Origin of the sequence: Homoserinimonas sp. OAct 916, from assembly GCF_003260275.1 — a bacterium.
In the GTDB taxonomy this organism is placed as follows: Bacteria; Actinomycetota; Actinomycetes; order Actinomycetales; family Microbacteriaceae; genus OACT-916.
This window is the reverse complement of sequence record NZ_QJHB01000008.1, coordinates 170,083-227,753: the sequence shown is the minus strand read 5'-3', so window position 1 is coordinate 227,753 and position 57,671 is coordinate 170,083. Positions and strand designations below refer to the sequence as shown.

48 protein-coding genes and 2 pseudogenes (2 of these 50 only partly in view) are annotated in these 57,671 nt (G+C 64.1%); 30 read left to right on the top strand and 20 right to left on the bottom strand.

What is annotated here, in order from left to right; translation table 11 throughout:
- The 7 genes from mobF to DL891_RS11360 all read left to right on the top strand — a co-directional run.
- A protein-coding gene (mobF, locus tag DL891_RS11385) for a MobF family relaxase (RefSeq protein WP_255563093.1) crosses the window boundary here: on the top strand, positions 1–2,041 show its 3' portion. 1,175 nt of this gene lie to the left of the window's left edge; the window shows 2,041 of its 3,216 coding nt (coding positions 1,176–3,216); its start codon lies beyond the left edge, outside the window; it ends in the stop codon at positions 2,039–2,041.
- A gap of 921 nt (positions 2,042–2,962) precedes the next feature.
- Positions 2,963–3,634: an esterase family protein gene (locus tag DL891_RS17125; protein WP_157962482.1), complete on the top strand. Its 672-nt coding sequence runs from the start codon at positions 2,963–2,965 to the stop codon at positions 3,632–3,634.
- Between the two features lie 170 nt (positions 3,635–3,804).
- On the top strand, positions 3,805–3,996 hold the full coding sequence (locus DL891_RS17120; RefSeq protein WP_157962481.1) for a hypothetical protein: 192 nt from the start codon (positions 3,805–3,807) through the stop codon (positions 3,994–3,996).
- Positions 3,993–5,189, top strand: a complete 1,197-nt coding sequence (locus DL891_RS11375; protein ID WP_157962480.1) for a hypothetical protein — start codon at positions 3,993–3,995, stop codon at positions 5,187–5,189. The genes DL891_RS17120 and DL891_RS11375 overlap by 4 nt, the downstream gene beginning before the upstream one ends.
- A 27-nt stretch (positions 5,190–5,216) precedes the next feature.
- On the top strand, positions 5,217–6,143 hold the full coding sequence (locus DL891_RS11370) for a decaprenyl-phosphate phosphoribosyltransferase (protein WP_111720541.1): 927 nt from the start codon (positions 5,217–5,219) through the stop codon (positions 6,141–6,143).
- Between the two features lie 4 nt (positions 6,144–6,147).
- Positions 6,148–6,600, top strand: coding sequence for a GtrA family protein (locus DL891_RS11365; RefSeq protein WP_111720540.1), 453 nt, complete (start codon positions 6,148–6,150; stop codon positions 6,598–6,600).
- A gap of 116 nt (positions 6,601–6,716) precedes the next feature.
- Positions 6,717–7,394: a response regulator transcription factor gene (locus tag DL891_RS11360; protein WP_111720539.1), complete on the top strand. Its 678-nt coding sequence runs from the start codon at positions 6,717–6,719 to the stop codon at positions 7,392–7,394.
- Positions 7,395–7,556: 162 nt separating this feature from the next.
- Here DL891_RS11360 and DL891_RS11355 read toward each other — a convergent pair whose 3' ends face one another.
- Entirely contained in the window at positions 7,557–9,011 is a 1,455-nt protein-coding gene (locus tag DL891_RS11355; protein WP_111720538.1) for a cell wall metabolism sensor histidine kinase WalK, read from the bottom strand.
- A 250-nt stretch (positions 9,012–9,261) separates the two neighbouring features.
- Here DL891_RS11355 and DL891_RS11350 point away from each other — a divergent pair, with 250 nt between their 5' ends.
- Together DL891_RS11350 and DL891_RS11345 are read left to right on the top strand one after the other, a co-directional pair.
- Complete coding sequence (locus DL891_RS11350; RefSeq protein WP_111720537.1) at positions 9,262–10,677, top strand: FAD-binding oxidoreductase; 1,416 nt, start codon at positions 9,262–9,264, stop codon at positions 10,675–10,677.
- Positions 10,678–10,702: 25 nt separating this feature from the next.
- Entirely contained in the window at positions 10,703–11,464 is a 762-nt protein-coding gene (locus DL891_RS11345; protein ID WP_111720536.1) for a decaprenylphospho-beta-D-erythro-pentofuranosid-2-ulose 2-reductase, read from the top strand.
- Between the two features lie 160 nt (positions 11,465–11,624).
- Here DL891_RS11345 and DL891_RS11340 read toward each other — a convergent pair whose 3' ends face one another.
- The 5 genes and pseudogenes from DL891_RS11340 to DL891_RS11320 all read right to left on the bottom strand — a co-directional run.
- On the bottom strand, positions 11,625–12,047 hold the full coding sequence (locus DL891_RS11340) for a YkvA family protein (protein WP_111720535.1): 423 nt from the start codon (positions 12,045–12,047) through the stop codon (positions 11,625–11,627).
- On the bottom strand, positions 12,047–13,264 hold the full coding sequence (locus DL891_RS11335) for an MFS transporter (RefSeq protein ID WP_111720534.1): 1,218 nt from the start codon (positions 13,262–13,264) through the stop codon (positions 12,047–12,049). The genes DL891_RS11340 and DL891_RS11335 overlap by 1 nt, the downstream gene beginning before the upstream one ends.
- A 234-nt stretch (positions 13,265–13,498) precedes the next feature.
- Positions 13,499–14,989 carry a multicopper oxidase family protein gene (locus DL891_RS11330; RefSeq protein WP_111720533.1) on the bottom strand — a complete coding sequence of 497 codons (1,491 nt, stop codon included), beginning with the start codon at positions 14,987–14,989 and terminating at the stop codon, positions 13,499–13,501.
- Entirely contained in the window at positions 14,989–15,255 is a 267-nt protein-coding gene (locus tag DL891_RS11325) for an SHOCT domain-containing protein (protein WP_111720532.1), read from the bottom strand. Before DL891_RS11325 ends, DL891_RS11330 begins: the two co-directional genes overlap by 1 nt.
- Positions 15,256–15,382: 127 nt before the next feature.
- A pseudogene (locus tag DL891_RS11320) lies at positions 15,383–17,425 on the bottom strand (heavy metal translocating P-type ATPase); the annotation flags it as partial.
- 331 nt (positions 17,426–17,756) lie between these two features.
- Between DL891_RS11320 and DL891_RS11310 the strand changes: the two are divergent.
- The 4 genes from DL891_RS11310 to DL891_RS11295 all read left to right on the top strand — a co-directional run bounded on the left by DL891_RS11310 (position 17,757) and on the right by DL891_RS11295 (position 21,982).
- The gene (locus DL891_RS11310; protein WP_111720565.1) at positions 17,757–18,371 is read left to right on the top strand and encodes a CueP family metal-binding protein; all 615 of its coding nucleotides are present in this window, start codon (positions 17,757–17,759) and stop codon (positions 18,369–18,371) included.
- A 109-nt stretch (positions 18,372–18,480) separates the two neighbouring features.
- Positions 18,481–19,695, top strand: a complete 1,215-nt coding sequence (locus tag DL891_RS11305; RefSeq protein WP_232819130.1) for an APC family permease — start codon at positions 18,481–18,483, stop codon at positions 19,693–19,695.
- 182 nt (positions 19,696–19,877) lie between these two features.
- The gene (locus DL891_RS11300; RefSeq protein WP_111720529.1) at positions 19,878–20,753 is read left to right on the top strand and encodes an ABC transporter ATP-binding protein; all 876 of its coding nucleotides are present in this window, start codon (positions 19,878–19,880) and stop codon (positions 20,751–20,753) included.
- Between the two features lie 2 nt (positions 20,754–20,755).
- Positions 20,756–21,982 (top strand): ABC transporter permease, encoded by a 1,227-nt coding sequence (locus DL891_RS11295; protein WP_111720528.1) that lies wholly within the window; start codon positions 20,756–20,758, stop codon positions 21,980–21,982.
- A gap of 37 nt (positions 21,983–22,019) precedes the next feature.
- On the opposite strand, the gene DL891_RS11290 is transcribed toward DL891_RS11295, so the two are convergent.
- The 3 genes from DL891_RS11290 to DL891_RS11280 all read right to left on the bottom strand — a co-directional run bounded on the left by DL891_RS11290 (position 22,020) and on the right by DL891_RS11280 (position 25,698).
- A complete protein-coding gene (locus DL891_RS11290; RefSeq protein WP_111720527.1) occupies positions 22,020–23,171 on the bottom strand; it encodes a cation:proton antiporter in 1,152 nt (383 codons plus the stop codon).
- 78 nt (positions 23,172–23,249) lie between these two features.
- A complete protein-coding gene (locus DL891_RS11285; RefSeq protein WP_198668864.1) occupies positions 23,250–24,725 on the bottom strand; it encodes a cell wall-binding repeat-containing protein in 1,476 nt (491 codons plus the stop codon).
- A 139-nt stretch (positions 24,726–24,864) separates the two neighbouring features.
- A complete protein-coding gene (locus DL891_RS11280; RefSeq protein ID WP_111720525.1) occupies positions 24,865–25,698 on the bottom strand; it encodes a Ku protein in 834 nt (277 codons plus the stop codon).
- Between the two features lie 98 nt (positions 25,699–25,796).
- Here DL891_RS11280 and DL891_RS11275 point away from each other — a divergent pair, with 98 nt between their 5' ends.
- Positions 25,797–28,202, top strand: a complete 2,406-nt coding sequence (locus tag DL891_RS11275) for an ATP-dependent DNA ligase (protein WP_232819124.1) — start codon at positions 25,797–25,799, stop codon at positions 28,200–28,202.
- Between the two features lie 29 nt (positions 28,203–28,231).
- Here DL891_RS11275 and DL891_RS11270 read toward each other — a convergent pair whose 3' ends face one another.
- Positions 28,232–28,870, bottom strand: coding sequence for a pyridoxamine 5'-phosphate oxidase family protein (locus DL891_RS11270; RefSeq protein ID WP_232819123.1), 639 nt, complete (start codon positions 28,868–28,870; stop codon positions 28,232–28,234).
- A 124-nt stretch (positions 28,871–28,994) separates the two neighbouring features.
- Between DL891_RS11270 and DL891_RS11265 the strand changes: the two genes are divergently transcribed.
- Positions 28,995–29,489 (top strand): cation:proton antiporter regulatory subunit, encoded by a 495-nt coding sequence (locus DL891_RS11265; protein ID WP_111720523.1) that lies wholly within the window; start codon positions 28,995–28,997, stop codon positions 29,487–29,489.
- Between the two features lie 5 nt (positions 29,490–29,494).
- Entirely contained in the window at positions 29,495–30,715 is a 1,221-nt protein-coding gene (locus DL891_RS11260; protein ID WP_111720522.1) for a cation:proton antiporter, read from the top strand.
- Between the two features lie 53 nt (positions 30,716–30,768).
- Here the strand turns inward: DL891_RS11260 and DL891_RS11255 are convergent, their stop codons facing one another.
- From DL891_RS11255 to DL891_RS11225, 6 genes are all read right to left on the bottom strand, one after another.
- Positions 30,769–32,463 carry a DUF5671 domain-containing protein gene (locus DL891_RS11255; protein ID WP_232819122.1) on the bottom strand — a complete coding sequence of 565 codons (1,695 nt, stop codon included), beginning with the start codon at positions 32,461–32,463 and terminating at the stop codon, positions 30,769–30,771.
- Positions 32,460–32,927 carry a hypothetical protein gene (locus tag DL891_RS11250; protein ID WP_198668863.1) on the bottom strand — a complete coding sequence of 156 codons (468 nt, stop codon included), beginning with the start codon at positions 32,925–32,927 and terminating at the stop codon, positions 32,460–32,462. The genes DL891_RS11255 and DL891_RS11250 overlap by 4 nt, the downstream gene beginning before the upstream one ends.
- Before the next feature lie 277 nt (positions 32,928–33,204).
- Positions 33,205–33,939: an SDR family oxidoreductase gene (locus DL891_RS11240; RefSeq protein WP_111720520.1), complete on the bottom strand. Its 735-nt coding sequence runs from the start codon at positions 33,937–33,939 to the stop codon at positions 33,205–33,207.
- Between the two features lie 124 nt (positions 33,940–34,063).
- Positions 34,064–34,435 carry a hypothetical protein gene (locus DL891_RS11235; RefSeq protein WP_111720519.1) on the bottom strand — a complete coding sequence of 124 codons (372 nt, stop codon included), beginning with the start codon at positions 34,433–34,435 and terminating at the stop codon, positions 34,064–34,066.
- A gap of 79 nt (positions 34,436–34,514) precedes the next feature.
- Positions 34,515–34,799, bottom strand: a complete 285-nt coding sequence (locus DL891_RS11230) for a DUF6457 domain-containing protein (RefSeq protein WP_157962478.1) — start codon at positions 34,797–34,799, stop codon at positions 34,515–34,517.
- Between the two features lie 24 nt (positions 34,800–34,823).
- A complete protein-coding gene (locus DL891_RS11225) occupies positions 34,824–35,126 on the bottom strand; it encodes an antibiotic biosynthesis monooxygenase (protein ID WP_111720517.1) in 303 nt (100 codons plus the stop codon).
- Between the two features lie 66 nt (positions 35,127–35,192).
- Here DL891_RS11225 and DL891_RS11220 point away from each other — a divergent pair, with 66 nt between their 5' ends.
- From DL891_RS11220 to DL891_RS11200, 5 genes are all read left to right on the top strand, one after another.
- Complete coding sequence (locus DL891_RS11220; protein ID WP_111720516.1) at positions 35,193–36,017, top strand: phosphatase PAP2 family protein; 825 nt, start codon at positions 35,193–35,195, stop codon at positions 36,015–36,017.
- A gap of 76 nt (positions 36,018–36,093) precedes the next feature.
- Positions 36,094–37,512 (top strand): Fe-S cluster assembly protein SufB, encoded by a 1,419-nt coding sequence (gene sufB, locus DL891_RS11215; protein ID WP_232819129.1) that lies wholly within the window; start codon positions 36,094–36,096, stop codon positions 37,510–37,512.
- Positions 37,512–38,723, top strand: coding sequence for a Fe-S cluster assembly protein SufD (sufD, locus tag DL891_RS11210; RefSeq protein WP_111720514.1), 1,212 nt, complete (start codon positions 37,512–37,514; stop codon positions 38,721–38,723). Before sufB ends, sufD begins: the two co-directional genes overlap by 1 nt.
- Positions 38,724–38,816: 93 nt before the next feature.
- Positions 38,817–39,590 carry a Fe-S cluster assembly ATPase SufC gene (sufC, locus tag DL891_RS11205; protein ID WP_111720513.1) on the top strand — a complete coding sequence of 258 codons (774 nt, stop codon included), beginning with the start codon at positions 38,817–38,819 and terminating at the stop codon, positions 39,588–39,590.
- A gap of 16 nt (positions 39,591–39,606) precedes the next feature.
- Positions 39,607–39,936, top strand: coding sequence for a metal-sulfur cluster assembly factor (locus DL891_RS11200; protein WP_111720512.1), 330 nt, complete (start codon positions 39,607–39,609; stop codon positions 39,934–39,936).
- An 85-nt stretch (positions 39,937–40,021) separates the two neighbouring features.
- Here DL891_RS11200 and DL891_RS11195 read toward each other — a convergent pair whose 3' ends face one another.
- Positions 40,022–41,836, bottom strand: a complete 1,815-nt coding sequence (locus tag DL891_RS11195) for a glycoside hydrolase family 15 protein (protein WP_111720511.1) — start codon at positions 41,834–41,836, stop codon at positions 40,022–40,024.
- A gap of 38 nt (positions 41,837–41,874) precedes the next feature.
- On the opposite strand from DL891_RS11195, the gene DL891_RS11190 reads away from it, so the two are divergent.
- Entirely contained in the window at positions 41,875–43,248 is a 1,374-nt protein-coding gene (locus DL891_RS11190) for a glucose-6-phosphate dehydrogenase (RefSeq protein WP_198668862.1), read from the top strand.
- Between the two features lie 77 nt (positions 43,249–43,325).
- Here DL891_RS11190 and DL891_RS11185 read toward each other — a convergent pair whose 3' ends face one another.
- A complete protein-coding gene (locus tag DL891_RS11185; protein ID WP_111720510.1) occupies positions 43,326–43,754 on the bottom strand; it encodes a hypothetical protein in 429 nt (142 codons plus the stop codon).
- Between the two features lie 144 nt (positions 43,755–43,898).
- Complete coding sequence (locus tag DL891_RS11180; RefSeq protein WP_111720509.1) at positions 43,899–44,087, bottom strand: hypothetical protein; 189 nt, start codon at positions 44,085–44,087, stop codon at positions 43,899–43,901.
- A gap of 169 nt (positions 44,088–44,256) precedes the next feature.
- On the opposite strand from DL891_RS11180, the gene DL891_RS11175 reads away from it, so the two are divergent.
- Both DL891_RS11175 and DL891_RS11170 read left to right on the top strand, forming a co-directional pair.
- Positions 44,257–44,919 carry a TetR/AcrR family transcriptional regulator gene (locus DL891_RS11175; protein WP_111720508.1) on the top strand — a complete coding sequence of 221 codons (663 nt, stop codon included), beginning with the start codon at positions 44,257–44,259 and terminating at the stop codon, positions 44,917–44,919.
- A gap of 86 nt (positions 44,920–45,005) precedes the next feature.
- A complete protein-coding gene (locus DL891_RS11170; protein ID WP_111720507.1) occupies positions 45,006–47,558 on the top strand; it encodes an MMPL family transporter in 2,553 nt (850 codons plus the stop codon).
- Positions 47,559–47,673: 115 nt separating this feature from the next.
- On the opposite strand, the gene DL891_RS11165 is transcribed toward DL891_RS11170, so the two are convergent.
- Positions 47,674–49,317 carry an acyl-CoA dehydrogenase family protein gene (locus DL891_RS11165; RefSeq protein WP_111720506.1) on the bottom strand — a complete coding sequence of 548 codons (1,644 nt, stop codon included), beginning with the start codon at positions 49,315–49,317 and terminating at the stop codon, positions 47,674–47,676.
- A 465-nt stretch (positions 49,318–49,782) separates the two neighbouring features.
- On the opposite strand from DL891_RS11165, the gene DL891_RS11160 reads away from it, so the two are divergent.
- The 6 genes and pseudogenes from DL891_RS11160 to DL891_RS11135 form a co-directional block, all read left to right on the top strand.
- A complete protein-coding gene (locus tag DL891_RS11160; protein ID WP_111720505.1) occupies positions 49,783–51,291 on the top strand; it encodes a trehalose-6-phosphate synthase in 1,509 nt (502 codons plus the stop codon).
- 27 nt (positions 51,292–51,318) lie between these two features.
- Positions 51,319–52,134 carry a trehalose-phosphatase gene (gene otsB, locus DL891_RS11155; protein WP_111720504.1) on the top strand — a complete coding sequence of 272 codons (816 nt, stop codon included), beginning with the start codon at positions 51,319–51,321 and terminating at the stop codon, positions 52,132–52,134.
- A 120-nt stretch (positions 52,135–52,254) separates the two neighbouring features.
- On the top strand, positions 52,255–55,209 hold the full coding sequence (locus DL891_RS11150) for a Na+/H+ antiporter subunit A (protein WP_111720503.1): 2,955 nt from the start codon (positions 52,255–52,257) through the stop codon (positions 55,207–55,209).
- Positions 55,206–55,640 (top strand): annotated as a pseudogene (locus DL891_RS17515) (Na(+)/H(+) antiporter subunit C); the annotation flags it as partial. The gene DL891_RS11150 and the pseudogene DL891_RS17515, both read left to right, overlap by 4 nt.
- A 251-nt stretch (positions 55,641–55,891) precedes the next feature.
- A complete protein-coding gene (locus DL891_RS11140) occupies positions 55,892–57,466 on the top strand; it encodes a Na+/H+ antiporter subunit D (RefSeq protein WP_111720501.1) in 1,575 nt (524 codons plus the stop codon).
- On the top strand, positions 57,463–57,671 hold the 5' end (the start) of the coding sequence (locus DL891_RS11135) for a Na+/H+ antiporter subunit E (protein ID WP_111720500.1). 412 nt of this gene lie beyond the right edge of the window; only the first 209 of its 621 coding nucleotides appear in the window; the start codon lies at positions 57,463–57,465; the stop codon falls past the right edge of the window. Before DL891_RS11140 ends, DL891_RS11135 begins: the two co-directional genes overlap by 4 nt.

Sequence of the window (57,671 nt, the reverse complement as noted above, 5' to 3'; positions counted from 1 at the left end):
CACAACAGGCCCGACAGTTGCCCGTGACCTGGTGGAGTCAGTGGCCGGCCGGGCTGATATGCAGGGCAGGGTTTTGGGCGAGGACCAGGCGAATGCTGTGGCATCCGTTGCCGTGTCCGGGCGCGCCCTTGACGTCCTTGTCGGGCCCGCCGGTGCCGGCAAGTCGACGGCGATGAACGCGCTGCGCCGTGCCTGGGAGGCCGAACACGGCGCGGCGTCTGTCGTCGGGTTGGCACCGTCCGCCGTAGCAGCGCAAGTGCTCGCTGACGAACTGGGAATCGGGGCGGAGAACACGGCCAAATGGTTGCAGGACCACCTCGTGCACGGCACAACGTTCACGGCAGGACAACTGGTCATCATCGACGAAGCATCCCTGGCCGGGACGCTCACCCTGGACCGGATCACAGGTCTGGCAGCCAATGAGGGCGCCAAGGTGTTACTGGTCGGTGACGGGGCGCAACTGCAATCCGTCGACGCCGGGGGAGCGTTCGCGATGCTCGTCGCCGACCGCGACGACGCACCAGAGCTCGTCGATGTGCATCGGTTCACCCACCCGTGGGAGAAGACCGCGTCTCTGGACCTCAGGCATGGCCGGACGTCTGCCATCGACTCGTATGAGGAGCACGGTCGCATCGTCGGCGGCGGCGCCGAGGATATAGCTGCGGCGGCCTACAGCGCGTGGTGTCGTGACAGTGCGGCCGGCCTGGCATCCGTTCTGATCGCCGAGACGCGCGAGACGGTGACCGAGCTCAACCTGCGCGCTCGCGCCGACCTTGTACAAGACGGTGTCGTCGACGTCACCCGCGAGGTGCGACTGCGGGAGGGGACTGCGGCATCTGTCGGCGATGTCATCATCACCCGCCGCAACGACCGCAGACTCCGCACGGGCCAGGATTGGGTGCGCAACGGTGACCGGTGGAACGTGGCCGGCGTGCGGGGCGACGGATCAGTGACTGTGCGTCGCCCCGACAGGCGGTGGGGTGGCGCGCTCGTGTTACCGGCCGACTATGTCGCCGAACACGTTGATCTCGGCTACGCCATCACCGCCCACCGTGCCCAAGGAACGACCGTTGATACCGCTCACGCCCTCATCCAGCCAACGACCACCCGCGAGAATCTGTACGTTGCCCTCACCCGCGGCCGGGAATCAAACACCGCCTACGTGGCCATCGACCGTCCCGACGACGCCCACGCCGTCCGGCACCCCGGAGACATCCAGGACGCGACCGCACGGTCCGTGCTCGACGGGGTGCTCCAGCACGTCGGCGCCGAACTCTCTGCGCATGAGACCATCACTGCCGAACAAGAAATCTGGGGCACGATTGCGCGGCTTGCTGCTGAGTACGAGACGCTCGCCGCCGCAGCCCAACACGACCGCTGGGCCGACCTGCTCCGCCGATCCGGCCTCGACGAGGCAGCCGTGGAGGGAGTGATCGCCTCCGACGCGTTCGGGCCGTTCACCGCCCAGCTGCGCCGTGCCGAAGCCAACCACCACGATATGAACATGCTTTTGCCGCGGTTGGTCGCGGCGCGCGCGTTCTCTGATGCCGACGACATCGCCGCTGTGCTCCACGCCCGCGTTACCCGTGCCACGGGCAGGCCGGCCGCATCCGGGCGAACACGGCGGACACCACGGCTGGTCGCCGGGCTCATCCCGGTTGCAACAGGGTCCATGAGCGCAGACATGCGTCACGCGTTGGATGAGCGCCGCAACCTCATCGAGGAACGAGCGAGTGCGCTGGTCGAAGCTGCGGTCGGCAGACGTGAGGCTTGGATCACGGACCTCGGGGAGATTCCGCGCAACACTCACCAGGCGGGAGCATGGCGCAGGCAGGCTCGAGTCGTGGCTGCCTACCGAGATCGGTATGGCATCACCGCGAACAACACCCTCGGAGGGCCCGCCGAGAAAACCAACCAGCAGATTGACGCAACCCGAGCACGAACTGCGGCCGACCGGGCACGACAGCTCGCAGCAGATTCCGACCAACATCGGAGCCCTCTGCGTGGGCCGGGCGTTGAGCATCGTGAGCGAAGCCTGTAGATGAGGCTTCCGTAACGTCGGTCAACGCGGGTATCGGCGTATTGCCACTGGACTTGATGTGGTCGTCATAAACTCGTCATAAACTCCTCGGAAACACCCGGTACCAGCCGGGAACAGTGCACTGTAAACTGATAATCATCAAGAAGAAAATCCGCTGTAATTGCTGGAGTATCAGGTCTTTTGTTACGAGTGCGCACTACCTAATGTTCTATAAGAAATCATTCAGTGGGTTCCGGGTTCAAGTCCCGGGGGGTGCACTTTCAACAAGCGCAGAGTCCCGTAATGATCTGGCATCACGGAGTCGCCGTGTGTGCCCAGACATCCTCCACGTCACTCAAATCGTCACAATCTCGTCATAATTCCCCACAGAGTTGCCCTGGTCGGCAGTGGCCATCGGTTGGTTGGGAGTTCCGTATCCAAGCCACGAAGCGCGTGAACCGCGTGATCTTGGTTCGCAACTCTTCGGGCTTTCCGACTACTAGATCCACTTCGATCGAGATTCTTGCTACCGACGTGGTGCGCTCTCAGCTTCTCCTCAGTTGCAGAATCCGATCCTTGTCTGGTGAGTATGTCAGCCGGTGTCGTGTCTTCACGCGTTACTTCTGTGACCGCGGTGGCCGGAACAGTCACGTGGGGGCACCGGGTAGTGGCCTTCGACTGGGGTTCACAATGAGTCGGTCTGGAGGCACGCACTCCCGGCTAACCCGTTGGGGTGGTGCACTCTTCGGCTCCATCCTCGTGTTTCTCCTTGTGGGTTGTGTCTCTCAGAACCACCAGCCCACAGCGGGTTCTTCTACCTCCCCGACCGTCGTTCCGTCCCAATCGGTCGCTCCGCCGCCGTCGTCGGCGTCTGGGGCCTCGTCCGCGCCGGGTTCGGGCAGTCCTTCATCCCAGTGCTCGACGCCTGGGACGGTGGAACATGTGACTTTTGATGCGTCCAGCCAGGGCACACTCGGTGACTACCAGGTCTATCTTCCGCCTTGCTACGCCACCGCCTCGGCCACCAGGTATCCGGCACTCTATCTGTTGCACGGAGCCGGCCACGACGACGCCTACTGGCTGGATGTCGGGGTGGTCGGTGCCGCTGACGACGCCATCGAGCAGGGGAAGATCGCCCCCCTGATCATTGTCATGCCCGACGGTGGTGCCACGTTCTCTGCAGCTCGAGGTGGCGTGACGTTCGGTGATTTCCTGACCGATGAACTCATTCCACGCGTCGATGCCTCCTATCGCACCATCGCCGCGCGGGGCGGCCGCGCGATCGGTGGCATCTCGATGGGCGGTGGGGTGGCCCTCAGCATCGCTGCGAAGGCACCGACATTGTTCGTCGCCGTCGGTGGGCACAGCCCTGTGGTGAATGACCCTACGTCTTTGGCGACGGCCCTCCAAAAGGGTGGAGAGCGAGTGTGGCTCGACGTGGGTGACGGCGACTCCCTGCGGAACGGCAGCGTCGAGCTGGCGCAAGAGCTTCGTGTGCTGGGTGCTGATGTCAGCTTCGAGATGACCACGGGTAATCACGTTGAGAGCTACTGGCAGTCACACCTCGGCGAATACCTGAATTTCTACGACCAATCATTCAAGACCGCGCGGTAGATCTTGGCCCGCTCATTGTCTGGAGCAGGTCGGCGATCACTCTTCGCGTGACTGGGGAATACGCCCGAACATCGCGTCGGCAAGTGAGCCGTCCTCTCAGCGTCCTCTTGGCAATCGAACGGCACGCTGAAACCATCAACCATGAGCAGCGAACCCTGGGAGGTAGCGAAATGACTTCACGACTCAGTTCGGGCCCAAAGTCTCCTGATGCGTTGGCGGTCTGGGACGGTGATGCCATCCTGTCCCGGAGCGGCACCCTCCTGCCGTTCCTGCTGCTGGTCGTTGGCCGGCCGTGGCCCAGTATTCCCGCGCTGCCCACCATAAAACGCGTACTCGGCACACGCGTGAGAGACCTGAAATGAACAGACCAGATGTGATCACCACTGACACTCCACCGCAACCGTCACCCCTCAATGCTCCGAAACGCCGTCGGCGCTTGTGGTGGAAGATCGTCGCACTGACCGTGGGTCTGCTGATGGTCGTGCCGGTGGTCTCCTACACGGAGGCCCTGACTGCGCCAGGTTATGCGTCCTGGCAAGACCGTTCAGTGGGTTGGGTACGAGACAATGGCGGTGCTGGGCTCGTGAATGCCATAGAGAACTGGTGGTACACCGTTCATGCGCCATCCAACGAGGCACCCGCCGCCGCCGTGCTGCCCGGAGTGGCGCAGCAGTACGGTGGCCCAGCCAAGGCCCAATTGTCTGCACCGAGTGGCAACGCCTCAACGGTTATCCCACCGGCGCCTGTCGCGCCCCTGGCCGGTGCAGCGACTATACCCGGTGAAGGAAAATGGACAGTCGGAGCAACAGGCGCAGCCGGGCAACCGGTAATCTACACCACATTCCTGCGGCCGGATCCGGGTCACGCGAGCGTTGTCGCCGCAGTGGCGTGGATCCCGGTCGGAGCCACGCGAGCGCATTTGGTACCGGGCACGAAGCAGCCGAGCGGGTGGAGCGGCTCGGCCGCTATTCCGAGCGCTGATATTCCGTCGTTGGTAGCCACGTTCAACTCAGGTTGGAAATTCAAAGACATGGACGGCGGCTTCTATCTGAATGGCCACGAGAATCCGGTGTTGCAACAGGGACTGGCATCGGTCGTCATCGACACGCAGGGTCGGATCACGGTGGGGGAGTGGGGCAGGGATGTGTCGATGGGCCAAGACGTGGTTGCGGTGCGGCAGAACCTGCACCTGGTGGTCGACAACGGCGCACCTGTTAGCGGATTGGACGCCAATGCCACCGGGTTGTGGGGCAGTTCGCGCAACCAGTCGCAGTACACGTGGCGGTCAGGGCTGGGCACGGATGCAGCCGGCAACCTGATCTATGTCGCCGGGAACGGCCTGACACTGCAGACCCTGGCCACGGCGATGACGGATGCGGGTATCCGCCGCGGTATGCAACTCGACATCCACTCCAAAATGGTGAACTTCGCCATCTGGGCCCACCCGGTCAACGCTGCGGCCGAGTCGACGAACCTCTTGCCGGACATGGGCGCCTCACCCACCCGGTACCTTGCTGCTGATCAGCGTGACTTCTTCTACCTGACCCTGAAATGACCCACGGAACGCGCCTGAGGAACTGACATGTCAACAATCACACACCCCCGCGGAGCGATAGCGGAGACCTGGTTCGGACAGGCGTTGACCTGTCGACTCTGGCCGCTGCTACGGACTGCGCGACCCAGACAGTGGGTCAAGAACGCTCTGGTGTTGGCGGCCCCGGCAGCGGCAGGGTCGCTGTTCTCGCCCGCAACCTTTATCCCGGTACTGGGGGCGGTCGGGGCGTTCGTGTTGGCTTCGGCCGGTACCTATTTCATTAATGATGCCTGCGACGCCTCCGCCGACCGAGTCAACCCAGCAAAAGCGTCGCGGCCTGTGGCCGCCGGAGAAATTTCCGAGCGCACCGCCTATACCGTGGGGGTTCTCTTGGTTCTTCTCGCCCTGGCGGTCGCTCTGCCGCTCGGGTGGCCGCTTGTGGCGGTTCTGGGGTCGTACTTGGTGCTCACGACGGCATACAGCCGCTGGCTGAAACACATTCCTGTCATCGATATTCTGGTGGTGGCTGCTGGTTTTGTACTGCGGGCGGTTGCCGGTGCTGTGGTCACAGGGATTGCCTTGTCGAGTTGGTTCTTATTGGTCGCGTTGTTTGGATCGTTATTCATCGTTACCGCGAAACGTTCCGCCGAACATGAGCACTACCTCGTCTCCGGCATGGCACGCGCCACCGTGCAGGGCTACCCCACGGTTTGGTTGCAGCAGGTGCTCACCCTCTCTCTCGCAGGAACAGTACTGTCGTATGCAACGTGGGCGTTGCAATACATTGGCTCTGACGTGTCGCTGCCGTTGCTGGCCGCCTCGGTAGCGCCGTTCCTGGCGGTAATGCTGCGCTACAGCCTGTTGGTCTCCCTCGGCGCCGGCGAGTCACCCGAGGCTCTGATGAGTGACCGTTTTCTGCTCGTGGCCGGTGCGTTGTGGGCGGTCGCTGTCGGCGGCGCGATCTACTTGGCCTGAACCGATGGCCGAACACGGGCTGCACCTGATCGAGCTGGGACGCTTTGCCGTCACCGGCGCAGCCGCCTGGTTCGTCGACGTCCTGGTCTTCAACCTGCTGTCGGCCGGTGCGGGGCACCTGCCTGCCAAGGTTATCTCCAGCATCGCCGCCGTCACCGTGGCTTATTTGGGCAGCCGGTACTACACCTGGCCCGGTCATCGGCCCTCATCCGGGCACCCGATCATGGTCTTCGTGGCCATCAGCGCCGCCGCGGCCGCGGTGCAGCTCGGTTGCCTGTGGCTCTCCCACGACGTGATCGGCTGGACAGGTGTGATCGCCGACAACCTGTCCGCCAACGTGGTGGGAATGGCTGCGGCAACCGCACTCAGGTTCTGGGGATTTCGAAACCTGATCTTCCGTGCACCGGCCAGGGAGTCCGTGCCCATGGGTGTACGCGGAAGCGGAGCTGTCGGATAATGAACTCGACGCTGCTGCTACTGCATACTGAACCAAACCGTATAACCGAAGTCATGCGGCCTTCACGCCCAGTGTCGGGGGTGACACGTCGACCTGCAGTCGGGAAGGACATGAGGATGCGAGTGCTGGTGGTTGAGGACGAGCCCCAACTGGCCGAGTCGGTTCGCCGGGGTCTGATCGCGGAGGGATTCAGCGTCGAGGTCGCGACCAATGGGGAGGACGGGTTGTGGACCGCAACGGAAAATACCTACGCGGTGATCGTGCTGGACATCATGTTGCCCAAGCTCAACGGCTACAAGGTGGTCGAGCAACTGCGCCAACGGGAAGTGTGGACCCCGATCCTGATGCTGACCGCCAAGGATGGGGAATATGACCTTTCGGATGCGCTCGAGTTGGGGGCTGACGACTACCTGACCAAGCCGTTCTCCTTCGTCGTGCTGGTGGCCCGGCTGCGGGCATTGATCCGTCGCGGCGCGCCCGCACGGCCTGCGCTGCTTACCGCGGGTGACCTGCAACTGGACCCGGCACGACGTTCGGTGCGGCGCGGCATCACCCCCATCTCGTTGACGCCGCGGGAGTTCGGGCTGTTGGAGCACCTGATGCGGCACCGGGGTGACGTGGTCTCCAAGACCGAGATCCTGGAGTCGGTTTGGGATCCCTTTTACGAGGGAGATCCCAACGTGGTTGAGGTCTACATCGGTTACCTGCGTCGCAAGATCGACGTCCCTTTCGAACGGCAGGCCATCGAGACGATTCGGGGTATGGGATACCGCTTGGCCGCGGAAGGCGGCTGAGAGTCAGTCACAAGAGCGGGCCGGGACGCGCGAACGCCACCGGTTCCGGATCCGCTCGCCCGCGGTGAGCCTGACCACGAAAATTGCCCGGCCCTCATCCAGGGCCGACGAGCAGTTCGGCCGAGTTGCTGCCAACCGTCAACAAGGGGTCCCCGTAAGAGTTCATCGTTGCCCCCCACGGGTGCGGGTGCGGGGGCGGATCGACGCGGGGGCATCTTCCCGACGGTGGGCAGTGCCGTCAGGGAGCGGGAGAGTCAGCCGCACCCGGGCACCACGACCGTGTTCAGGGAGAATGACGCTGGCGTCACCACCGTGCGCGAGGGCTATCTGTCTGGTGATGGCAAGCCCCAAACCTGTGCCACCCGTTGCGCGCTCACGGCTATCGTCGAGCCGCACGAAACGCTCGAAAACCCGCTCACGTTCAGCTTCCGGGATCCCCGGCCCGTCGTCGCTGACCTCCAGGCAGGCCATGCCGTCCGCGGCCCGTAGCCGCACCTGAACGGTGGTGCGCGCAAACCGGGCGGCATTGTCCATCAGGTTGCGCACCGCGCGCAGTATGTGCTGCGCGTCACCGCTGACACGCACAGATACGACATCCATCGCCACCTTTACAGTCCCCTCCGAACGGATCCGGGCGATCTCGCCGGTGACGATGTCGTCGAGGTCGACATCCTCGACGCGCATGATCAGTCCGTGCTCGTCGGAGCGCGCCAATAACAGCATGTCCGCGATCAAACGCTCCAGCCGGCGGGTCTCATCCAGCACCAGACCGCCGGCACGTTCGCGGTCCATCGCCTCGGGATGAAGCACGGCCAACTCCGTGGTCGTGCGGATGGTCGCCAGCGGGGTGCGGAGCTCATGGGAGGCATCCGCCACAAACTGGTGTTGGGCTTTCGCTGCGGCCTGGAGCCGGGCCAACATGGAATTCATGGTGTCGGCGAGTCGTGCAATCTCGTCACCGCTGTCGGGCACCGGTATACGGGCGTCCTGGTCGGTCGCAGACACCCCGGCGACCCGCTGCCGAATCGCCTCGACCGGGGCCAACGCCCTGCCCACCACCGCATAAGACGTGAGCGCCACTACCGCCAACACCAGCGGCAGGCCTATGCCCAAAAGCGTCGCCAACACCCTCGTGGCCTCTTGGGCAGCTTGCAACGGCTGCGCCGTCACGACCCGGAACACACCATCAGGAGTCTGCACCCCTTGGATCACGATCACGAACGGCTCGGCTCGGCTCGGCAACGTGTCGACCGTGTACACCAGCGATTGCCCCGGGGTGGGAGTCTTGTCGGTGATGGGCAGTCTGTCGTAGGCACGATCGGAGGCTGCGATAACCGTGCCCTGGGCGTCCAGGATCTGCACCAGGGCCACGTCTCCCACAGCAGCGTCCGGGGTTGTGATATCGACCTCGCTGACGCCCCCCTCAACGATCTCAGTGGCGATGAGGGAGGCCTGCTGCTCGGCAATCTCCGTCAGCCCGGCGATGAGTTGATGTCGTTGCAGCACTACCAACACGACCGCGGCCCCGACGAGCGCTACAGCCACCACCACCGTCGCGGCGACGGTGGTGCGCAATCGGATTCCCCGAGGAAGCCCGCGAAGCCGCCACCGTTTCATGGGCCATCCTCCTCGTCAGCGTGTGTAGTTGCTCCAGTGTGCACCCTGAGCCGCCAATGGGTACCGCAATGGCAATGCTGGTGGGTCGAGTCTGTGGAGGGACTGAGTCATCGTGCAGGCCGGATCGACGATCTGTCTGAGAGTTAGCTGTGGGACGCAGAACATTGAGATGCTCATGACGCTGGGCAGGTGTGCAGTAGTGGGTTGCCACCCGCCTCTCGTCGCGGCGGGCGATAGAATAGTTGGGGTGATGTCCACTTCTGAGATCATCGCGAGCGCGCCCCGCCGACTCACCGGCTGGGGAAGGACCGCGCCGACTACCTCCGAGGTGCTCAGAACCTCCGATGTCGGCCAGATCAAGCGGGCGGTCATCCACGTTGCCGGAGAACGTCCGGTCGGAGGCCGAGGTGTTATCGCGCGCGGCCTCGGCCGTTCGTATGGGGACGTGGCCCAATGCGCCGGCGGACTGGTCGTCGACATGACCGCCCTGAACGCCATTCACTCGATCGATCCCGTTGCCGCGACGATCGTGGCCGACGCCGGGATCGATCTCGACACCCTGATGAAAGCGGCGCTCCCGTACGGCCTGTGGGTTCCCGTTCTGCCCGGCACGCGGCAGGTCACCCTCGGCGGCGCAATCGGGTGCGATGTGCACGGCAAGAACCACCACAGTGCGGGCAGTTTCGGGGATCACGTCCTGTCGTTCGACCTTTTGGTCGCTGACGGCCGGGTCCTCGTGCTTACGCCCGGAGGGAGCACCGACGATCCCGACGGGCACCTCTTTTGGGCGACGGTCGGCGGTCTCGGACTTACCGGAATCATCCTGCGGGTCACGCTGGGCATGGTTCGCATCGAGACTGCTTACTTTCTCGCTGACGGTTTCCGAACGAAGACTCTCGATGAAACGATCTCAGTTCACTCGGACGGCTCTGAGAAGGCATACGACTACAGTTCGGCGTGGTTCGACGCAATTTCACCCCCACCTCGATTAGGGCGGGCGGTTGTCTCGCGCGGCAACCTGGCGACACTCGCGCAACTTCAGGAGTATGCACCGAAGCTCGCTCATGCGCCGCTGCACTTCTCCGGCAAGACGTTCGTGACGTTGCCAGACGTCTTCCCCAACGGCCTTGGCAACAAAATCACCTTCGGGGTGCTCGGCGCGGCATGGTACGCCAAGGGCGGCACCTACCGCCACAAGATCCAGAGCCTCACCGGCTTCTACCATCCACTCGACACGCTCGGCAAGTGGAACCGCGCCTACGGCAGTCAGGGGTTCCTCCAGTACCAGTTCGTGGTGCCGCCCGGGGCGGTGAACGAATTCAAAGTCATGCTTCGCGACATCCAGTCGTCCGGGCACTACTCGTTCCTCAACGTGTTGAAGCTGTTCGGTCACGGTAACCGGGCACCCCTGTCATACCCGATGCCTGGCTGGAATGTCTGTGTCGACTTTCCCATCCGAGCAGGGCTCAGCGAGTTTCTGACCCGCATGGATGCCCGAATCCTTGAGATCGGCGGGCGCTTGTACGCGGCCAAGGACTCCCGGACCGACGCGAAGACGTTCCACGCCATGTACCCTCGCATTGACGAATGGCTCGCCTCCCGTCGGGCCATCGACCCCCACGGCGTCTTCGTCTCGGATCTGGCCCGCCGCCTGGAACTGATCTGACCCGGCCCGGCTGAAGGAGAACCCCATGATCAACGCCGTTGGCGACCCTCAACGCATCCTGCTGATGGGGGGCACCTCCGAGATCGGCCTCGCCATCGTCGAGCAGTACCTGCGCAACGTCCCAGCGGCCGTCGTGCTCGCCTGTCGGCCTGCTGGTATCGGGGCAGAAGACGCCGTCGCGCGGCTACGCGCGGCGGGGGCCGAAGACGTTCGCACCATCGACTTCGACGCGAGCGCCACCGAGACCCACGATGCTGTCCTCGCTGACGCGTGGTCAGCCGGTGACGTCGATCTGGCTATCGTGGCGTTCGGGTTGCTGGGCGATCAAGAGGAACTCTGGCAGGATCAGGTCAAGGCCGTGACAGCATGCCAGGTGAACTTCACCGGGGCGGTGAGTGTCGGCGTCCTACTCGGAAAGCGCATGAGCGCCCAGGGCTTTGGGCAGATCGTCGCGATGAGTTCGGTGGCCGGTCTGAAGGTGCGCCGCTCGAACTTCGTCTACGGCGCGACCAAGGCGGGTTTCGACGGTTTCTACCGGAACCTGGGTGAGGCGCTCAATCCCGCGGGCGTCCACGTGCTCGTAGTGCGTCCCGGCCGAGTCCGCACGCGCATGTCTGTCGGTGTGAAGGAGGCCCCGTTGACCGTTGATGCAAGCCAGGTCGCCCGGCTCGTCCACGATGGAGTCCGCAGCGGCAAACGGGTCATCTGGGCTCCTGCCGCATTCAAGCTGGTCATGCTTGTGCTGGCGCATGTCCCGGCGTCGATCTTTCGCAAGCTTTCTATCTGACCCTGTCTGGGCACGACATCCGGCGTTTCCTCCAAACGCCGACCTACACCCGATACGTCTCCCAGAAGTTGAATCAGTTCGGAGAAAAGGAGGTCACCAGACCCACCGCGGCGCCGGCTATCTGATGGCGATTGGCGAATGTTCTTCCGACGGCTCACCATCACCCACCCTCGTCTTTGCTGAGCCCGGCGAGTGTGCGCAGCGCATGCAGCCCCTGCTCGCTTCCCGGCCAATGCTTGTCGAGCGCGGCAGCACCCGCGTGGTGGGTGACGAAGCGGAGGACCACCGCCACCACGATGGCGTCGTCTGCGTATCCGATCACGGGAATGAAATCGGGGATCAGGTCGATTGGGAGCAGCAAGTAGATCAACAGTGCGAATAGCCCGATCCGCACTCCGCGCGGAACACTTTTGTCGGCAGCAAGCCGACGCACCAGGCGAATCACGTCAGGTACCAACCTGAGCGCGTCGCGAAGCGTCATCGCATCTGGTTGGCCACGCGCAGCTGCCCACAGCAACGCGAGAAGAACCAACCAGAGCAAGAACAGGCCGCCGAGGATGCTGATCAATATCTGCCACCACATCACGGACTGACTTTGCGGCCGTTCGGGCGCACGAAGAGTAGCGCGAACGTGACAACCGCAGCTGCTTGGATGACGAGCGTCACAATGATGAGTGCGGTAATCGAGACACCATACAGTGCGCCTGCCATGATGCCGCCGACGGCCGTCGCGACGCCGACGATGGCGGCGTAGATCCCATACGCGGTGCCCCGGCGATCCGGCGGCACGAGGTCGGCGACAGTCGCGCGCAACGTCGATTCCTGGATGCCGAGTGCCGCACCCCACAGCAATGATCCGGCGACGACCGATGCGAGAACGTCGGTGAATGCGAGCACCGGCACGGCCGCGGCGATCAGAGGAAGCAGCAGGAGAACCCGCGGGCCGAACCTGTCGTACGCCCATCCGGTGCCCAGAGCGACGATCGCGTCGACGGCCATGACGCCCGCGTACAGCAACGGAACGGCTGCGGCCGGAAGGACGTCTCGCTCGACCATGTGGAAGGACAGAACGCCGAACGTGGCGAATCCGGTCATCGTCATCGCGGTGAAACCGGAGTACTCCCAGAACGCTCGGGGAAGACGCCGCCCGTGTGGACCGGTCGTGATAGTTGGTTCAGCATGAGCTGCCTCGGACGTCTCGTAGCCGACCGGTTCCGGCACACGCGCACGAAGCCACACCAGTAGCGCCAACGCAGCGACCGCAGGCAGTGCCAGTACAGCGAGGGACGGCGCGTATTGTCCGCCCGTGATGATCAGCATCAGCGCGACAACCAGCGGCCCGATGACCGCGCCTACCTGATCCATCGCCTCCTGCACGGCGAACCCGCGGCCGCGCCCTGTCGCGGACGTCGCGTAGGACAGGAGTGTGTCCTTGGCTGGCGATCGCACCGCTTTACCCACGCGTTCGGCAATGACGAGGGCGCAGGCCACCCAGAGCGTCCCGGTCAGCCCCAGCGTCGGAACACTGACGAATGTCACCGCGTACCCGGCGATGACCCACCCCCAGAAGCGCTTGGTTCGGTCGGCAAGCGGTCCGGAGACCAGGCGGAGCACCAGCGCCGCGCCTTCGCCGACGCCGGTGACGACACCGACAACGACAGCGGTGGCGCCGAGATGGGCCAGCAGGGGCCCGGTGATGGACCGGGCGCCCTCGTAGACGAAGTCGGACAGCAGGCTGATAAAGCCGAACGTGACAACGAACCGCCAGGCGCCCAACGTCCGCGGTCGTTCGCCGGTCATGGTCACGCTCCCTCGGTTCTCACCGTGGCCAGCACCATGGTGCCGACGGCACGTATACCTATTCTGCGCTTCCGGCGGGGATAATCATCAGTGCGAGGACCGAAACTGCGGCGTCGACCCCGTCACCGAGGATGCGTGCCGCGGTGGGGCTCGTCATGAAACGCGGCGGGACGTGCTCCGAATTATCTGGTCATTCAACGCTCGTCAGCAGAACGAACCCATCGTGCGAGAGTTTTACCGAACATCAATGATCCCCATCATCCCGAGATCTTCGTGGTCGAGGATGTGGCAGTGATACACCGTTCTACCGGTGAAGTCTTCGAACGGGATGCGTACTCGGACACTGCTGTTGGCCGGCACGTTGACGACGTCCTGCCACTCGGGGGAGTCATCCCCGTTCAATGAGGGGTCGACGATTTGCATCGGCCACACGTGCAGGTGGATCGGGTGATCCATCAGCGATGTGTTGGTCAGGGTCCACTCCTCGATCGCGCCAGCCTCAACGAGGGTATCGACCCGGGTGGGATCGAACGGCTTCCCATCGACGGTGAAGCTCATCATGCCGGAGCCCATGCCCATTCCCATTCCCATGGCGAAGGTCAGCTCTCGGCGGCCTGTTACGTGTTCGGTTCGCAGATCTCGAGGCGCAGCCTGTTTCGGCACCGGTGGGAGCAACGCGGTATCCGTGTGGTCTCCGGCGACGCCGAGGGTGAGAAGATCTGCACCGGTGGAAGCAGTAGCGCCACCCATCATCATCCCTGTGTTGCCTCGATCGACCGGCAGGGTGCGCAGAACCGACTGCCCGGCCGCCATCGTGATCAGCAAATCTGCCCGGTTACCCGGGCGCAAGAGCACTTCTTCGACATCGCGTGGGGTTCCGAAGCGGCCGGAGTCGATGCCGAGCAGCTTCATCGATTGGCCGTCGAGGCGCAGGTCGAGGTACCGAGACGCACACGCGTTGACGATGCGCCACCGCTCCCGAGCCGAGGGTGCAGAAGTCAGGTGAGGGGTGCTTTGGCCGTTGACGAGCACGATTGTGCCCTCCCGACCCATCATCCGATCCGTCGGGGCGGGGGGCGGGATTCTGCCCGCGGCGTCGAGGGTGGTATCCGAAATGACGAGAACCCGCTCCCGGGTCACCGGGATCGGCGTCGGGTCCTCCACGATGATCGCCCCATACAGGCCGCCGAACACCTGTTCGGCAACCATGCCGTGGTGGTGCGGGTGATACCAGTACACGCCGGGCGGGTGGTCCTCGGGCAGCCGGTATTCATAGTCGAAGGAGCTACCTGCCTCGATCGCCAGGAACACGTTGTCGTTGTTGCCCTCGGGCGAGACGTGTAACCCGTGCACGTGCAGATTGGTGACTGATTTCAGTTGGTTCTGCAGAGTGACGTGCAACAGGTCTCCGGGCCGAAGAAGCAGGGTCGGCCCGGGAATCCCGCCATTGTAGGAGAGGGCCGTCGCGTCTCGGCCGGCAATACTGGTCGGACCTCCCGCTGCCGTCAGCCGCACGTGCAGGGTCCCGCCTGAACTGCGGAGAATTTTCGGCTCGACCAGGTTTGCCTCGACGAAGGCTGGCCCGGTCGGCCCGGCACGGTTCGGCAGGCTGGAGGGGCCGGCGGCCGACGTCCAACCCGCGATGAGGCCGGTCCCACCGACGAGCACACCGGCAACGCCGACCCCGCCCAGTATGAGAACGTCCCTGCGGCTGATCGGTTGCATCAGCGCCCTTCGCCGAGCGCTGTGAGCCGTTCTCGATACTCCTCAGTGGTCAGCTCACCCCTGGCGTAGCGTTCGTCGAGGATCTGACGGGCTTGGCTCTTCGCCTCCGCACCGGGTGCGGCAGGAGGATTTCCATTCACCCCAGCCCGTTTGACTCCGCCGACGGCGATCCACACGATCACAACTATCAAAACGAGGAGGCCGGCCACGGCCAGCAGCCCGAACAGCCACATCCACCACATGTTGAAGCCAAATCCGTACATCATTCGATGGTTCCTTCTTCCTCCCCCATCACTGGATACCTGCTGAAAACTTGTGAGGCGGGTGATTGCGCGGGATGCCTCGCTGCTCGTGCCCGCGTTCTGTGCCCGGGAGACGCCGCGTCTGCGGTGTTCATCGAGCGACTCCGGCGTGAGGGCTTTGAGCCGTGTGCTGCTCCAGCAATCTGGCGGTGCTGCCTTCCGGCGTCAGATCGAGGCGGCGCAGCACCTGGGCGTTCAGTGCCACAACCACGGTGGAGGCAGACATCAGGATGGCGCCAACACTCATCGGGAGGATGAACCCGATGGGGGCCAGCACCCCGGCCGCCAGGGGCACCGCGATGATGTTGTAGCCGGCCGCCCACCACAGGTTCTGCTTCATCTTGCGGTATGCGGCCCGGGAGAGTTCGATCACCGAGAGCACCGAGCGGGGGTCGGAGCTGGCCAGGATCACCCCGGCCGATCCGATTGCGACGTCTGTTCCAGCACCGATCGCGATACCGACATCGGCCTGGGCAAGCGCGGGGGCATCGTTGACGCCATCGCCCACCATGGCGACCTTGCGTCCCTCAGCCTGCAACTCGGCGACTTTCGCAGCCTTTTCCTGCGGCCGTATGCCGGCGAAGACCCGGTCGATACCCAGTTCTGCGGCCACGGTCTCGGCGACGGCCTCGGCGTCTCCGGTGATCATGACGACCTCAATATTGAGGGCGTGGAGCGCATTGATGGCGGCGCGGGATTCGGGGCGAATTTCATCGGCCAGCCGCAATGCCCCGATGATCTCGTCGTCAGCCAGTACGTGCAAGATGATCGCTCCCTCCTTGCGCCACTGGTCGGCGATCGACAACTCGTCCAACCCGTGCTCGTCGAGGAGGTAGGGCCCGCCGACACGAATCACCACTCCATCAACGGTGGCGGTCACCCCAACGGCTGGGGACGAGGAGAAGCCTGATGCGCTGGGCACTGTCAGTTGGCGTGAGTGCGCCGCACCGATAATGGCTCTGGCCAGCGGATGCTCACTGTCGGTCTCGGCTGCAGCGGCCAGCGCCAGCACCTCGCCGTCCTCGCGCCCCGCCACGGGTTCGACCGCGGTGACAGTCGGTTCGCCCTTCGTCAGAGTTCCGGTCTTGTCGAACAGCACAGCGTCGACCGTGCGCATGGATTCCAGCGCCAGACGGTCCTTGATCAGGACGCCCCCGCGCGCAGCCCGTTCGGTGGCGATGCCGACCACCAACGGGATCGCCAGGCCCAGGGCGTGCGGGCAGGCGATGACCAGCACGGTGATGCTGAGAGCCACAGCAGTGGTGGGCAGGCCGACCAGGCTCCAGAGGATCGCGGTGATCGCGGCGGCGCTCAGGGCGAACCAGAACAGCCACGCGGCGGCCGTGTCGGCAATCCGCTGGGCGCGAGACGAGGACGCCTGGGCATCGGCGACAAGTTTCTGGATGCCAGCCAAGGCGGTGTCTGCGCCGATCGCCGTGACCTCGACTCGCAGCCCCGAGTCTGTCGCCACCGTGCCGGCGACCACGTGGTCGCCGTCCTGTTTGCGGACCGGCCTCGATTCGCCTGTGATCATTGATTCGTCCACGCTGGCGGAGCCATCAACGATTTTCCCATCGGCGGGAACCGCAGCTCCCGGCCGCACAATCACCACATCACCGACTACCAGTTCGGTGGGGGCGACCTTCACGACATCGTCACCATCCACCTTTTCGGCCTCATCGGGCAGGAGCGCCGCCAACGAGTCCAGGGCGGAGGTGGTCTGGGCCAGGGAACGCATCTCGATCCAGTGGCCCAGCAGCATGATGACGACCAGCAGGGCCAGTTCCCACCAGAAGTTCAGTTCAGGACCGAGCACGCCCAGGGTTGACCCCCAGGAGGCGACGAATGCCACCGTGATCGCCAGACCGATGAGCAGCATCATCCCCGGCTTGCGGGAGCGTATCTCCGAGACCGCGCCGGTCAGAAACGGTGAGCCACCCCAGAAGTAGACGACGGTGCCCAGCACCGGGGAGACCCACCACACCCACCCTGCGTTCGGCAATTGATAACCGATCAGATCGGCGAACATGGGGTTGAGCGCAACAACCGGTACGGCCAGAACGAACATGATCCAGAACAGCCGTCGGAACTGGCCCACATGATCGCCGTGACCACCATGTTCATCATGCCTGCCGGTCCGGGAGGCGTTGCCTGCGTGGTCGCCGTGACTGTGGTGCGGTGCTTCAGCGGAGCCGCTTACTTCGTGGAGACGGTCTTTTGTCGGCGCGGAGCGTTCATGATCATCGCGGGGAATAGTCATACATCCACAGTATACCCCCTAGGGGTATTGGTCCAGAGGAGGGGGACCAGATCGTTCGAGGTGGCGATACCGTCTGTCCCGATCACTGCAGTACACGTCTGGATCGTGCGTCCACAGCGCTTGCAGGTCATTCCGGTTACCCTTATCGTGTCCCGGCGCAGGAATGCCGACTGAGCCAATGCACACGTTGTGGAAGGGGAACCTCATGCCTGTGCAGCACAACAACCGCGCCCGACGGCACACGCCGCCGAGTGTGATTGCCGCTCTCGTCATCGCCGTGTTGGCTCTCACAGGCTGCTCGTCGCCTGTGGCAGAGCACACTCCGCCTGCGTCAGGGGACGCGATCATCGCTGATCACGGCCTCGAAGGACTCGATGCGAAGCAGATCATCGAGAAATTGGACACCATGTTGCTGGCCGACCGTCCGTCCGATCTGATCGCATCCGTGCGTCCCCGCGAACTGCTCCTCACCGATGACCAGGAACGGGCGTCAACCGTGCCGATGCCCGACGATGAGTTCTACGTCTCGCTCGCCCCTTACGTGGACCACACGCACGAGTGCTTCTTCCACAGCCTCACGACGTGTCGCGGTGAGCTCCAGAACGAAGACATCGATGTCACAGTCGTGGATGACGCAACCGCTGAGACGGTGATCGACCAGACCCTCCGAACCTACGACAACGGATTCATCGGCCTCTGGCTGCCACGGGGACTTAATGCCACCCTCACCATCCAGCACGAGGGCCGCACGGTGACATCCGCCATTTCCACCATCAGCGATGAAGACCCTACCTGTCTGACGGCACTCCGACTGCTATGACGGCGCTCGCTGCATGCATCCAGGGCCCGGGGGCGCCGTGAGCGGATCCCAACCGAGCCTGGCCCGACGGCTGGGTACCGGGGATGCGGTGGTCATCGGGCTGGGTTCGATGCTCGGGGCCGGCGTGTTCGCGGCGTTCGGGCCAGCCGCGAAAGCAGCCGGGAGTGGGTTGCTGATCGGGTTGGCGATCGCGGCGGTGATCGCCTACTGCAACGCCACCGCCTCCGCACAACTGGCCGCGGCCCACCCGACTTCAGGCGGAACCTATGTCTATGGGCGCGAACGCCTGGGCCCGTGGTGGGGATTCACCGCCGGGTGGGGGTTCGTGGTCGGCAAGACCGCTTCATGTGCGGCAATGGCGTTGACTTTCGCCACCTACGCGATCCCCGGGCCTTCGTGGATGCAACGGATCGTCGCCGTCGTCGGGGTACTCGCGCTGACCGCCTTGAACTACCGGGGCGTGACAAAGACTGTCGCACTGACCCACATACTGGTGACCCTCACCCTGATTGCGTTGAGCGCGGTGGTTATCGGCATCGCCGTCGGAGGCGGTGCACGCATCGACAATCTGGGAGGGGTCGACGCGCTGGGTTCCGGTGGTCTTTACGGGATCCTTCAATCAGCGGGGTTGTTGTTCTTCGCGTTCGCCGGTTACGCCCGCATCGCCACCATGGGTGAAGAGGTGCGCGACCCCCAGCGCACCATCCCCAAAGCCATACCGATCGCACTGGCCATAGTCGTCGTCATCTACCTGGTCGTTGCTGTCGCGGCGCTGCTCGCCGCCGGCCCCGACCGTCTCGCCACATCCACCGCCCCGCTGGCCGAGGCAGTACGCGCCGCGGGCGCACCAGGGTTGGTTCCCGTGGTGCGGGCCGGTGCGGCAGTGGCCAGCCTCGGCGCACTGTTGGCGCTGATCGCGGGAATCGGTCGCACCAGCCTGGCGATGGCACGGAACCGCGACCTGCCCACGTGGCTGGCGGCCGTGCACCCCCGCTACCGGGTGCCCCACCACGCCGAAGCAGGCCTCGCCGTGATCGTGAGCATCCTGGTGCTCACCACCGACCTGCGTAGCGTGATCGGGTTCTCCTCCTTCGGCGTCCTCGTCTACTACGGCATCGCCAACGCCTCGGCGCTCACGCAACCCCCCGGTCAACGCCGCTGGCCCCGGGCGCTGCATGTGCTCGGCTTCATCGGCTGCGCGGTTCTGGTCGCCACCCTCCCGCTCGTGTCTGTGGTCACTGGGCTGATCATGTTCGCGCTCGGCCTGACCGGCCGCTGGCTGATCCTGCGACGCCGCAACCGCAGCAACACCCACAAAAGTTGAGCCCGCCCGCGAACGGCGGGCTCACACGCATCCGATCATCAGGTCTGGTCGTCAGTCACAGCGGTAGTCGCGTTCTTCCTCACTGATTCGATGCACCGCTTGCCGGGCGATGGCTGCGGAGTAGCCTGAAAATTGTGGATGCGTCTACAGAGAGTCCGCTTGTGTGTGTCGATCATTTTCGGATGGACTTCGGGAAAACGACGGTTATTCGAGACCTCTCGTTCGATGTTCGGCGTGGTGAGACGTTCGGGTTCCTCGGCAGCAATGGCTCAGGCAAGACCACAACGATTCGGGCACTCTTGGGCATCTACCAGCCAACGGCGGGAACTCTGCACATCGACGGGCGCCCCTTCAAGCCGGAGAACGGTGATCGGCTCGGATATCTGCCTGAAGAGCGCGGTCTCTACAAGAAGGAGTCCGTGATCGACGTGATGACGTACTTCGGCATCCTCAAGGACCTGGGCCGTCAACAGGCACGGGCGTGGTCCCTCGACTTTCTCCAACGGGTGGGCCTAGCAGACAAGGAGAAGACGCGCGTTGACAAACTCTCCGGAGGCCAGCAGCAGAAGATCCAACTCGGCGTGACCATCATGAACGATCCCGAACTGCTGATTCTTGACGAGCCCACGAAAGGGTTCGACCCAGTGAACAGGCGACTGGTGATGGAGATCATCGACGACCGCAAGAAGGCCGGTGCAACGGTGATGATGGTCACCCACCAGATGGAGGAGGTCGAACGCCTGTGTGACCGGATCATCCTGTTGAAAGACGGGACATCCAGGGCCTATGGGACGGTGAAAGATGTTCAGGACTCCTTCGGGGGAACCATCATTCAGCTCGATTTCACCGGCACAGTGCCAGCGTCTGATTCCTATTCGATCCCACTCAACCGGGGCGGACACGCCGAGCTCGAAATCGACGTCGGTACCGATCCGGCGTCGATTCTTCACGAGTTGCTCTCCAACGGGGTCTCTGTGAGCTCATTCACCCCGACGCGCAAGTCGCTGGATGACATCTTCGTTGAGGTCTACGGCGACCAGGCGGAGGGTGGGGAGTAGCCATGGCCCGACGAAATCTGGGAGCCGTCCTCCGGTTCGAGGTGGTGCGCACGCTCAGCAAACGCCGCTTCTGGCTCGCGACCCTGGCCGTTCCGGTGCTGCTGGCAATCGTGTTCCTCCTTGTTTTCGTCTCCAACAGCGCCTCCGACAAAACGGCCGATGCGCAGAAGGACGCCCACTTCTCATTTGAGTACACCGACGCGTCAGGTCTGGTGGACCCCAGCATTGTCGACACCCTCGGCGGGAAGAAGATCACTGACCCGGCGGCCGGGGTGGTCGCGGTCAAGGACGGAACAGTGGACGCATTCTTCAACTATCCGGCCGACCCGACGAAAGAGACGATCACGGTCTACGGGGCCGACAAGGGGCTCTTCGCGAACGGCCAATACTCGTCTGTGGCCGAGTCAATCCTGCAGCAGAGCGCACAAGCGAAAGTCGACGCGCCCCAACTGGCCACCATCCTTCAGGGCAACTTCACCACCGAAACGACAACGTTCAAGAACGGTTCCACCGCGGGCGGAATCGATTCGGTGATCCCGGGGATACTGTTCCTGGTCATCTTCTACGTCGTCATCCTCCTGCTGGGCAACCAAATGCTGAACTCCACCCTGGAAGAGAAGGAGAATCGGGTGACGGAGATGATCCTGACCACGCTCAGCCCGACAAGCCTGATTCTCGGGAAGGTGATCTCGCTGTTCATCATCGGCATCGTGCAAATGCTCGTGTTCTCGCTGCCGATCGTCGTCGGCTACATCTTCTTTCGAAACCAGCTGAATATCCCTGACCTGAACTTGTCGATATTGGTGTTCGACCCCCAGACGATGATCGTCGGAACCCTCATCCTGATCGGCGGATTCGCGCTGTTCACGGCAACACTCGTTGCCCTCGGGGCTGTGATGCCGACGGCGAAAGAGGCGGGGCCCATCTTCGGGGCGATGATGGCGCTGATCTTCATCCCGTTCTATGTCCTGCCGCTCACCATCAGCGACCCGAACGCGATCATCGTGCAAGTATTCAGCTACTTCCCTTACTCAGCACCGATCACCGCCCTTCTCCGCAACGCATTCGGCACGTTGCCGTTGGAGCAGGCGATCGTCATCATCCTGATTCTGTTCGGACTCTCCGCCATCGTCCTTCGTATGGCCGTCAAGCTCTTCCAATACGGGTCTATCGAGTACACACGCAAAATAAACGTGCGAGAGGTCCTGATGCGACAGGACGCGAAATAGCGCCCGCACAGCCTTCTGCCGCGCCCCAGGGAGAGGTTCAGGCGACCTCGGGCACCGGCTCCGGCTGTGACCTTCGCGCGTACAGGCTCGACGCAATGGACGCCGCGACCACGGTGACGAGCGCACCCAGTAGGATCGCTGCGTCTTCACCCGGCACCAGCCGCCCGGATTGGATTCCCAGCGTCGCGGCAGCGATCGGAACACCGAGCTGGGCCGCGGACAACATTGCCAGCGACCAGGGAACCATGACTGCACGCGCCACCAGATGAGCGAGGATCGCCGCGACGCCGAGCAAGACACCGAGAACGATCATCCACGGTTGTTCACTGAGCCCACGCAGGTTGATCGAGGCACCGAGCCAGACGAAGAACAGCGGACTGAAGAAGCCTTCCGTGATGCCGAAAAGTTGACGCGCGAGCCGGTGCGGCTCTCCGATCGCCGCCACCACGATCCCCAACGTGAATCCGGCCAGCATGATCGACACGTGCGTCACCTGCGTGATCGCCGCGAGCGAGAACAGGAGAAGCAGGCTCACCCGCAACTCGAGCGCGAACCGTCGCTTCTCCGACCGGACGTGAAAGTGACGAAGGGTACCGCGGCGGTCCAGCACACGAAGCAGAAGATAGAGCACGCCGGCAGCGGCTGTGATGCCGAGGGCGCCCAGGGCGGCCCCGCCGGCATGGGCGGGATCGATCGCCAGCGGCAGGGCAACGATGCACGCGATATCAGCGATCGCCACTTGGGCCGTCAGGCGAAGCACCCCGACCCCGTCGAGGCGCAGTGAGCCGATGATGGGCAGAACCAGTGCTGCCGATGAGGATGCGAGGAGCACGGCATACAGCGCACCGTGCCCCGTGCTGAACGCGGCGGCAAGAATGGGTCCCAGCAGTGCTGCCACGACCCCGACAGCGATCGCGCCGAGAGCGCCTCTCCCGAGGGCCGAGCGCACTCGGGGGTCCCGTACGGGAACATGGGAGCCCACGACGAACATGGTCAAGCCGAAGCCGATGTTGGCGAGCAGTTGAAACGTCGGCTCGGAGGCGTTGACCAAGCCGAAACCGGACGCGCCGATCACGACACCCGCCATCAGTTCACCGGCGACCACCGGAATGTTCCACGAAGCACGCATGGCCAGTATCGGCCCGAGAAGACCGACGAACACCACGAGCGCGAGGGTCGAGTAGCTCACACGCTCACACTAACCCGGCCGACGTGTTCGCGGTGCTCGCCGGCCGATGCCCGGAGGCTGCCTATCGTGCGTGGCGTCTCAGCAGCGGCCCAGGCCGGCGACGTTCTGGTCCAATGCGCCCGTACCTCCGAGTAGCGTCACCTGCTTCGATCCGGAATTCTTGATGTCATTGAACATACCCCCGGGAACACAGCCGCTGTGCACCACGTAGAGCGGTGCGCCCTTTGCCCCGGCCAGTGCCGCACCTGCCAACGCATCCGGGAACTGGAATCCGGTCGCCAAGTACGTGTGTGCCTGCGTCGGGAAAGCCGCCTTGTTGATCTTCTGGGAAGTATCGAACCGGTCGGTGCCCGCGAAGCGTTGAACCTTTGTGATCTTCGCCAATGCGGTGGCAGTGGATTCGCTCACAGCCCCGGTGCCGCCGGCGATCATCACCTTCGTGACCTTCAAAGACTTCAGCAGGTTGCCGGTCGACTTGTCGAGCTTCTTCCCGTCGACGAGAAGGACCGGTGCACCGATGGCGCCAGCCGCAGCGGAAGCTGACAGCGCATCCGGATAGTTGAACCCAGTGGCAACGTACGCCTCGGCCGAACCATCCGAGAATGCGTTCTCGATGACCCGGCGTGATGTCTCGAACCGGTCTTCGCCGTCCAGACGTTGAACCGCTGGTGCGAGGCTCTTCAACTGAGTGAAAACCTTCGCGGACACGGCTCCGGTGCCACCGACGACGATGATTCGTGCAGGCTTCAACCGCTGCAGTTCCGTCTTGACGGCGCCGGGGAGAGAACCTTTTGCAGTCAGCAACAACGGCCCGCCGCGCTTGGCAGCAGCCGGTGCGGCGGCCAGTGCGTCCGGATAGTCGGCACCGGTGGCCACATAGACGATGTCTGCGGATTTCGGGAATCCTGCTTTCGAGATGGCCACCGCGGTGGCGTACCGGTCGCCTCCGCTGACCCGGTTCACTGCGGCGCCAAGCGGGTTCGGAGGAGGGCCGGTCACCGGGGAGGGGACCTTTGCGTACGCGCCGAAGTTCTGGGTGTAGTAGATCGCGCCGTTCGAGTTCTTCGCCAACCCGACCCCGATGGTGTTGATCTGGGGGTTCATGATGTTGGCATAGTGGCCCGGTGAGTTCAGCCAGGCTTGGACAACTTTGTCCACAGATTGCCCGTAGGCGACATTCTCCGCCACTCTGGTCCAGCCCGACGGCATCAGCGTTGTGTAGCTGGGGTTGTGGCCCATCGTGCTTGAAGACGCCTGTTTCTTCGACCAGTTCTGGGATACCGTGCTCAGCTGGGTGCTCTCGGTCACCGGCTTCAGGCCCTTGGCGGTGCGAGCGGCGTTCGTCTTGTTCACGATCACCCATCTCGCCTCGGTGAGGGTGTAGCCGTTGTAGTCTTCAGCGGCCGTCGCCGGTGAAGCGTCGACCAGGGAGACTCCGAGCGCCAACAGGATGGTCGCCGCTGTGGCAGTGACCCGTCTCCACCCGGCCCGATGACGACCCTGTCGTCCGCTCGAGATCCCTGATGTACCGATACCCTGCACGCCCAACGTCACGCACTCCCCTAAAATGCGGTTCTGTCGGGTACAGCCCACTGCTTTGTGATTCGGCGCCAATAGCCGCAAATGCGGCGGCATGTTCCAGTATGGCCATGATCCTGTGCATTGGATACCCCCGCAACCGGGGGCCCGCCCGTCACGCTTTCTTCGTGCGGCGCCGCGTGGCCGGCTTGGCTGCGGCCTCGGCCCGGTTCTTCTCCACGCTGCGCCGCAACGCCTCCATGAGGTCGATCACTTCTGCGCCGGATTCGCCCTTGCTGGCCGAATCATCACCTCGGGAGGGGGCCACCGCGTCGCCGTGTTTCATCTTCTCCTCGATGAGTTCGCGCAACTGCCTCTGGTAGTCGTCGGTGAATTCTTCGGGGGAGAAATCGGCGGCGAAGGATTCAACCAGTGCTGCCGATAGTTCCAATTCTTTGGCCGAGATGCGCACCTTCTCGTCCAACGACGGAAAGTGGGCCTCGCGCAACTCGTCATCCCAGAGCAGCGACTGCAGCACGAGAACATCGCCACGCACCCGCAGGGCGCCGAGCCGGGTCTTCTGCCGCAACGCGAAGTGCACTATGGCCGTTCGGTCGGTCTTTTCAAGCGTGCGTCGCAGAAGTGTATAGGCCTTCGGGGAGGTCGAGTCGGGCTCAAGGTAGTAACTGTGGTCGAACAAAAGCGGGTCGACCTGGTCGTTCGGCACGAACTCGACCACCTCGATCTCGCGGCTGCGACCCTCAGGCAACGACTCGAAGTCTTCCGCAGTGATGACCACCATTTGGTCATCCTCGATGTACGCCTTGTCGATGTGTTCGAAGTCGACGACCTCGCCGCACACCTCACACCGCCGTTGGTAGTGGATACGCCCGCCGTCCTTGTCGTGTACCTGGTGGAACGACACGTCGTGATCCTCGGTCGCCGCATACAGTTTGACGGGAACATTCACCAGGCCGAACGCGATCGAGCCCTTCCAGATGCTTCTCATGACGCCAGTACACATCATTTTGCCGCCGGAGTGTAGCCCGGGCCTCGATCACGCATGCGACAGTTGGCTCCTCGCCGAGGATGGGGCACGCTAACGGTATGGGCCAAACGACGCAGACGGCAACGGTGAACGGCCATCGGATCACGCTCACGAACCTCGACAAGGTGCTTTACCCGCTCACAGGCACCACCAAGGCAGATGTGTTGGGCTACTATGCCGCGGTCGCCGACACGCTCATCGCGCACGCGGCGAATCGCCCCGCAACCCGCAAGCGCTGGGTGCACGGCGTGGGAACCGTCGAGCATCCGGGACAGGCCTTCTTCCAGAAGAACCTTGATTCATCAACACCGTCATGGGTGCCGCGCGTGGCAATCCAGCACAAGGACCACGCGAACGAGTACCCGCTGGTCAACGACGTGGCCACGCTCACCTGGCTCGGCCAGATCGCTGCCCTTGAGATCCACGTGCCGCAGTGGCGCGTGCTCGGCGACGAGCCGCAGAACCCCGACCGGCTGGTTCTTGACCTTGATCCGGGTGAAGGCGCGACGCTGACCGAATGCGTCGAGGTCGCCCGGCTCGCACGAATACTTCTCGTGGACATGGGACTCGACCCGGTGCCGGTCACCAGCGGCAGCAAGGGGATCCATCTCTACGCCGGCCTGGACAGCAGCCTGAGCTCGCAGAGTGTGTCGAATGTCGCGCACGAATTGGCGCGGGCGTTGGAGGCAGACCATCCCGACCTCGTCGTCAGCGAGATGGCGAAGCATCTGCGGACTGGCAAGGTCTTCGTCGATTGGAGCCAGAACAGTGCGGCCAAGACCACGGTAACCCCCTACTCACTGCGGGGTCGCTTTCGCCCAACGGTTGCGGCACCGCGAACCTGGGCCGAGTTGGAGATGCCGGATCTGGCCCAGATCGAATATTCGGAAGTGGTCGCACTGCTCGAACAGCGAGGCGACCCACTGGCTGCGCTCAGGGAAGCCGGCGCCACGCACGACCGGCTCGGCGAGTACCGGCACCTTCGCGATCCGGCGAAGACCCCGGAGCCGGTGCCGTCCGGCCCGCCGTCGACGTCGGGAGGCTCCCGCTTCGTGATCCACCGGCATGCCGCGCGACGCCTGCACTTTGACCTGCGGCTCGAGCGTAACGGGGTCCTCGTGTCGTGGGCGCTGCCGAAAGGAATACCCGAAGATGGGTCGAAGAACCACCTTGCCGTGCATGTGGAAGACCACCCCCTGGAGTACGGCGACTTCGAGGGCATCATTCCGCCGGGGGAGTATGGAGCCGGCGAGGTGACGATCTGGGACCAGGGAACGTACGACACTGAGAAATGGCGCGAGAAAGAGGTGATCGTGACGTTGCAGGGTCAGCCTGGAGCCGGACTGGGCGGGGCCGCGAAGATCGGGCTGATTCACACCGGAGGAAACGGGCGGGCGGAACAGAACTGGCTGGTCCATCGGATGCACGACTCCAGAGAACCTCGGCGGCCTGAAAAGCCGGGCTCCATGCCGGAGCTGTCCCGACGGAGCACACCCGCCGGCAAAACTTTGTCCCCGATGCTCGCAACACTCGGCACTGCCGCCGACCTCGGTGGTGACGACAACTGGGCTTTCGAGATGAAATGGGACGGTGTGCGGATCATGGCCCACGTGAAGGCCGGCGGATCCGTCCGGCTACTCAGCCGCAACGGCAACGATGTCACCGCCACGTACCCTGAAGTCGTCGACGGCCTGCGTGAGGCAGTCAGCTCAGAAGCGGCGATTCTCGACGGCGAGGTGGTCGCATTGGATCGAAAGGGTCGCCCGGACTTCTCTCGTCTGCAGAAACGTATGAAACTCAGCCGGAAGGCAGATGTCGAAGCCGCCGAGCAATCCATCCCGGTGAACTACCTCGTCTTCGACCTTCTGGAGTGTGATGCTGAGTCACTGCTGAAACTGCCTTATACCCACCGGCGTGACAGGCTCCGCGAATGCGTGAGGTCCGCGGGCACGATCCAGGTTCCGCCCACTGTCGACGGCACACTCGATGTTGCCATGCGTACCAGTCGTGACCTCGGACTCGAGGGCGTGATGGCTAAGAAACAGTCCAGCACCTATGCGGCGGGTCGTCGCTCTCGGGCGTGGATCAAGCTGAAGCACCATCTCAGCCAGGAAGTCGTCGTGGGCGGCTGGCGACCGGGCCGCGGCAACCGGGTGAATTCGGTCGGCTCGCTGCTGCTGGGAATTCCAGACGGCTCACGATTGCGCTACATCGGCAGGGTCGGCACCGGATTCAGCGACAAACAACTCGACGACATGCAGATCCGCCTCAGCGCTCTCTCGCGAAAGACGACGCCCTTCGCCGATGTGCCTGCGGCTGACGCAGCTGATGCCCACTGGGTGACCCCTCGCCTCGTCGGCGAGGTCGAATTCGCGGAATGGACACACGCTGGGCGTCTGCGCCATGCATCGTGGCGTGGCTGGCGGCCCGACAAGGCGGCAGACGAAGTCGTCGATGAGAGGTGAGCCCTCGAGTATCGTCGGATCGGAGTGAGTCACCCACTGGGGCAGATGGCGTCGATCGACGGGGGTCGGGGGATCCCGGTGCGCAGATCGGGAGCGTCCATCGAAGTCGCGGGGCGCTCACCATAGCGGACCTGGCCCGACCAGGCATCGCCGGCGACATCGCACTCGGGGTCTTCGGCCCAGCCATCAGAGACACGCAGTGACCATTCGTCGATCGGCATGAACACGACGAGGGTCGCGGCCAATTCTCGTTTCGTACTCGGGCGCACCTCGCGCACTCTGCCCGGGATGAGGTGCTCGGTGAGCGCGTCAAGCGCTGCTTGCTTCTGAGTCCCATCCAGAGCCCGAAACGTGCCGAACAGAACGGCGCTGCGATAGGCGAGCGAAGACTCGAACGCAGATCGGGCGACAATGATTCCATCGACGGCGGTGACGGAGACCACGACCGGCACCCCTGTGGCGATTCGTCGCATCCAGCGGGAGCCGGTTGAGCCGTGAACCACGATGCCGTCGCCGAACGGCACGATCGCGCTCGGGAGCACCCCGGGGCCGCCGTCTTCGTCGACGAAAGCGATGTGGCCGACCATGCTCGCGGCCAGCAATGCGTCCAAGTCGGCACGCTCCCTCGACATCAATTCGGGCAGGCGGGTGGATGTGGTGCGCGTCATGATGATCAGTCTGGCATCCACGAAGAGGCTGACGGCAGGTATCGGAGAATACTCGCGGCCCTGCGGTGCCGTCACCCTCACCGAAACTTTTTGAAGTGGGTGCTACTGCTGATACGTTTTCACTGTGAGCGTCCGCATAGAAAAGACAGATCTTCCCGGTATCGGTGTTCGACACGATTTGATCACCGAGCGTGGTCGAAGAATCGGGATCATCGCGTTCCGTGACGGCCACAGGGAGATCTCCATCTTCGACCTGGAGGACCCGGACTCGTGCACCGTCTCGATTCCGGTGACAGACCCGGAGGCGTCTGCCCTGGCGGAGCTGCTCGGTGTGTCCGTCATCCTCAGCAAGTTTCAGGAGCTCAGCAACGAGGACACCGGTCTGTTCACGGAGCACATCCTTCTTCCTGCGGACTCCGAGTACGCGGGCAAGTCGCTGGGCGCGACCAAGGCGCGCACGAGGACGGGCGTCTCGATCGTCGCGGTGGTCAGGAACGGCAAGGTGATCGCCTCTCCACGTCCGGACGAGCGGCTCGACCAGGGTGACGCCCTGATCGCGGTGGGAACACGGAACGGACTTGATGCGCTCGCTGAACTGATCGCCTCCAGTACTGGTTGAACCTCATGTCCCTCGACGCGCACGGTACTGCAATCTCACTCATTGAAGTCGGTGCGCTTCTGCTGGGACTCAGCCTTCTAGGGCGATTGGCGCTGCGATTTCACCTGTCACCCATCCCGCTTTACCTGGTGGTCGGCTTGGCCTTCGGGACCGGCGGCTTCCTGCCGCTATCGGAGAGTGACGACTTCTTCGAGTTGGGGGCGGAGATCGGCGTGGTGCTGCTCCTGGTCATGCTGGGCCTGGAATATTCGGCCAAGGAGCTCCTCGGTGGCCTGATGAAGTCGAAGCTGACCGGCTTTCTCGACGCCGCCTTCAACGCGCTGCCAGGTGCAGCGCTCGCGCTGCTTCTTGGCTGGGGGCCGATCGCCGCGTTTGCGCTGGCCGGAGTGACCTGGGTCTCATCCTCGGGTGTGGTCGCGAAACTCCTGCGCGACCTTGGCAGGGTGGGAAACCGGGAGACCCCGGTCATCCTCTCCATCCTGGTGATCGAAGACCTTGCCATGGCGTTCTACCTGCCAGTGCTCTCGGCGTTGGCGATCGGTGCCGGGATTCTCCAAGGATCCATCACACTGGTCATCGCGGTCGGCGCGGTGCTCGTCATCCTGTTGGTCGCACTGCGTGGCGGGAACATGCTTTCCAAACTGTTCCCGGCCCAGCACGCGGAGCCGCTTCTGCTCGGGGTGCTCGGCCTGACGATGCTGGTCGCCGGCCTCGCTGACAAGGTCAACGTTTCAGCGGCCGTCGGCGCATTTCTTGTGGGACTGGCCCTCTCCGGCCCGGTTGCCCAGAACGCCACCCGCCTGCTGACGCCCCTTCGTGACTTGTTCGCCGCGATCTTCTTTCTCTTCTTCGGGCTCACCACCGACCCGGCGGCGATCTGGCCGATGCTTGTGCCGGCCCTGGCCCTTGCCACTGTCACCATGGCGACCAAACTGGCCAGTGGCTACCTGGCTGCTCGCCGCGCCGGCATCCAGCCTTTGGGGCGCTGGCGTACCGGGCTCTCATTGACCCCACGCGGGGAGTTCTCCATCGTCATCGCCGGACTGGCGGTGGGAGCCGGGCTGCAACCGGAGTTGGCGCCGCTCGCGACCGCCTATGTTCTGATCACCATCTTTGCCGGATCCGTCATTGCCCGGTTCCCCGACAACACGTGGTTCCGCACGCTTGTCGTACGCCGTCATGGCGCACCAGAGACTCGACCGACGACGATCGTGTCTGGAATCTGAACCCTGCGGTTGCTGAGCCCAGCCGTTGCGGCTCAAGACGTAGTGTCCGGCCGTCAGTGGCTGAGGTAGATCACGTCGAGCGCACCTTCGGAGCCCACCGTGATGAGTGCTCGCGGGGCAGATGCGCCCGCCAGCGCGTGCACGACATCATCCGGTGACACCGTGCTTCCGAGCGCATCTTCACGCTGCCAGACGGTGACGGTTGCCCCGGTCGCAGACTGGATCGCCCTCACATAGGGTTCCGGATCTGAACCTATGACCAGGATCACCTCGCCGAGCGATCTCGGCTCGGCACCGGCCAGTCCCTGCGCGTCGCTGACCTGTACGTCGGGTGGACCAGATGCGACACTCGGCTCAGGGCGCTCCCTTCGCCAGATCGCGAAATGGTAGGCGGCAACCAGCACGGTTGCCAGCAGCAAGCCGAGCGGGGCGCGAACCTGTTCGAGCAGCCCAGCAGCGACCCCGCTATCGAGAGTTGACTCGAGGATGCGGAATGCGAGTACCAGCAGGGTGATCAAGGCCACAACCGCACTGATGCCGAACACAACGGCCAGATAGACCCGCCGCCCCGAGTCCGTTGGGTCCACGGGTGCGGTCGGCCGCCAGATGAGCCACCAGGCCGGGCCACCGACTGCCAGTGCGCTGACACCGGCGAGCAGGAGGGTGAGGGGCCCGGACCCCGCAAGGGGCGTGGATACGGCAGCGAGCGCCGAATTCACAATGATTCCAACCCCAGTGGCCGCGCCTGCCAGCGCTACCCCGGAGGCGACCAGCCGGTTGGCTCGGCGCGTGCCCAACGTCGATCGTTCGACGACGCCCTGGTAGTAGGCGAGCACCACAGCGCCGACGGCTGCCGCAGCGATGGCGGTGCCCGCCGGCTCAAGGACGACTAGAACGGACTCGCCGCGGTCGAACCCGAGTCTGAGCGCGATATAGAGGGCGGTCGCCAGACCCCCCAGTGCAAGAACCATCCCGCCGAGACCGGTGACCAGGACCAGCGCCAGTGCCGCGAACCCCGAACGTAGCGACCGGGCATTCGTGACGAACCAGTGCCACCACCAGACCACCGCTCCGCCGGCGGCCCAAATCAGTCCGGTTGCGACGGCGTGCCACCACGGCCTGCCGAAGGTCGCTATCTGGGCGGCTCCGGACAGCGCGGTGTCGAGCACTTGCGAGAGAGCCGTGATCGACCCACCGACGAAAAGCGCCAATCCGAAGACCGACCCGATCACCCAAGGAACCCCGACCAGTCGCGTCGGTCGTTTGGCCGGATGTCTGGTCATCCAAACGTGCCAGACCCAGACCAACAGCCAGGCAATTGCGATCGCCAGGTTATCCGGCAGCCAGTAGCCGCCGACGAGCGACGCCAGTGTTGCGAGGAGCGTGCTCGCACTGGTGATCAGAGCCAGCGAGCACATAGCCGTCAGGTAAAGTGCCCAGCTGACAGATGACCGTTCGCGGTGATCTCGAAGACTCTTCCAGACGAACCACCACAGCAATGCGGCAAGCGGGCCGGCGATCAGCGTGAACGCGAGGGATCGGGCCAGACCGGAGGCGTCAGATCCGGCCAATGCGGAGCCGGACTCGAACGCGCGCTCCAATAAGCCGGTCACCCCGATCGCCGCGATCACGACCATGGAGAACAACAGGATGACGACGATGAGTCGCCGCACGGTTGACAGGGGCCCTGAGCGCTGCTGGGGCAACTGCTGGGCAGTGCCGGTCGCCGTTTGCAATGTTTCGGTCAACTGTACAAGCCTTCACAGAGGGCGAGCTCGAACGGTGCCTTGTCGATCTTCCACTCGCCCTGTTCCTTGACAAGCTCGAACGACTGGCGTGACTCGGATTCGCTTGGGCCGAACGGATCGCCGCCGTAGGAGATCCGGATCAGCACCGAAACCGTCGCGGATGTTTCCCGCTGGGCGCTCGAGAGCAGCGTCACCCTGATCCCGTTGCCCGTCCAGATTCCCATCTTCGCGCAATTCGTGACCAGCCGCTTTGACAACATCTCCATGCCGGCAGGCTCGTCACCGTCGATCACCGCCTCGGAGTATTGCTGAACGACTCCCTCGGGCGATGCGGGGTCGAGTTCGGTCGGGCCGCCCCGAAACATGATGACGGCTAGGGCAACCAGAACGATTGCTGCAATGACGGCCAACACGACGACGAGCGCACGATTGGTCCGATCAGGCGGGCGAGTCGGTTCATCCACCGTTGGCTCATTCACCGTTGATTCTTCCACCATGGTGCCATCATGGCGCACGAGCGGGTGAATACGGCGCTGATTCTCTCGCTATTCAATTTCGCCGATCGCCTGGTCCAGTATCGCCAGACCCAGAGACAGCTCGTCCACGATACTGGTCAACGGTGGTGCAATACAGAAGGCACCACCCATGCCTGGCAGTTGTACCATGTTCGGGTGCAGGCCCAATTCGAGCACCTCGCGATGACCGGGGCGCCCAGGGTCTCCGAACCCGGTGCGGCTGTTGCTAGAAGTTCAACGCCTGGCCGACCGTCGCCCCGCCGTCGACGATGAACTCTGTGCCGGTGGAGTAGGTCGCATCGGCCACGAGATACAGCACGAGCTTGGCTACTTCCTCGGGCTCTCCGATCCGCGGGATAGCCTGGGAGGCATACATTTCGTTGCCCTCCATTCCGGCGGTCATCGGTGTTCTGATTCCGCCGGGGTGAACGGAAACAACGCGAATGTTGTCTGGCCCGAGGTCGAGTGCTGCGGCCTTGGTGAGTCCGCGTACACCCCACTTGCTGGCGACGTAGGCGCTCAGGTTCGAGTAACCCATCATGCCCGCCGACGACGACAGGTTCACGATGACCCCGCCACCGGCGGCTTTCATCGACGCGGCCACGGATCGGATGCCCAAGAAAACGCCGGTCAGGTTGATCTCGATGACACGGTTCCACTCGGAGAGTTCCGTGGTGGCCACCGGCGTGAACGCGACGATGCCCGCATTGTTGACGAGGATGTCGATGTGGCCGATGTTCTCGTCGATGTCAGCCACGACCTCCGTCCAATTGCTTTCACTCGTGACGTCCAGCCTTCTGTACTCGGCACCGATGGAATCCGCCAAAGCCTGCCCTTCGTCGTCGAGCACGTCGCCGATGATCACCCGGGCTCCCTCTGCCGCGAAGAGCTTTGCGTCCGCGGCACCCATGCCGTGGGAACCTCCCGTGATCAGTGCGATTTTGCCATCAAGTTTGCCCATGGTGGATCTCCTCCGTCATTGTGTGGTGCCCCCCATCATCCGGCAGCACCGCCCGTGTGTCACTTCGAGGGGCGGGAAGCCGCCGAGCGGGCGCACTTCGCTCGGCGGCGCAATGACTGCTTCGTCAGCCGCCGATATCGGTGATGGCGCGCGTGATGATCACCGCCGCGACACCGATCACGAGCTGGATGGCAGCGATCGAGACCGGGAGGGCAATCGCACGAAACGACCGGGTGCGGGTGAACTGGATGATTGTGGCCACCAGAAAGCCGGCGATGGTGATTGCGAGGATCGTGAACGACCAGATGAGGATCTCGGTGAGGTACGCGAGTCCGGCACCCAAGTCGTCGAGCCCCGCCGGGTTCGTGGAGTCCATGACGAGTTTGACGACCTGCCCGGTCAACAGGGTGATCGGGATGAACAGCGAAGCCAGAATGACCGCAATCGTGTAAGGCCGATTCGAGTGGATATCAGGGCGCGGCGTTGTTTCGTTCATCGCACGAGTATGGCAGAGGGGGGGACTTCGTGCTGCCAGGCGATGACGTCTCAGGCGGGCTGTGAAAGCCTGCGATGACCTATTGCTGACCGGCTTGTTCACGCGTGGCACAGAGCCGCAGCGCGATCTCGGTCGCCTCGTCTGCCGCATCACCGGCCGACTTCTCGGACGCAGCAGCCAGCCCTGCGGCATAGCCGACGAGGTACGTGGTCAGCGGCGCTGCCGGGCGCAACACCTGGTGGGCGGCCCTCCCGGCGAGGCCGAGCAGCTTCTTGATGTCAACCTCGACGTGGTCCAGGCCGAGCGCTTCGCTGACCTCGGCACACCACGCGATGAGGATGGCATCTTCTTCGGGCCTGTCCACGTGCATCTCCTTCGAGTCGGTGGGCTAGAAGCCCTTGAGTACCTGTGCCGCGTGTTCGACGCGAGGCACGTTGGCGAAATATTTGCTCGCGAGGGCGCGCCAGGCGACATAGTCGTCGGATTCTCGAAATCCCACGGTGTGGTCCTCGAGCGTTTCCCATTCGACCATCAGGCGAAACCTGGACGGCACCTCATGAGTGTCACGTAATTCCAGTGAGAGGCAACCCTTCGCCCGTTTGAACAGGGGGATCGCTTCGGCCACGGCCTGGATGAACAGGGACTCCTGTCCGGGCACCACGTCGATCTCGGCGATCTCCAAGTAGCTCATGGCACGACTTTACCCGTTCGCCAACGCGAGGCGCTGGCCGCCTCGCTGTGACAGAGTTAACGCCTGATGCGAAAAACACTCGGGGCGGGTTCACTCGTCTTTCTCACCGGAGCGCTCGTGGCGGTGATCTCGCTGGCAGCCGTCTACTGGTTCTTCGTGCGCACTCAGACGGGGCAGGAGATCGATCAACTGGCGTTCGACGGGGCGACGATCGGTCACCGCACCGTCGCCCCCTACGTCTTCAGCTTTCTGGATGCTCTTCCGGTCGTAGCCGCGATCATCGCCTTCGTGCTCGCGGTCGTGGTTTCTGCGTCCCGAAGAAGGTGGTACCTGTTCGCGCTCGCGATCGGGTCGGCAATTGCGGCGAATGTGACCACCCAGATACTCAAGCCCCTGCTGCCGAGGCCCGACCTCGGGGTCGACGGGTTCGCGTACAACTCTCTGCCGTCGGGGCACACGACGGTTGCCGCCGCCGCCGTGCTGGTCGTATTTCTGGTCGCGAGCCCCCAGTGGCGGGGATGGGCCGCTCTCGCGGGTGCCATCTTCACGGTGGTCGCCGGCGTGGCGACCCTGGCCGGCCAATGGCACCGACCGTCTGACGTGGTGGCCGGGCTGCTGGTGGTTGCCTTCTGGGGATGTCTTGCCGGGGCCCTCGGGCAGCGTCCGCGAGTCGAAAGCACGCGGATCCAGGTTCCGCGAATGCGGGTGCTGTTGTGGGTGGCGCTCATCAGCACGCTCGGTACTGTGTTGTCGTTTCTCTTCGTTCTCACCCGGCCAAATGGCGGGGAAACAACGTTGTTGGTGGCTTACGCGGGCGGGGTGACCGCGATCACCGCCGCCGGCTTCCTGCTTGCCGCATTGGCGACTCGGGCGTTTCGCCGGGTTCGCTGACACGACGAGCGGCGGATTAAAAGGACAGTTTTCAGTTTAAATCGGTATGCTGAAGTTTGTGAGCATTGCGGAGAATATCCCAAATATCCTGATCGAACGACCCGAACTGGCCGGCATCGGTCAATACGAATTCGGCTGGGCCGACTCCGATGCCGCAGGCGCCTCCGCCCGAAGGGGCATTTCCGAAGAGGTGGTCAGCGACATCTCGGCGCTGAAGAATGAGCCCGAGTTCATGCTCAAGCATCGGCTTAAGGGGTACCAGATGTTTCGCCGCAAGCCGATGCCGAATTGGGGGGCCGACCTGTCGGGCATCGACTTCGACAACATCAAGTATTTCGTGCGGTCGACCGAGAAGCAGGCCCAGACCTGGGACGACCTGCCCGACGACATCAAGAACACCTACGAGCGGATCGGCATCCCCGAAGCTGAGCGCAATCGCCTCGTCGCGGGCGTCACTGCGCAGTACGAATCGGAAGTGGTCTATCACCAGATCCGCAGCGACCTGGAGGCGCAGGGTGTGATCTTCACCGACACCGACACTGCCCTGCGTGAGCACCCGGAGTTCTTCGAGGAGTACTTCGGCACGATCATCCCCGCCGGCGACAACAAGTTTGCAGCGCTGAACACCGCGGCCTGGAGCGGCGGTTCGTTCGTCTACGTGCCGCCCGGCGTGCACGTGGAGATTCCGCTGCAGGCCTACTTCCGCATCAACACCGAGAACATGGGCCAGTTCGAGCGCACCCTGATCATCGCCGACGAGGGCAGCTACGTTCACTACATCGAGGGCTGCACCGCCCCGATCTACACCACAGACTCGTTGCATTCGGCTGTCGTGGAGATCGTTGTGAAGAAGGATGCCCGGGTGCGGTACACAACGATTCAGAACTGGTCGAACAACGTCTACAACCTGGTCACCAAGCGGGCAATCGCGATGGAGGGCGCCACCATGGAATGGGTGGACGGCAACATCGGCTCCAAGGTGACGATGAAGTATCCGTCGATCTACCTGATGGGGGAGCACGCCAAGGGGGAGACCCTGTCGGTGGCGTTCGCCGGTCCCGGACAGCACCAGGACGCCGGCGCGAAGATGATCCATCTGGCGCCGTACACCATGTCGAACATCGTCTCCAAGTCGATCGCCCGCGGCGGTGGTCGGAGTGGTTACCGGGGTGAGGTGCGTATCGAGGCCGGCGCCCACCACTCGGCCAACACGGTGAACTGCGACGCGCTACTGGTCGACACGCTCTCGCGCAGCGACACGTATCCGACCGTCGATGTGCGCGAAGACGACGTGAAGATGGGGCATGAGGCCACTGTTTCCCGCGTCAACGAGGAGCAGATCTTCTATCTCATGAGTCGAGGCTTGGCCGAATTCGAAGCGATGGCGATGATCGTGCGCGGTTTCATCGAGCCGATCGCCAAGGAACTGCCGATGGAATACGCACTCGAGCTGAACAAGCTGATCGAGATGAGCATGGAAGGATCGGTCGGTTGATGGGCCAGCCAGCACCCACCGTCACCATCGAAAGCCACAAAGCGTCCCGGCCGAACACCGCCTCCGATGAGCCGAGATTCGTCCCGGTTCAAACCAGGTCGGAGCGGTTCACCTCCGTTGACGCCGCCGACTTCCCTGCGCTGTCCAGTTCCCAACTGGAGTGGAAATACACGCCGATCACGCGGGTCAAGGCGCTCGCCGGCGAACCGGTCAACGGCGCCCGCTACGAATACACCGTGACCGATGAAACAGGTGACGCCCTGCTCATCGAATGGTTGGACCGAACGGATCGGCGCATCGGTGCCGCCGGCAAACCGGAGGAGCGGGTGTCTGCCAACGCGTGGACCTCGTTCAGCGAGGCACTTGCGATCACGGTGCCTGCCGGGGCCGATGGGGGCCTGACCGTGGATCGCAACCGGTTCGGGCCAGAAGCTCGGGCCGCACACACCGTGATCACGGCCGGCACGGGCAGCCGGGCTGTCCTCATCGTGCAGAACTCGGGGTCGGCACTGCTGACCGAGAACCTGGAGATCGTGCTCGAGGATGAGGCGCAGCTCACCGTCGTGAGCGTACAGGAATGGGCCGATGATGCCATTCACCTGGCCAGCCACTTCGCCACGCTCGGCCGGGGTGCGAGGCTCAAACACGTGGTCATCTCGCTCGGCGGCAGTGTCGTTCGCATCGACCCGTCGGTGCATCTGGCCGCCACCGGTTCAGACGCAGAGTTGCTCGGGGTCTACTTCGCCGACGCCGGCCAGCACCTGGAGCAGCGTGTCTTCGTGAATCACGACGCGCCGCACACGCGCAGTCGGGTCAACTACCGGGGTGCCCTGCAGGGCGAGGGCGCCCGAACCGCCTGGGTCGGTGACGTGTTGATCCGTGCCACCGCGGTGGCCGCAGACACCTATGAACAGAACCGCAATCTGGTGCTCACCGAGGGGGCGCGCGCCGATTCGGTGCCGAATCTGGAGATCGAGACCGGCGACATCCTCGCAGCCGGCCACGCGTCGACAACGGGCCGATTCGACGACGAGCAACTCTTCTACCTGCGGTCGCGCGGAATTCCCGAGGCCGAGGCCAGGCGACTCGTGGTGCGTGGTTTCTTCACCGAGCTCATCGCCTCGATCGGCCAGGATGCCCTCGAAGCGCGCCTGGTGCGTGCGATCGAGACCGAGCTCGGAATGCCGGCCTCCGGGCCGCCAGAGCCCTGATCTTTCGAGCACTCACCTCCCGAGCACTCACCTCCCAAACACTGGCCTCCCAGGCACTGACTGCCCGCCACCCAACATTCAACAAAGGAAAGTATGTCCACCCTCAGCATCAAAGACCTGCACGTCAGCGTCGACACAGACCAGGGCGCCAAGGAGATTCTGCGCGGGGTCGACCTCGTGATCAAAGAGGGCGAGATCCACGCGATCATGGGGCCGAACGGGTCGGGTAAGTCAACCCTTGCCTACTCGATCGCCGGGCATCCGAAATATCACGTCACCCAGGGCTCTGTGACGCTCGACGGCGCCGAGGTGCTCGATATGACGGTGGACGAGCGAGCCAGGGCGGGACTGTTCCTCGCCATGCAGTACCCGGTGGAGATCCCCGGCGTCACCGTCACCAACTTTTTGCGCACCGCGAAGACCGCCATCGACGGCGAGGCGCCGGCGATCCGCGGCTGGATCACGAGCATCCGCGAATCCATGACGAACCTGCGCATGGAACCGTCGTTCGCCGAACGCAACGTCAACGAGGGATTCTCCGGTGGTGAGAAGAAACGCAACGAGATCTTGCAGCTCGAACTTCTGCAGCCGCGGTTCGCGATTCTCGATGAGACGGATTCGGGCCTCGACGTCGATGCGTTGAAGATCGTGGCGGAGGGAGTCAACCGCGCCAAGGACAAGACTGCACTGGGTATCATGCTGATCACCCATTACACGCGCATCCTGCGCTACATCAAGCCCGATTTCGTGCACGTGTTCGTGGCCGGGCGCATCGCCGAGCAAGGCGGCCCAGAGCTCGCCGACCGACTCGAGAACGAGGGCTACGACCGCTTCCTGCCGGTCGGGGCCTCGGAATCGACGGACTAGAAAGGACACCGCTGTCATGTTGACCACATTGGAGGACACCCGCTTCGACGAGATCGAAGAGGCATTGAAGGATGTGATCGACCCCGAACTCGGGGTGAACGTCGTTGATCTCGGCCTCGTCTACAATCTGGCGTGGGATGACGAGAGGGATGCCCTCGCCATTGACATGACCCTGACCACTGCGGAATGCCCGCTGCAGGATGTGATCACCGAGCAGGTCGCCGAGGCGCTCGACGGGGTGGTGGACCAGTTCTTCATCACCTGGGTCTGGATGCCGCCGTGGGGCCCGCAACGCATCACCGATGACGGCCGCGACATGATGCGCGCCCTCGGCTTCAACCTCTGATGCCCCGGGTGTCTCCATCGACGAGGATCTGACCTGTTCGGTATCTGAACTCTTCTGCAGCTGAACCGGGCGCTGTCCCACCGGATCAGCTGGCGGGCGTCGGCCCGGTGGGTGCCTTCGTGGACACTGTCTGTGCCGCCGCGATGGCGTCGGCCGCCTGCACGAGCGCCAGGTGGGAGAACGCCTGCGGAAAGTTACCGGCCTGACGGCGATCGCCGGTGTCGTACTCTTCGGAGAGCAGGCCGACGTCGTTGGCGAAGCCGACGAGCCGGTCCATGAGTTCGTGGGCGTCGTCGAGTCTTCCCGAACGGGCATATTGCTCTGCCAACCAGAACGAGCACGCCAGGAACGCATGTTCTCCGGGTGGCAGCCCGTCGAGACCGCTGTCGGTGCGGTACCTGAGAAGCAGCCCGTCGCGCAGCAGATCCTCCTCTATCGCGGCGACGGTGCCCAGCATCCGCGGATCATCCGGCTCGCAGTACCCCACCTGGGCGAGCACCAGCAGCGAAGCGTCCACCTGGTCGGTGCCGAAGTACTGGGTATAGCTGTTGCGCGCCTCGTCGAAGCCGTTGTTCTCGACATCCTCGCGCACCTGGTCGCGCAGACGCTCCCAGCGATCAACCGGTCCAGGCAGGCCGTAGTCGCGTACCGCCCGGATAGCGCGATCGAGGGCCGCCCACACCATCACCCGCGAATGGGTGAACTCCCTCTGTGGGCCACGGATCTCCCAGATGCCCTGGTCGGGGCGTCGCCAGTTCTTCTCGATGAAGCTGAGGAGGGCTCGTTGCAGCGGCCACGAGAACGCGTCCTCAGCGACACCGGCCTCCCTCGCCTGGTGCAGGGCCACCATCACCTCACCGATCACATCGGCCTGGAACTGGCCGACCGCGTCATTTCCGACGCGTACGGGTGATGCGCCCTGGTATCCGGGCAGGCTGGGGATCTCCCGTTCCTCGAGAAACCTCTCACCGGCGAGCCCATACATGATCTGCACATCGTTCGGGTCGCCGGCGATCGCCCGCAGCAGCCAGTTGCGCCAACTCTGGGCGGCATCCACATAGGCGTGCTCGAGAAGGGCGCTCAGGGTCAATGATGCATCCCGCAACCAGACGTAGCGGTAGTCCCAGTTACGCGAGCCGCCGAAGTCTTCGGGAAGGGATGTCGTGGCCGCGGCGACGATGCCGCCGGTCTCCACATGGCTCAGGGCCCGCAGCACCAGGAGGGAGCGGATGACCTCGTCGTGGTAGGGGCCGCTGTGGTTGCAGGACGCCACCCAGTCAGACCAGGACGAGACAGTGCTCGCGAGGGCGGCATCGATGTCGATGTGTTCGGGCGTGTCCACGTGCGAGCGAAAGCAGGCGAGCACCGAATCTACCGTCTGGCCGGCGGCGATCGTGGTGGTGGCCTCGTGGTGGTGATCGGTCGCGTGCAGGCGGGGGCCGCGCAGGATGATGGCATCCGGCCCGGCCACCGCCAGCAGGCCATGTCCGTGATCATCGAGTACCTGTCTGACCCAGGGCATCGCTGTGGCGTACCCGAAGCGGATGGTCAGGCGCTGGCGCATCTTCACCGTGCCGCTGACACCGTGCACGCGCCGCACCACACGGCCGTAGTCGTCGCCGAGGGGCATGAACTCGGTCACGTCCACCACACCGGTCGGTGTCGTCCATCTCGTGGTCAGAACGAACGTGTCCTCGATGTAGGAGCGGCTGGCCGTGGCGTCAGGATCTTCCGGCGCGAGCAGCCACCGGCCGTGGTTCTCATCGCCCAAGAGTGCACCGAACATTGACGGTGAATCGAACCGGGGCATGCACAACCAGTCGATGCTGCCGTCTCTGCCCACCAGGGCCGCCGTGTGGCGGTCGCTGAGTAAGGCGTATTCCTCAATGTTGAGGCTCATTGCTCCATCATGACACCGTGCGGTCTACTCTGTTGGGTATGGCACAACAGATCAAGACAATTCTGATTCTGGGAGCGAGTGGAGATCTGGCGGCCCGACTGCTACTACCTGCGCTGGGGCAGCTGTTGACGCGGGAGCCCAAGCGGCGGGTGACCTTGATCGGAGCGGGGATCGACGAACTGACCGACGCCCGCTGGAAGTCGATCCTGAAGGCGTCGTTCACAGAGGGTGGGGCCAGCGCCGCCGTGGTCGACCGCGTGCTGAAGAACACCAGGTACCTGAGGCTCGACGTGACAAAGGCGGGAGACCTCACCACCGCGCTCGAGGCCTGCGACGGCACCCCGGCGATGTACTTCGCGCTGCCGCCGGCGATCACCGCGCGTGCCTGTGACGCGTTGTCTGACGTGTCACTGCCGAAGGGAACGATTCTCGCGCTGGAGAAACCCTTCGGTACCGATGAGGCCGGCGCGCACGCCCTCAATAAGAAGCTCCTCAGTCTGGTTCCCGAGACCCAGGTGCACCGAATCGACCACTTCCTTGGCGTATCGACCGTGTTCAACCTGGTCGGACTGCGGTTCGCGAACCGCGTCTTCGAGCCGGTGTGGAACAGCTCCCACATTGAAAAGGTGGAGATCGTCTACGACGAGCAACTCGCGCTGGAGGGCCGCGCTCGTTACTACGACAAGGCCGGCGCCCTGGTCGACATGATCCAGAGCCACCTGCTGCAGGTGTTGGCCGTGTTTGCGATGGAACCGCCGTCGAGCATGTCGGCCGCCGACCTGCGCGACGCCAAGGGGCAGGTTCTGCGTGCAACCCGGGTGTATGACTCGAACCCGCAGCAATCCTCAAGGCGAGCACGGTACACGGCCGGAAAGGTCGGGCGCCGTTCGATTCCCTCCTACGTCGACGAAGATGGGGTTGATCCGAAAATGGGAACGGAGACCTTGGCCGAGGTCACGGTGGAGATCGACACGTGGCGGTGGGCGCGCGTGCCATTCGTGCTGCGGTCGGGCAAGGCATTGTGCGACAAGCGCCGCGAGATCATCGTCACCTTCAAAGACGTTCCGCACCTGCCGACCGGGCTGACCGGACTCACTGGCCCGACCGTTCTGCGAATCTATTTCACCCCTGATCGGCTGAGCCTCGAGCTGAATGTCAATGGCCCGGGCAAACCGGAGGAGCTGGATCGCGCGACGCTGACCACCGACCTCGGGGCAGGGGAGCTGCTTCCTTACGGCGAAGTGCTGGCCGGCATCTTGAATGGCGACCCCACCCTGTCAGTGCGCGGCGATACCGCAGAACACTGCTGGCGCATCGTGGGCCCAGTATTGGAGGCGTGGCACGCGAAAGGGTTCCCGATGGACGAATATGAGGCCGGAACCATGGGGCCGTCGAACTGGGACGGCGACTGACGCTTGGTCTATGCCGCTCGATGTGGGACGCGCTGTGGCTGAGGCGTGGTGACGGTGGATCGCTGAACTGAGGCCCGTCAGGCGACGTGGCGGCGTGCCCCCGTCGGAGTGTTCTCCGAGGGTGCGACCGGGGTCATCGAAGCCACCAAGGCAGTCAGATCTGCGGGGTCGGGACGGAACAACTGGTCTTCGGTCTCGGCCCACAGTGTGATCGGCTCTGGCTGCCACTCGGGTGAAACCGGGGTGGCGACTGCCTCGACCGGCGCCGCAGAGCGTTCAGCGAGGGCCGTGGTCAATTCCACCGCGATCGAGTGGGTCAAGAACTCTTGGAACAGCACATCGGTGTCTGAAGCGCTGCGGGGAACGACGCTCCATGAGCCGCGCGGACCGAAATGCTCGTTCAGTCGCATTTCAACGACCGCGAGCACCTGCTCGTCGGTCAACCGTGGTTCGTGAACGACAGGGGCCACCGTCTCGGCGGCGTGCCGACGCCAACGAAATCTCATGGGAACCCTCCTCACGCACTGTTGCCAATTGAACTGATGGCCCCAGTTTCGCCGATCGCAGCCGGTTAGTCGCCATGACACGCCGACGGGGGGTGCGGAACCGTGGTATCGCACGGTTGCCCACGGTTTGGCCGGCAGTCGGACTCACTCTTCGATGCGCAGCTCGTCGGCCTCTTTCTTTGCAGAACCGATCGCAATGGCCACGGTTGCGCCCCAGCTCAACCACATCAGGATCAGGCGCCAGTCGCGCGGGCCGGTACGCGTGGTCTGAATGATCGACCAGGCGCCGAAGACCGCGCTGAGGACACTGGTGTTGAAAATGAATTTGCGCATCGAAGTAGTACCTCCTGGGCATCCACGCTACCGGTAATCTGCGGTTCTTCCCCGGGCAACCTGCAACGGAGGTCTGGGTTGCGTGAAAAACGGTCGAACTCTCTGGCAAACAACTGAGAATCTGACCGATCGGACAGTATCTGACCGATCGGTCAGATACTGTCGGAGCATGTCCACTTCCCCCCTTGACGCCTCAGTTGCGCAGGGTCGACCGATCACGCCGGGTTCGACCAGGCCCAGCCCTGCCACGGAGCTGAAGGCCATCGCGCTGGAGCAGTTCGCGCTGGTCGGGTTCGGTGCGACCTCACTGCAGGCCATCGCCGATACGGCCGGATATTCGAAGTCGAGTGTGCTCTATCACTTCGCATCGAAGGAGGCCTTGCTTGAGGCCGTGCTCGGCCCCGCCATCGACCGACTCGGGCGGGTTCTGGCCGCATTCACGCCGGCGGGTGATGCCCGTATGGACCGCGACGCATTCGTCGAGGCATTCGTCGACTTTCTGCTCGAGCACCGACTGGAAGTGCACATCTTCATCAACCAGGGGCAATCGATGCGCGGAACACCCGTCATCGACCGGGCCAACGAACTCATCGCCGAGCTCACGGCCAGTCTTTTCGCGGCTGATTCCACCACGCAGGAGAGAATCCGTTTCGGTGTCGCCCTCGGGGGCGCGGCTTACACACTTGTCGCCGGCATGACCTTCGCCGGCGACGCATTGGGCCCGCCCGACGAGATCCGGTTCGCGCTGATCCAAGTGGTCTCCGAGCTTCTGTCACCGGCACCATTGCCGAGGCTCGCCGAAACCGGGGACGCCGATTCGGCAACCGGCTGAATCAGGCTTCGCACCGCATCCTTTCGATCACGCGCCGCGAGGCCGCCACCTGTTAACCCCGCCACAAAGAAAGAAATTTGACGAACATGGCATCCCTTCTCTACCGACTCGGTCGGTTCTCCGCACGCAAGGCCTGGTCGGTCGTCGTCGCGTGGCTGCTCCTGCTGGCCCTCGCCGCCGGCGCGTTCGCGGTGTTCGGCGGCACGCTCACCTCTGCCGTGACTATCCCCGGCACTGCCACTCAGGAGGTGAGCGATCAGCTCGCCGAGAAGTTCCCGGCAGCGAGTGGAGGTCTCGGCACGGTCGTGTTCACGACTACCGATGACTCCGGCTTCACCGAGGCCCAGAAGGCGGAGATCGGCAAGCTCTTGGAGAAAACCACTGCCCTCGAGAGCGTCAAGGGCGCCACGAACCCGTTCGTCGTGCAGGGGCAGCTCGCCGAGCAGTCACAGCAGATCACGAGCGGTCGTCAGCAGATCGCCGACGGCAACGCCCAGCTCGATGCGGGTCAGGCTCAGGTGGACGCTGCCGAGGCGCAGCTCGACGCGGGCCAGCAGCAACTTGATGCAGCGCGCGCTCAGGCCGAGGCAGCGGGTCAGCTCGAGGCCGCCGGGCCCCAGCTCGACGCGCAGCAGGCCGAGATCGATGCCGGGACTGCACAGATCGTAGAGACGCAGGCAAAGCTTGACCAGACCCGCATCGAGCTGGAGAAGCAGAGTGCAACGTTGGAGCAGGGTTCCCAACTGCTTGAGCTGTCCTCCGAGATTCGCCAGGTCTCGAGTGACGGGACCACCGCCATTGCCATCATCCAATTCGACAAGTCTCTCCACACGGTCTCGGCAGAGGCGAAAGAGGCCGTCGTCAACGAGATGAACGACGCCGGCATCGCCGGCGTCGACGTTGAGGTCACCAACGACCTCGCTGCGACCATCCCCGACATTCTGGGCCCGGGAGAGATCGCTGGCGTCATTCTCGCTGCCATCGTGCTTTTCGTCATGCTCGGCACCTTGATTGGCGCGGGCCTCCCCCTGATCAACGCCCTCATCGGGGTGGGTGTCGGCGTGCTCGCATCATTGGCGCTGTCCGGTACGGTCGATATGCTCTCGGTCACACCCGTGCTGGCAGTCATGCTGGGGCTTGCGGTTGGCATCGACTACTCGTTGTTCATCTTGAACCGGCATCGCAAGCAACTGCGCAACGGGGTGCCACTGCAGGAGTCGATCGGGCTCGCGAACGGCACGTCGGGCAACGCCGTCGTGTTCGCCGGGGCCACGGTGCTCATCGCCCTCCTGGCCCTCAACCTCACGGGGATTCCGTTCCTCGGCCTCATGGGCACGGTGGGTGCGGTTGCGGTGTTTGTGGCGATCCTCGTCGCTATCACGCTGACTCCGGCGCTGCTGCGCCTGGTCGGTCCGCGGATCCTCACGAAGAAGGCACGGGCCAAGATCGGCCACGCCGACCCTGTCCGTGTCCCGAACAAGCCGATGAACACCATGCGTGCCATCGTCACCGTGGTTGCCGGCGTCATCGTGCTTCTCATCGTGGCGATGCCGGCGCTCTCCATGCGCCTCGGCCTGCCCGCCGGGTCATCGGAACCCGTCAGCTCCAGCGCGTACAAGTCGTACAAGTTGATCGAAGACAAGTTCGGCGCCGGCGTCAACGGCCCTCTCGTCGTCGTCGCGGACATGTCGGAGAAGGTCTCCGGCGAAGATCTCGTCGCCGAACAGGTGCGCATCGGCACAGCGTTGAAATCAGAGCACAACGTGGTCGCTGTCGCCCCGATCGGCGTATCTGATGACGATATGCTGCTCGCTTTTCAGGTCGTGCCCGAGGGCGGACCCACGAGCGAGTCAACCGAGCAGCTCGTGCACGACTTGCGCGGGCTCAACCTGGAGGGTGTTGATTCCCTCGGCGTTGCCGGCAATGCGTCAGGCAACATCGATGTGAGCGAGAAGCTGGCGGGTGCCCTGCCGCTTTATCTTCTCGTCGTCGTCGGGCTCTCGTTGATCATTCTGATCCTCGTGTTCCGCTCGATCCTCGTACCGCTGACGGCCACCATCGGTTTCATATTGTCGCTGTTCGCCTCGTTCGGTGTCATTACGGCTGTCTTCCAATGGGGCTGGCTGGCCCCCGTGTTCGGAGTGCACGACCCCGGGCCCATCCTGAGCTTCCTGCCGATCTTGGTGGTTGGCGTGCTGTTCGGCCTCGCAATGGACTACCAGTTGTTTCTCGTCAGTGGCATGCGCGAGTCCTACGCCCACGGCAGCCCGTCCCGGCTCGCCGTCCAGCGGGGAGTGCACGCGGGACGTGCGGTGGTCACTGCTGCGGCACTCATCATGGCTGCGATTTTCGGCGGGTTCATATTCTCGAACTCTGTGATGATCCAGTCGATCGGCCTCGGCCTCGCGTTCGGTGTGATTTTTGACGCCTTCGTCGTGCGGATGCTGCTCATTCCCGCCGCGATGCACCTGCTCGGTGACGCGGCGTGGTGGCTGCCGAAATGGCTTGATCGCATTTTGCCGAACGTCGACGTCGAAGGTGCCTCCCTCGAGCGTTCGCACCCGGGTGCCGCGCATGTCGCCGCCCAGGCGGAGCCGGAGCTGGAGCTGGAGCCAGCAGCAGAGGCGTCGGGGAAGTAGGGCAGGCCTCGGGCCGATGTGATCTGAGGAGGGTGCGAGATGCAGATACGCGTCTCGCACCCTTCGTCGTCGGTCACCTTCGCGCCGTTCTGGGCCCGCTGGCCCGGGCAGCCCGCTAGTGGCGAACGAGGATCGCGTCGAAGTCGGTGCCCGCAGGAAGGCTCCCGTATTCGTGCCTGCGATCGGTGCCCAACCGCGCACTGATGAATGCGTCGGCGATGGCCGAAGGTGCCCGTCGCACCAGCAGCGAGCTCTCAAGAGCGAGCGCCATATCTTCCACGAGGCGCCTGGCCTGAAACTGGGCGGCACCGCTGTCAGCTGCACTGATCTTTCTTGCAAGCCGGGTCGTGGCGGCAATGTGGGCATCGAGCACGGAGTTGCCGCCGTCACCGAGCATCACCTCATCGAAAAACGCAGTCACGCTTTCGGGGGAACGGGCCATTGCCCGCAACACATCGAGTGCGATGACGTTGCCGGAGCCCTCCCAGATCGCCATCACCGGCTGTTCCCGGTAGCGGCGCGCCAGCGGGAACGTCTCCACGTACCCATTGCCCCCCATGCACTCCATTGCCTCATAGGCGTGCTGCGGGCCGCGCTTGCACACCCAATACTTTGCAACGGCGGTGGCCAGCCGCCGAAAACTCTTCTCTGAATCGCTCGCGTCATCGTCGTGCGCGCGAGCCAGGCGCAGCGCTGTTGCTGTAGCCGCTTCCGACTCGAGGGCGAGGTCTGCCAGCACGGACGTCATCGCGGGTTGGTCGATCAGGAGCGCCCCGAAGGCCCGGCGGTTTCGTGCATGCCACAGCGCCTCCGCCACGGCCTGACGCATTCCGGCTGCACTCCCGTACACGTTGTCGAGCCTCGTACGTGCCACCATTTCGATGATCGTGCGAACGCCGGCCCCGATCTCGCCGGTCAGGTACCCGACGGTGCCCTCGAACTCGACTTCGGCAGACGCGTTCGACCGGTTGCCGAGTTTGTCCTTCAACCGCTGGATGTTGAACACGTTTCGGGTTCCGTCCTCCAGCACGCGGGGCACCAGAAAACAGGTCAACGCATCGGGGGTCGATGCCGTTGACACCTGCGCCAGTACGAAGAACGCATCACTCATCGGTGCGGAGCAGAACCACTTGTGCCCCGTGAGGACATACTCGTTCGCTCCGCGGTGAACCGCGCGAGTGGTGTTGGCGCGCACATCCGACCCGCCCTGCTTCTCGGTCATTCCCATTCCGAACAGTGCTCCGGGCTTTCCAGACGGCGCGGCCAGCGCACTGTCGTAGCCGCGTGAGAGCACGCGCGGCAGCCACTCGTCGGCGAGGTCGGGTTGCAGCTGCAGAGTGGGTACGGCGGAATGCGTCATCGAGATCGGGCACGCGTGGCCGGGCTCGATCTGGGCGAAGAGCATGAACCCCGCAGCTCGCGCCACGTTCGCGCCCGGCCCGGGTTCGGCCCACGCACTCGTATGCACACCGTACGAAACGGCGGAGGCAATGATTTCGTGGTAAGCGGGGTGATAGTGCACTTCGTCGATACGGTTGCCATACGGGTCGAAGGCGACCAATTCTGGCTCGTTCCTGTCGGCGGCTTTCGAGGCGGCCTGAAACTCTGCCGTGGCGACATGGGCGCCGATCTGGGTCAGCTGTTCGACAGACCACCCCGCGTCATAATGTCCGACGCCTTCGACGAGCGGCCTGTTCGAGGTGAACTCGTTGACGTCGATGCGCGGCGGAGACTGGTTGCTGACGCTGCGGGTGCTCATAACACTACCTTTCCGGCGCGGATGGCCACGGGTTCGGATGCTCTCACCGCCCGCAGGCACAGCGCGGACATGGTGGCGAACACCGCTTCGGTCTGGGTGGCGTCGGTGCCGCTGCCGTGCAGTGGAGACAGCTGCCCGGTGAGGGCTTCACCGCCGCTGTCGCCTGGTGGGGCGTCGCCGCTCCATCCCTACGATACGAGGTTTTCAGCACGGGGTACGAGGTTTTTGGCAGGAATCGGGAATGACGATTCATGTGCATGGGCGACGCTTTCCAGAACTCGGACACCGCTGCCGCCGATGCTGACCATCCTGGCCACGAACGCTCGGAAGTGACCCGGGGGTGCCAACTGGCTACTGGTCGCGCCGCGAACCGAGAATGGGCCGGCTGATACTCTGGAATCACAATGCTGACGCTGCGAGGCCCAGCCGAATGGAGGATGTCCCATCACCCCGCCACGCGATCAAATGAAGTCCCAGCACGCCACCTTCCCCCTGGTGGTCGTCTCGAACCGGCTGCCGGTGGATCGCATCGTGGCCGAAGATGGCACCGCCAGCTGGACCCAGTCGCCCGGCGGTCTGGTCACCGCACTGGAGCCGGTGATGAGGGTCAACCACGGGGCGTGGGTCGGTTGGGCCGGCGCGCCCGACCTCGACGTCGACCCGTTCGAGAACAACGGCATCTCGATCGTGCCCGTACCGCTGTCCGGTGAGGAGTTGGAGAACTATTACGAGGGTTTCTCGAACGGCACCCTCTGGCCGCTGTACCACGACGTGATCGCCCCGCCCCGTTATCACCGGGAGTGGTGGGATACGTACCTGGCCGTCAACCAGAGGTTCGCCGAAGTCGCGGCACGCACCGCTGCACACGGCGGCGTCGTCTGGGTGCAGGACTACCAACTCCAATTGGTGCCACGCATGTTGCGAGGACTCCGACCCGACCTGGTGATCGGCTTCTTCAATCACATCCCATTCCCGCCCTACGGCATCTACTCACAGCTGCCCTGGCGCACGCAGATCATCGAGGGGCTTCTCGGCGCCGACGTGATCGGCTTCCAACGCGCGGCCGACGCCAACAACTTCACCACCGCCGTGCGGCGCCTCCTCGGCTACAACACGAATAGCCCGCACATCGAGGTTCCGGTCGACAGAGACCTGCAAGACGCCGGCCTCGCCAGTCACGTCTCCACGTCGAAACGCGGGGAGACGGTACGCACCGTCATAGCCAAGCGGTTTCCGATCTCGATCGACACGCAGAGCTTCGAGGAGATGGCCAGGCGCCCAGAGGTGCAGGAACGGGCCAGGCAGATCAGGGTTGACCTGGGCAACCCACGCACGATCATGCTGGGGGTCGACCGTCTCGACTACACCAAGGGCATCGGGCACCGTTTGAAAGCGTATGGCGAGCTGCTCACCGAGGGGCGACTGAACGTCGAAGACGTCACGCTTGTGCAGGTGGCCAGCCCGAGCCGGGAACGGGTCGCCGCGTACCAGGATCTGCGCGATGAGATCGAATTGCAGGTGGGCCGTCTGAACGGGGAGTTCTCCACCATCAGTCACAACGCGTTGAGCTACCACCATCAGGGCTATCCGCGTGAAGAGATGGTGGCCCTGTACCTGGCCGCAGACGTGATGCTGGTCACCGCCCTGCGGGATGGGATGAACCTGGTCGCGAAAGAGTATGTGGCGAGTCGTTTCGACAATGACGGTGTGCTGGTGCTGAGCGAGTTCGCGGGGGCCTCCGACGACCTCAAGCAGGCGTTGCTGATCAACCCGCACGATATCGAAGGCTTGAAGGAAACGATCCTGCAGGCAATGGCGATGCCCGCACGCGACCGGGCACGCCGGATGCGCGCCTTGAGAAAAAGGGTGCGCGACAACGATGTCACGAAGTGGTCGAAATCGTTCCTCGACGCGCTCACCGAGGCATCTTCGCTGGCACATGCGCCGCGGTTCAAATCAATTCACGACGACTGAATCAACCAGCCCCACCAAGAAAGCACTATGACGCACCCAGAAACCCCGACCGAAGAGGCCGCACTGGACTCGGCACTGCGATCGATTGCGCAGACTCCGACCCTTCTCGTCGCCCTCGACTTCGACGGCACCCTGGCCCCCGAGGTGGACAGTCCGGGCGCCGCCCGTGCAATCCCTGAAGCGGTGACCGCGATCGAGCGCCTGCTCGCCATGCCGCACACGCGTGTGGCGCTGATCTCCGGTCGTGCTGCAGCCAGCCTCATCGAGGTTGCCAGCCCCGCACGCACGGTGTTACTGGTGGGTTCGCATGGAGTGGAGACAAGGCTCGACACCGCTGAGGTGGAACTCGACCTCACGGCGGAGGACCGCACCAGGGTAGCGGCGCTGCGGCGCACGCTCGACGCCGCCATAGACGGGCTCGCCCAGGTGTGGATCGAGACCAAACCGGCGGGCTTCGCCGTGCACACCCGGCTGGCCACCGCCGACGACACCCGCATCGCGCATGAACGCGTGCTCGCGGGCACCGCGATGTTGCAGCCACTCACGATGCGGTCGGGCAAGAATGTGATCGAGTTCTCCGTTCGCGAAGACACCAAGGGCGACGCCGTTCGCCGCCTGCGCGACCACACCGGCGCCACCGCCGTGTTCTTCGCCGGCGACGACGTCACCGACGAGGACGGATTCGCCGCACTCGTCGCCGGCGACCTCGGCATGAAGATCGGTGAGGGTGACACCCACGCGAATGTGCGGGTGAGTGAACCGGCTGACGTCGCCCAGGTGTTGCACCGGCTGGCCGATCTTCGCGCCGCCACGGCGGACACACCCGGTTCAGACTTCCGGTAAAATCAAGACCCGAACCACCCGCCAATAGCCTCCGGCCCACGAGTGATGAGCGTTTGTGGAGTGGTCAGACTGTAGACCACTGGCTGTGAAGCCCGAAACGAGCGAACCGGGGGGACACACATGCTGGTTGTCCTGGCGGCCTTCTTCGTCGTTGCAGCGCTGATCCCCATACTGGCCGGCCGGCTCGGAAATCGCATCTTCTATCTGACAGCACTGGTGCCCATCGGTGCTTTCGCCGTGGTGGTGCTGGCCGCACCGACCGTGCTGGCCGGCGGGGTGCTGACCGAAGGTTTTCAGTGGATCCCGACGCTGAACCTGGAGTTCGCGCTGCGCCTGGACACCCTCAGTTGGGTGTTCGCCCTGGTGGTCACGGGGATCGGAGCCCTCGTGCTGCTCTACTGCCCGCGCTACTTCACTGCGCACGACCCCTCGGTTGGCCGTTTCGCAGCACACCTGACCGCCTTCGCCGGTGCGATGTTCGGACTTGTACTCGCAGACGACCTCTACCTGATGTTCATCTTCTGGGAAGCCACCAGCGTCTTCTCCTACCTGCTGATCGGACACTACAACGACCGTATCGCCAGCCGGGGCGCCGCGCTGCAGGCTCTGTTGGTCACCACGGCCGGCGGGCTCGTGATGCTCGTCGGTGTGGTCATCCTGGCGGTGCAATCGGGTACCACCCTCATCTCGGAGATCATCGCCGAACCGCCGAGCGGCGGCATCATCACTGTGGCGGTGATGCTGATGCTGGTGGGGGCGATCTCCAAATCTGCCCTGGTGCCTTTTCACTTCTGGCTGCCCGCAGCGATGGCGGCGCCAACGCCGGTCAGCGCCTACCTGCACGCCGCCGCAATGGTCAAGGCGGGCATCTACCTGATCGCGCGGTTCGCACCGGGATTCGCGACGACTCCCGGCTGGCAGGAGGTCGTCATCCTGCTCGGGGTGCTGACCATGCTCGTCGGCGGCTGGCGAGCGCTCAAACAACACGATCTCAAATTGCTGCTCGCGTACGGAACGGTCAGCCAACTGGGGTTCCTCACTGTGGTCACCGGCTACGGTGTGTCGGGCGTTGCGCTGGCCGGCCTCGCGCTGGTGTTCGCGCATGCCCTTTTCAAATCGACACTCTTCCTGGTGGTCGGCATCATCGACCGGAACACGGGCACCCGCGATCTGAGGAAACTCAGCGGCCTGGGCGGGCGCCACCCTGCCCTTGTCACCGTCGCCGTTCTGGCTGCCGCGTCGATGGCCGCGATACCGCCGACCCTCGGATTCGTTGCCAAGGAGGGTGTGTTCACCGCCCTGATCGACGAGGCCCGATCCGGCCGCCCACTCAGCCAGATTGCGCTGTACGGCCTGATCGCAGGCTCGATCCTCACCACGGCGTACACCGCTCGCTTTCTCTGGGGGGCGTTCGCGTCGAAACAAGACGTAGTCCGCACCCCGTACACCGACCACGGCCGGGGCATGTTCGTCGCGCCCACGACGCTCGCCGCCGCCGGGGTCGCCTTCGGGTTTCTGACGCCGCAGTTGAACCACTGGCTCTCCGGCTACTCGGATACGCTTCCGCCCGGTGCCACAGCCGGGGCCGAGCTGGTGCTCTGGCACGGCCTTTCACCCGCGTTCGGGGTCTCCATGCTCGTCCTGGCAGCCGGACTGGGACTGTTCTGGATGCGCGACCGGGTTTACCGCCTGCAGTCGAGGGTTCCCGCCCTGGTCGATGCCGGGCGCGGTTACTGGGTCTCGATGCGGACGGTGGACCGTGTGGCCGCCCGCACCACGGCGATCACCCAGAGCGGGTCACTGCCGGCCTACCTCGGCGTGATCCTGATGGTGCTGTTGGGCACGGTCGGGTTCACGGTCATCATCAACCGGTCATGGCCACCGACCATGCTGCCCTTCGACCATCCGGCCCAGGTGCCCATCGTCGTCGCGATGGTGGTCGCCGCCGTGGGAGCCACCCGGGCGACGAAGCGGTTCACAGCGGTGCTTCTGCTGGGTATCACCGGCTACGGTCTGGCCGCGCTGTTCGCATTGCAGGGAGCTCCCGACCTCGCGCTCACACAGGTTCTGGTTGAAACGGTCACCCTGATCGCATTCGTGCTGGTTCTCAGGCGGCTTCCGATCAAGCTGGGTGCGAAACACGGCACCGCCTTCCGGGTGGGTCGTGCCGTGCTCGCGGCCAGCGTCGGCGTGCTGATGGCCGTGGTTGTCATGATCACACTCGGAGTGCGCAGCGCCCAACCCATCTCGCTGCAGTTCCCGGCCCTCGCGTACGAGCTGGGGCACGGTCGCAACGTGGTCAACGTCACCCTGGTGGATATCCGCGGCTGGGACACCATGGGGGAGATCTCCGTTCTGGTCGTCGCAGCCACCGGGATCGCGAGCCTGATCTTCATCAAGCAGCGCACCGGCAGCGCACCCCGTCTGGCCGAAGACGAGGGTAGGCGGGGGCTCCGTGCCCGGCTGAAACCTCTCACCGAGCCGGCGTCTTCCCGGAACGGAGGGGCCGGCGATGCCCCCGACGGCGACCAGGCACCGAGCCAGCGCACGTGGCTGCTCGCCGGTTGGACTCTCGCCCCGCACAACCGATCAATCGTTCTCGAAGTCGTGGTGAGGCTGCTGTTCCACTCGGCCATCGTGCTGTCGATCTACCTGCTGTTCGTCGGCCACAACCTGCCCGGCGGCGGGTTCTCCGGCGGGCTCCTCGCCGGCCTGGCCCTGGCCGCCCGCTATCTGGCCGGCGGTCGGTTCGAGCTGGGAGCTGCAGTGTCAGTCGATGCGGGCAAGGTGCTCGGCTTCGGACTGCTGCTGGCGGTGGGCACGGCGACGGTGCCGCTGTTCTTCGGAATGAACCCTCTTGAATCCGCGTGGTGGGAGGGCAGTGTGCCATTGCTCGGCCACCTTGAGTTCGGCACGACCACGATCTTCGACTTCGGCGTGTACCTGATCGTGGTGGGGCTGATCATTGACGTGTTGCGCAGCCTCGGCGCCGAGGTTGATCGGCAACAGGAGGAACACGCGGCCATCGACAGCACCGGCCCCATCATGCTGTTCGGCGAACGGAGCACCCGATGAGTGTCTCCGGAGTGCTCGTGATCGCCATGGCGGTGCTGTACGCCTGCGGGATCTTCCTGCTGCTCGAACGCAGCATGACCCGGGTGTTGATCGGGTTTCTTCTGCTGGGCAACGCCACGAACATCCTCATCCTCATCGTTGCCGGCCGGATCGGGGTCGCCCCGATCGTCACCGACGGCGTGACCGCGGCCGAAATGCAAGACCCACTGCCACAGGCACTCAGCCTGACCGCGATCGTGATCACGTTCGGGATCTCGGCCTTTCTGCTCGCGCTGATCTACCGCTCGTGGTTTCTCGGACGCATGGACGAGGTGGAAGACGACGAGGAGGACATTGCCGTCGGCACGCGCAAGTTCGCGTTCGAAGACGAACAGTCCGATCCCGACCACGCCGTCGACAGCGACTTCGACCCCGGCGAGTTGGAGGAGGAGCAGCTCGAAGCCGAACGGTCGGCGGCACACCCGGTCGACACCGGCCAGACCAGTGGCATCGGACCCGAGATCGCAGGCGAGAAGTCAGCTCTTATTGCCACTGCTGTGCGCAGCGACCCCGGTGTTGAACCCGGAGAGAGCGCGGTGGCCGAACCGGGGCCCGGCCAGAATTCCGCCCCTGAACCCGATGGGGAACCCGGCACCGGGCCCGACTTGGCGCCTGATGCCGAAACCGATCGGGGAGGCAGACGATGAACGCCCTCGTTCCCCTGGTCGTGCTGCTGCCATTGATCGGAGCGGCAGCGGCACTGGTGACCGGTCGCCTGCCGCGCGTGCAGGTCGCGGTGACCGTCAGCGCACTGACATTGGCACTCGCGGTCGCCGCGTTGCTCTTGTTCGTCGTCGACTCGTCGGGCACCCTGGTGGTTGAAGTGGGCGGCTGGGCGGCTCCGTGGGGGATCGTACTGGTCGTTGACCGGTTGACCGCCCTCATGCTGGTGGTCTCTGCTTCGGTGTTGTTGGTCGTACTGTTCTACACGGTCGGCCAGGGTCTTGCCGACGGTGACGACGAGACGCCGGTGTCGATCTACAACCCCACCTACCTGATCCTCGCTGCCGGGGTGTTCAACGCGTTCGTGGCCGGCGACCTGTTCAACCTGTATGTCGGATTCGAGATTCTGCTCGCGTCCAGTTACGTGCTGCTGACCCTCGGTGGAACGCGCGCGCGAATCCGGGCCGGGATCACCTACATCGTGGTGAGCCTGCTCTCCTCGCTCTTGTTCCTGGCCTCGGTCGCCATGATCTACGGGGCGACCGGAACGGTGAACATCGCCCAGATCGCAGTTCGGCTCCAGGAGATCCCGCCGGACGTGCAACTGATCATCCACGTCATGCTGTTGGTGGCGTTCGGCATCAAGGCCGCGGTGTTCCCGCTGTCGTTCTGGCTGCCCGACTCCTACCCGACCGCACCGGCCCCGGTCACCGCCGTCTTCGCCGGCCTGTTGACCAAAGTGGGTGTCTACGCGATCATCCGTACCGAGACCGTGCTGTTTCCCGGCGGTGCGCTGTCGAACGCATTGATGATCGTGGCCCTTCTCACACTGGTGATCGGGGTGCTCGGCGCCGTTGCCCAGGCTGACATCAAACGGATGCTGTCGTTCACCCTGCTCAGCCATATCGGCTATATGATCTTCGGCATCGCCATCGCCACGGTCGCCGGTGTGGCGGCCGCGATCTACTATGTGATCCACCACATCGTGGTGCAGACGACCCTGTTCCTGGCCACCGGCCTGGTCGAGCGCATCGGCGGAACCACGTCGATCAACCGTCTGGCCGGCCTGCTGAAACTGTCGCCCATGATCGGAGTGCTGTTCTTCATTCCGGCGCTCAACCTGGGCGGCATTCCACCGTTCTCCGGCTTTCTCGGAAAGTTGGGGCTCTTCGTGGCGGGCGCTGAACTGGGCACGCCGCTGGCCTACATCGTGATCGCCGGTGGCGCGCTGGCGTCCCTGCTCACCCTGTACGCCATGATGCGAGCCTGGAACGTGGCCTTCTGGCGCAGCCAGGAAGAGTTCGACGAGCACTCGTCGCCGTACACGGCCACCCTCGCCGAGGCGCCGGGCGACGTGGAGCAGCGGAGCACGCGAGAGGCCCCGCGCCTGATGGTACGCGCCACTGCAGCGATGGTGGCCCTCAGCATTGCACTGACCGTGTTCGCCGGCCCGCTGTTCGCGATGAGCCTGCGGGCCAGCGAAGACCTGGACGGCGCCCGGCACTACATCGAAGCGGTTCTCCCCGGCACTGTCCTGCCGGAGGTCAACCGATGAGCCCGATGATCAGCAAGCGGCAACTCGGTCGGCAGGCCCTCGTGCAGGTGCCCTTCACGCTCTGGCTGGTGGTGGTCTGGCTGGCGTTGTGGGGGCAGTTCAACCTGGTGGCCGTGCTCAGTGGGATCATCGTGGCCCTGCTGGTGCAGCGCTTCTTCTACCTGCCGCCGGCCGAGCATCCCGACCGGTTCAACCCCTACCGTTT

Coding starts and splice junctions, on each gene's coding strand:
- DL891_RS17120 (WP_157962481.1), top strand. CDS start 3,805: ATGACTTCACGACTCAGTTCGGGCCCAAAGTCTCCTGATGCGTTGGCG.
- DL891_RS11375 (WP_157962480.1), top strand. CDS start 3,993: ATGAACAGACCAGATGTGATCACCACTGACACTCCACCGCAACCGTCA.
- DL891_RS11370 (WP_111720541.1), top strand. CDS start 5,217: ATGTCAACAATCACACACCCCCGCGGAGCGATAGCGGAGACCTGGTTC.
- DL891_RS11365 (WP_111720540.1), top strand. CDS start 6,148: ATGGCCGAACACGGGCTGCACCTGATCGAGCTGGGACGCTTTGCCGTC.
- DL891_RS11360 (WP_111720539.1), top strand. CDS start 6,717: ATGCGAGTGCTGGTGGTTGAGGACGAGCCCCAACTGGCCGAGTCGGTT.
- DL891_RS11355 (WP_111720538.1), bottom strand. CDS start 9,011: ATGAAACGGTGGCGGCTTCGCGGGCTTCCTCGGGGAATCCGATTGCGC.
- DL891_RS11350 (WP_111720537.1), top strand. CDS start 9,262: ATGTCCACTTCTGAGATCATCGCGAGCGCGCCCCGCCGACTCACCGGC.
- DL891_RS11345 (WP_111720536.1), top strand. CDS start 10,703: ATGATCAACGCCGTTGGCGACCCTCAACGCATCCTGCTGATGGGGGGC.
- DL891_RS11340 (WP_111720535.1), bottom strand. CDS start 12,047: ATGTGGTGGCAGATATTGATCAGCATCCTCGGCGGCCTGTTCTTGCTC.
- DL891_RS11335 (WP_111720534.1), bottom strand. CDS start 13,264: ATGACCGGCGAACGACCGCGGACGTTGGGCGCCTGGCGGTTCGTTGTC.
- DL891_RS11330 (WP_111720533.1), bottom strand. CDS start 14,989: ATGCAACCGATCAGCCGCAGGGACGTTCTCATACTGGGCGGGGTCGGC.
- DL891_RS11325 (WP_111720532.1), bottom strand. CDS start 15,255: ATGATGTACGGATTTGGCTTCAACATGTGGTGGATGTGGCTGTTCGGG.
- DL891_RS11310 (WP_111720565.1), top strand. CDS start 17,757: ATGCCTGTGCAGCACAACAACCGCGCCCGACGGCACACGCCGCCGAGT.
- DL891_RS11305 (WP_232819130.1), top strand. CDS start 18,481: ATGCTCGGGGCCGGCGTGTTCGCGGCGTTCGGGCCAGCCGCGAAAGCA.
- DL891_RS11300 (WP_111720529.1), top strand. CDS start 19,878: ATGGACTTCGGGAAAACGACGGTTATTCGAGACCTCTCGTTCGATGTT.
- DL891_RS11295 (WP_111720528.1), top strand. CDS start 20,756: ATGGCCCGACGAAATCTGGGAGCCGTCCTCCGGTTCGAGGTGGTGCGC.
- DL891_RS11280 (WP_111720525.1), bottom strand. CDS start 25,698: ATGAGAAGCATCTGGAAGGGCTCGATCGCGTTCGGCCTGGTGAATGTT.
- DL891_RS11275 (WP_232819124.1), top strand. CDS start 25,797: ATGGGCCAAACGACGCAGACGGCAACGGTGAACGGCCATCGGATCACG.
- DL891_RS11270 (WP_232819123.1), bottom strand. CDS start 28,870: ATGACGCGCACCACATCCACCCGCCTGCCCGAATTGATGTCGAGGGAG.
- DL891_RS11260 (WP_111720522.1), top strand. CDS start 29,495: ATGTCCCTCGACGCGCACGGTACTGCAATCTCACTCATTGAAGTCGGT.
- DL891_RS11240 (WP_111720520.1), bottom strand. CDS start 33,939: ATGGGCAAACTTGATGGCAAAATCGCACTGATCACGGGAGGTTCCCAC.
- DL891_RS11235 (WP_111720519.1), bottom strand. CDS start 34,435: ATGAACGAAACAACGCCGCGCCCTGATATCCACTCGAATCGGCCTTAC.
- DL891_RS11225 (WP_111720517.1), bottom strand. CDS start 35,126: ATGAGCTACTTGGAGATCGCCGAGATCGACGTGGTGCCCGGACAGGAG.
- DL891_RS11220 (WP_111720516.1), top strand. CDS start 35,193: ATGCGAAAAACACTCGGGGCGGGTTCACTCGTCTTTCTCACCGGAGCG.
- sufD (WP_111720514.1), top strand. CDS start 37,512: ATGGGCCAGCCAGCACCCACCGTCACCATCGAAAGCCACAAAGCGTCC.
- sufC (WP_111720513.1), top strand. CDS start 38,817: ATGTCCACCCTCAGCATCAAAGACCTGCACGTCAGCGTCGACACAGAC.
- DL891_RS11200 (WP_111720512.1), top strand. CDS start 39,607: ATGTTGACCACATTGGAGGACACCCGCTTCGACGAGATCGAAGAGGCA.
- DL891_RS11195 (WP_111720511.1), bottom strand. CDS start 41,836: ATGAGCCTCAACATTGAGGAATACGCCTTACTCAGCGACCGCCACACG.
- DL891_RS11190 (WP_198668862.1), top strand. CDS start 41,875: ATGGCACAACAGATCAAGACAATTCTGATTCTGGGAGCGAGTGGAGAT.
- DL891_RS11185 (WP_111720510.1), bottom strand. CDS start 43,754: ATGAGATTTCGTTGGCGTCGGCACGCCGCCGAGACGGTGGCCCCTGTC.
- DL891_RS11180 (WP_111720509.1), bottom strand. CDS start 44,087: ATGCGCAAATTCATTTTCAACACCAGTGTCCTCAGCGCGGTCTTCGGC.
- DL891_RS11175 (WP_111720508.1), top strand. CDS start 44,257: ATGTCCACTTCCCCCCTTGACGCCTCAGTTGCGCAGGGTCGACCGATC.
- DL891_RS11170 (WP_111720507.1), top strand. CDS start 45,006: ATGGCATCCCTTCTCTACCGACTCGGTCGGTTCTCCGCACGCAAGGCC.
- DL891_RS11165 (WP_111720506.1), bottom strand. CDS start 49,317: ATGAGCACCCGCAGCGTCAGCAACCAGTCTCCGCCGCGCATCGACGTC.
- DL891_RS11160 (WP_111720505.1), top strand. CDS start 49,783: ATGAAGTCCCAGCACGCCACCTTCCCCCTGGTGGTCGTCTCGAACCGG.
- otsB (WP_111720504.1), top strand. CDS start 51,319: ATGACGCACCCAGAAACCCCGACCGAAGAGGCCGCACTGGACTCGGCA.
- DL891_RS11150 (WP_111720503.1), top strand. CDS start 52,255: ATGCTGGTTGTCCTGGCGGCCTTCTTCGTCGTTGCAGCGCTGATCCCC.
- DL891_RS11140 (WP_111720501.1), top strand. CDS start 55,892: ATGAACGCCCTCGTTCCCCTGGTCGTGCTGCTGCCATTGATCGGAGCG.